Here is a 55,096-nt window from a genome sequence, read left to right on the forward strand (position 1 = left end):
CCGGCGAACTGCAGGGCAACAAGGAACTGGCCAGCGCCGCCTTCAACGCCCGCGTGATCCCCAGCGTGGCCTACACCGACCCGGAAGTGGCCTGGGTCGGCCTCACCGAGGACCAGGCCAAGGCGCAGGGCATCAAGGTCCGCAAGGGCCTGTTCCCCTGGAGCGCGTCCGGCCGCGCCATTGCCAACGGGCGCGACGAAGGCTTCACCAAGCTGCTGTTCGACGACGGCCCCGACGCGCACGGCCACGGCCGCATCCTGGGCGGCGGCATCGTCGGCACCCATGCGGGCGACATGATCGGCGAGATCGCCCTGGCCATCGAAATGGGCGCCGACGCGGTGGACATCGGCAAGACCATCCATCCGCACCCCACGCTGGGCGAAAGCATTGGCATGGCGGCGGAGGTGGCGCTTGGCAGCTGCACGGATGTGCCGCCGGCGAGAAGGTAGTTCGAGCGCCAGCCGCTGAGCGGCGGCAGGTTTCAGCGCCGGGAACCCGGCAGCGCGACCGGCGCCAGGGTGGTGCGCAGCCGGCTGGGTGCGTCGGGTTCGGCGGCGGTGTCCGCTTCGAGCGCGCGCTCCACGTTGCCGATGTGGTCGAGCATCAATTGGCGCGCCTTGTCCATATCGCCGGCTTCGAGCGCGGCGACGATGGCGCCATGCTCGGCGCACGACTGCCCGGCCTCGTGCTTCGACTGGTAGAGCGTGGCCGCCAGCGTGGTGCGCGCCGTGAGGTCGCGCAGCACGTCGACCAGCAGGCGGTGCCCCATCTGCGCGGCCAGGCAGACGTGAAAGTCGGCCAGCAGGAAGGCGCGCGTGGCGGCATCGGCGCCTTCGATGGCGCGCTGCTCGTCGGCAATGTGGTCGCGCAGCTTGCGGATCACCTTGGCCAGCGGCCGGCCCTCGCTGGCGGCCAGGATGCCGGCCTCGACGATGCGGCGCGCCGAGAAGGCATCGCGCGCTTCCTCGGCCGAAGGCTGGACCACGTACCAGCCGCGGCGCGACTGCACTTCGACGAAGCCGCGCGCCTGCAACTGCATGAGCGCCTCGCGCACCATGGTGCGGCTCACCGAGAAATTCTCGGCCAGGGCCTGCTCGCCGAGCCGCTCGCCCGGTTCGAGCTTCTGCGCGAGGCGCGTTCGCGGTCGATGTCGCCTTCCCACGCGGCGATGGCCACCGTGGCCACGCAGTTGTCGATCAGGTTGCCCAGCGCGCGCGATGCCCATGAACCAGTCCACCGACAGCACCAGGCCGATGGCCGGGATCGCCGGAATGGCATGCAGCGTGGCCGCCAGCACCACGATGGCCGAGCCCGGCACGCCGTGCGCGCCTTTGGAGGTGACCAGCGCGATCGCCAGGATGGTGAGCAGGTCCGCCATCGAGATGGGGGTGTTGGTGGCCTGCGCGATGAACACCGCGGCCAGCGTGATGTAGATCGAGAACGCGTCGAGGTTGAACGAGTAGCCCGTCGGAATCACCAGCCCCACCGTCGAATCGCAAATGCCCATGCGGCGCAGCTTGGCCATGATCTGCGGCAGCACGCTGTCCGACGATGTGGTGGCGAACACGGTGGCCAGCTCTTCGCGCAGGTAGCGCAGCAGCTTTCCGCGCATGCAGGCGACCGCATCGTGCCCCGCAGCGCAAGTACACTTGCGCCGAAGTCCATCTGCTACTGAATTGATAGCTGTAACCCTAGATAATGTCTGGGCTGCACCGCTTTTTTCCTTGAATTTCTGACCCACGCCTCGCGTGCCACGCCAATGCAAGCCTTGCTCAACGCCATCGCCCGGATGGACATCCCGACCGACGCCCGGCGCATCTTCCATGGCCGAGGCGGCCTGTTCCCAGGGTGCGAGCACTGGGCGCTGGACGTTTTTCCTCCGGTGTTCGTGCTGACCAGCTTCCAGCCGGCCGACGACGATGCGCTCGCGGCCGTCGGCGCGGCGCTGGCCGCGCGCTGGCAACAGCTCGCGCCGGGACAGCCGCTGAACTGGGTCTTCCAGTGCCGGCACGAGCGCCACCCCGACACCCGGCTGATCGCCGGCAGCGTGCCCGACCCGCATGTGGTGACCGAGCAGGGCGCGCGCTTTCGCATCCACGTGCTGAAGGGCCAGAACCACGGCCTGTTCCTCGACATGGCCCAGGGCCGGCGCTGGGTGCGCGAGCATGTGGCGGCCCGCAAGGCGCGGGAGCCGCGCGGCGCCAAGGTGCTCAACCTGTTCGCCTACACCTGCGCCTTCTCGGTGGTGGCGCTGCAGGCCGGCGCCCGGCAGGTGCTCAACATGGACATGAGCCAGGGCGCCATCACCATCGGCCAGCAGAACCACCGGCTCAACGGCCTTGCCGGCGGCGCCAGCTTTCTGGCCCACGACATCTTCAAGTCCTGGGGCAGGATCACCCGCGGCGGCCCGTACGATCTGGTGATCGCCGACCCGCCCAGCTACCAGAAGGGCAGCTTCGTCGCCACCAAGGACTACGCGCGGCTGATGCGCCGTCTGCCAGACCTGCTGGCACCCGGCGGGCATGCCCTGCTGTGCCTGAACGCGCCGGAACTGGGCCTGGATTTCCTGCAGGACCAGATGCGGGAGCTGGCGCCGGGGCTGTCGTTCGTGGAGCGTGTCGCCAATCCGGCGGCCTTCGCGGACGTGTCGGATGCGCGGGCGCTGAAGGTGCTGGTGTACCGGATGGCCGACGCCATCTGAGCGCTACCGCGCGCCCTGGTCGTCCCGGAGATCGCCGGGCAAGACCTGCATTCCGCCGCCCGCGCCGCCACCGCCCGTGGCGCCGCCTGCCCTGACGCCTGAGCCTTCAGTGCCCGTGGCTGGCCCGCTGCGCCTGTCCGTGGCGCCCCCGCCGCCGGCAGGCCGCAGCGGCCCCTGCCCGGGCACCAGCACGCTGGCCGGTAGCGGGGCCAGGTCCAGCGCGGCGCGAATGAACTGCCGCAGCGACACCACGAGTTCGGCGGTCTCGATGCTGCGGCCGGCGACCATGTCGCGCGCGATCTGCGCGGCGAGCTGCACCTGCTCCTCGGTGCCGAGCAGGATCACGTCCGAGAGCGCGGCCTCGACGGCATCGCGCGTGCGGCGCTGGCGCTCGCTGCTCGCAAGCGTGGCCGCGGAGGGCACGGACGCGGCGTCCGGCCGCGCCTCCAGGTCCGGGTTCGGCAGCTCGCGCCTGTGGGTCGGGCTTACCTGCAACCGCCCGGTGAAAGAGCCGCCCAGGGTCTTGTAGGCGCTGATCAGCGTCTTCAGCCGCTCGTTGATCTGGCGGTTCTCCCGCTCGCGGCGCCGCTGGATGGTCTGCATGAAAACCAGCCGCAGGCCCACCAAGAGCAGCGAAGCCAGCAGCACCCCCACCGCGGTCGTGAACAGGGCGTGCCAGGAGCTGAAGTCGAGCATGTTGCGCATGGAGGATCGAACGGCGGGGCCGCGCGGGAAAGTGCCGACGCCGCATGATAGGCCGGCGGCCGCCGGGGCCCCAGACGGTGGCGCACGACGGCTGTCCGACGAGCTTCTACGGAGACAGCATCCTTCAGATGTGCGCGAGGATGTTCACGAGCTTGCCGAAGGGATCGCGCACGTAGAAGCGGCGTACGCCCCAGGGTTCGTCCGCGGGTCCGTATTCGATGGCAAAGCCCGCAGCCCTCATGCGCTCGAGGGCTGCGTCGACGTCGTCCACCTCGATCGACAGGTCGGGCAACGGCGCGTCAGAGCCGCCTTCGGATGCGAAGCTCAACTGCACCGTCATTTGCGCTTGCGAGCCGTAGGTCTGGATCCATCCGTGGTCCATGAGCAGGTCGAGGCCGAGCACCTGCTGGTAGAAGGTGGCAGCGCGAGCGGGATCGGGTGTCGCGACGTTGGCGAGGATGCGTTGGACTTTCACGGCGACGGCTTTCGATGGCAAAGAGGCAGAAAGCAAAAACCCCGCAGATGCGGGGTCATGTTTAGCGTTTAGCGGCCGGTGCGGGGGTGTCAGTGCGGCTGCGGCACTCCTTCGGCATCCTGCAGGACCCGGCGAGCGCCGTCGAAGCGGCGCTTCCAGTAGGCGACGCCAATGTCTTCCACACGCACCTGGGCGCCAGGCTTGGGCGAGTGGATGAACTTGCCGTCGCCCACATAGATGCCGACATGGCTGAAGGCGCGGCGCATGGTGTTGAAGAACACCAGGTCGCCCGGCTGGAGGTCGGATTTGTCGATCTTCTCCGTGGCCGCGGCCTGTTCGTTGGCGCGGCGGGGCAGCAATTGCCCGACGGTTTGCTCGTAGATGGCGCGAACGAAGCCGCTGCAATCGAAGCCGGTTTCGGCACTGTCGCCACCGCGGCGGTAGGGAACGCCCAGGAAGCCCATGGCATGCACCACCAACTCGGAGGCTCGATCAGTGACCTGGTGCTGGACGGACTGCAGATGGGAGAGCAGGCCACGGTCATTGAGGAATTTGTCTAGCTCATCCCGGGGAGCAGAGCCCGCGGGACCAGCGTTCGCGGCGGTAACAAAAGCAAGCAGAAGAACGCAGAGCACTTTAGGCATGGAGGCGGAGACTACCGGGCGATTCGCCCTGCGTCAAGCGGGGTCACAGACCCAAGTCTTTGATTTTGCTGTGAAAGTCCAATTGGCCTGACTGGACCCTTACTGGCTCGACACCATGCCCATCTTTACTTTCGGTTTTTCATTGCGCCGCTCGGGGTTCGCTGCAGCGGTGTTGACGGTAGCTTTCCTGGGGATCCCATGGACCTGCGCGGCCCAGGCCGTGCGAGCGGTGACGGTCGCCGAGGGCCTCTCCTGGCCCTGGGCCGTGGCCTTTCTGCCCGATGGCAATTTCCTCGTGACGGAGCGGCCGGGGCGCCTGCGGGTGGTGAGTGCCGCGGGCGGGGTGGGGCCGCCGGTCGAAGGCGTGCCTTCCGTGGATGCGCGCGGGCAGGGTGGTCTGCTCGACGTGGCGCTCGACGGCGGCTTTGCCGCCAATCGAACGCTGTTCTTCTGTTTCTCAGAAGCCGGCCCGACAGGCAACCGCACGGCGTTGGCGCGGGCCCGGCTGTCTGCCGACGGGGCGCGGCTGGAGGGCGTGAAGGTGATCTTCCGGCAGCAGCCGCTGGTGGCGAGCCAGTTGCATTTCGGCTGCCGCATCGTCGAGGGCCGCGACGGCGCGCTGTGGCTGACGCTGGGCGAGCGCTACTCGCGCAAGGAGGACGCGCAGAAGCTCGACAACCACCTGGGCAAGGTGGTGCGCATCACCAAGGACGGCGCGGCGCCGGCCGACAACCCCTTCGTCGGCCGTGTCGGCGCGCTGCCGGAGATCTGGAGCTACGGCCACCGCAACATGCAGGGCGCCACCTTGGGGCCGGACGGGCGGCTCTGGACGCACGAGCACGGCCCGCAGGGCGGCGACGAGGTCAACCTGCCGCAGCCCGGGCGCAACTATGGCTGGCCGGTCATCACCTACGGCGAGAACTACGGTGGCGGCCCGATCGGCGAGGGCATCACCGCCCAGGCCGGCATGGAGCAGCCGCTGCACTACTGGGTGCCGTCGATCGCGCCCTCGGGCATGGCCTTTCTCACCAGCGACCGCTATGGGGCGGACTGGCGCGGCAATCTCTTCGTGGGCTCGCTCAAGTTCCGCTACCTCGACCGCATCGTGCTGGGTGAGGGCAAGGTGGTGTCCGAGCACAAGCTGCTGGAGGGCCTGGAGGAACGCATCCGTGACGTTCGGCAGGGGCCCGACGGCTGGCTCTACCTGCTCACCGACAGCCCGCGCGGCCGGCTGCTGCGGCTGGAGCGGTGATACGCCTTGCCACGGGTGCGGTGTAATCTCACCCTCCAACGAAAGACCTGAATCCCGATGCTGCTCGACGCCTCCGAATCCCAACTGGTACTGGTGGACTACCAGGAACGCCTGATGCCCGCCATCCACGATGCCGCCGCGGTGCTGGCGAATGCGCGCCGGCTGGCCGACGCGGCCCAGATGCTGGATGTGCCGCTCTGGGGAACCGAGCAGAACCCGTCGCGCCTGGGCCCCAACCCGGCCGAATGGCGCGGGCGCTGCCGGCGCATTCTGGCCAAGATGCATTTCAGCGCCTGCGAAGAAGGCCTGGGGGAGTGGCTGCGCCCGCCGGCCCGCGCGCAGCAGGGCGGCAATGCCCGCAGCCTGCCGCGCCACCTGCAAAAGCCCGCAGAACCGGCACCGGGCCGCAACGCCATCGTGCTGGCCGGCTGCGAGGCCCACGTCTGCCTGCTGCAGACCGCGCTCGACCTGCTGGAGGACGAGTTCGAGGTCTGGGTCGTGACCGACGCCTGCGGCTCGCGCACCGAGCGCAACCGGGACGCCGCCTTCGACCGCCTGGCCGGCGCCGGCGTTGAACTCATGACCACCGAGATGGTGCTGTTCGAATGGCTGCGCACCGCCGAGCACCCGGACTTCAAGGCGGTGCATGCCTTGATCAGATGAAGCCGCGCCGGAACCGGCCGCCTGGCGGGTGATTCCCCGGGAAACTCAGCCGGCACTGGCGCGCAGCGCGTTCCGATAGCGTCGGCTGCACGGGACGGTGCTGCCGTCGTGCATGTGCAGCCGGGCGTCGCCGCCGTCCAGCGGCTCGATTTCCTTGATGCATTCCAGGTTCACCGCGTGGCTGCGATGCACGCGCACGAAGCGGGTAGGGTCGAGCTGGGTCAGGAAGTCGGTCAGCGTGGCGCGCAGCAGATAGTCGTGGCCGTTGACGTGCAGCCCGACATAATTGCCCTCGGCCTGCAGCCAGTCGATGTCGGTAGCGGCGATGAGGAATTCGCGGCGCAGCTTGCGCACGAGGAAGCGCTCGGGGCGGGTGGCGGCCGGCGGCGGCAGCGTCTCCTTCCTCGAAGCGTCGCACACCGCCGTTTCCGCCAAAGCCGGAGCCGGTCCTGCCGCGCCCTCCTCGGGCGCGTCGAGCACCCGTGCCTCCCCCTGCAGCCGCAGCATGAACCGCCGGTAGACCCAGATTCCGAAGATCATCGAGACGTAGGAGCGCACGTCCTTCAGGTACTCATAGCCCCATTGGGCGACCCAGCCGCCGAAGTCGTAGTGCGCGCCGGCCATGGCGTAGGCCAGCGCGCGCAAACCGAACATCGCCGCCACATGGACCACGCTGAAAACCACGCTGGCCGCCACATGCCAGGCCAGCCAGCGCGCTACATGCTTGCGCGCCAGCGGCGCCAGCCATCGTTCGACGAGCACCAGCGCAGGCACGAGTAGCAGCAGCACCAGGTGGCTCGATATCTCCCAGGTGGCGATCTCCCAGAGGGCATGCGGCGCGGCGCGGTGGCTGGCGTCGATGAACCCGACCACCGTGCCGAACGCGGCCTGCAGCGTCATCAGCATGATCCAGAAGCCCGCCTCCACGTAGGAGCGGATAGGTTCGTAGCGTTCGTAGAGGTTCTTGCGCGTTGTTCCCATGGCTGGAATTCTCGCGACAACCGCCCAGGCGCTGGACCATTTCGTCCCGCCGGGCCGCCGCTCGTCACAAAGCGGGGGCGGATCGGCCCCCAGGCGGATCGCACATGATCCGCGCGCCCGAGCATCGTGGCTTCTCTGCTTCCGCGAGTCTGCCATGCGCACCGCCGCTGCCCCTGCCAGCCATCCCGTCCATCGCCGCCACGACATCGACGCCCTGCGTGCGCTGGCCTTCCTGCTCCTGATCCTCTACCACGTGGGCATGGTGTACGTGGCGGGCTGGCACTACCACCTGAAGAGCCCGCATGCGGCCCAATGGCTGCAGTGGCCGATGCAGATCGTCAACCTCTGGCGCATGGACCTGGTGTTCCTGATCTCGGGCGTTTCGCTCGGCTTCCTGAGCCGCGGCCAGGGCGCCTGGAGCCTGTTGCGCAACCGTAGCGTGCGGCTGCTGCTGCCGCTGGCGTTCGGCATGGCGGTGGTCGTGCCGTACCAGGCCTATGCGCAGGGCGTGGCCAACGGGCTTGTGGCGCCGGGCTTCGGCACCTTCCTGCTGCGCTATCTGTCCATGGCCGAACCGTGGCCGCGCAAGGCGTTCGACGGAGCCGGGTTCGGCATTACCTGGAACCATCTCTGGTACTTGCCCTACCTGTTTGCCTACACGGCGATGATCGCGCTGACGCTGCCGTTGTGGCGTTCGCGCGCCGGCCGGTGGCTACGCCAGCGCTTCAACGGGCTGCGGGGCTGGAAGCTGTTGCTGCTGCCCGTCCTGCCATTGCTCGCCTGGACGCTGCTGCTGGCCTCGCGTTTTCCGCCCACCCACAACCTGGTGCGCGACTACTACCTGCACGGGCTCTACTGCACGATGTTCCTCTACGGCTACTGGATGGGCGTGGATGCCGGGGTCTGGCAAGAACTGGAACGGCTGCGCCGGGTGTCGCTGGCGCTGGTGGCCGCGCTGATCGGCTCCTGTATCGCGCTGCGCTTCGGCGCCAAGGGCATGGTCTGCGGCCTGCTGGCAGACGCAATGCGCACGCTCTACATGTGGCTGGCAGTCGCGGCCATCCTGGGCCACGGCCATCGCCACCTGAACCGCCCGTGGCCATGGCTGCGCTGGGCCAACGAGTCGGTCTATCCTTGGTACGTGCTGCACCAGACGCTGATCATCTTCGGCGTGACGCTGCTTGCGCCGCTGGCACTGGGCCCGGTGCTGGAGCCCGCGCTGCTGGTGACACTGACGCTCCTCGGCTGCTGGGTGTTGAACGACGGATTGATCCGCCGCAGCAACTGGCTGCGCCCGCTGTTCGGCCTGAAACTGCGGCGCGGGGCGTCCGCAAAGCGTTCCGCATCCGTCGCCATGGCAGAGCCGGCGCACAGAAAAAATGAAGGACCGGACGCCCTCGTCAGCGCGGCGCAAGACCACTTCCCATAATGCGCCTGGAAATCCCACAGAAAGACTCCGGCCGGGCCGGAGCGCCCAGGAGACGACATGACCGATGACTACCGCCAGTTCCACCGCCGCTCGCTGGAACAGCGCGAGGCCTTCTGGGCCGAGCAGGCCCGCCTGATCGACTGGCAGACGCCGCCGGGCGAGATCTGCGACTACCGCAGCCCGCCCTTCGCGCGCTGGTTTGCCGGCGGCACCACCAGCCTGTGCCACAACGCGCTGGACCGCCACCTGCCGCAGCGGGCCGCGCAGCCCGCGCTGATCGCGGTATCGACCGAGACCGGCACCGAGAAAACCTACAGCTTCGCCGAACTGCACGCCGAGGTGCAGCGCATGGCCGCGGTGCTGCAGACGCTGGGCGTGCGGCAGGGCGACCGGGTGCTGGTCTACATGCCGATGATGGCCGAGGCGGTGTTCGCCATGCTGGCCTGCGCGCGCATAGGCGCGCTGCACTCGGTGGTGTTCGGCGGCTTCGCGGCGGGCTCGCTGGCCACCCGCATCGACGACGCCGAGCCCAGGGTCGTGGTCAGCGCCGACGCCGGCTCGCGCGGCGGCCGGGTGATCCCCTACAAGCCCCTGCTGGACGAGGCACTGCGCCTGGCGCGCCACCAGCCGGCGCACGTGCTGCTGGCCGACCGCGGGCTTGCGCCGATGGACATCGTGGCCGGCCGCGACCACCTCTGGCGCGACATGCGCGAACTGTTCTTCGACGCCCAGGTGCCCTGCGCCTGGGTCGATGCCACCCACCCGAGCTACACGCTCTACACCAGCGGCACCACCGGCAAACCCAAGGGGGTGCAGCGCGACACCGGCGGCTACGCGGTGGCGCTGGCCGCCAGCATGCGCCACATCTTCGGCGCGCAGCCGGGCCAGACCTTCTTCTGCACCAGCGACATCGGCTGGGTGGTGGGCCACAGCTACATCGTCTATGCGCCGCTGATCCACGGCATGGCCACCATCCTCTACGAAGGCCTGCCGATACGGCCGGACCCGGGCGCATGGTGGCGGCTGGTCGAGCAGTACCGGGTCACGCACATGTTCTCGGCGCCGACCGCCATCCGCGTGCTGCGCAAGCAGGACCCGGCCTGGCTGTCGCGCTACGACCTGTCCAGCCTGCAGGGCCTGTGGCTGGCCGGCGAGCCGCTGGACGAGCCCACCGCGCGCTGGGTGGCCGATGCGCTGAAGGTGCCCGTGGTCGACAACTACTGGCAGACCGAATCCGGCTGGCCGATCCTGACCATCGCCAATGGCGTGCAGAAGACCCCCTCGCGCCTGGGCAGCCCGGGCTTCGCCATGTATGGCTATGACGTCAAGCTGATCGACGAGAGCACCGGCGAGGAGCTGACCGGTGCGCAGCGAAAGGGCGTGCTGGCCATCGAAGGGCCGCTGCCGCCAGGCTGCATGCAGACCGTCTGGCGCGACGACGCGCGCTTCGTCAAGACCTACTGGCAGAGCCTGCCCGGCCCGCTGCGCTACAGCACCTTCGACTGGGGCGTGCGGGACGAGGACGGCTACTTCTACATCCTCGGCCGCACGGATGACGTGATCAACGTGGCCGGGCACCGGCTGGGCACGCGCGAGATCGAGGAGGCCGTCTCCGGCCACGCCGGCGTGGCCGAGGTGGCCGTGGTGGGCGTGGCCGATGCCGTGAAAGGCCAGGTGGCCGTGGCCATCGTCGTGCCGCGCGACGCCGCGGCGTGTACCGACGCCGCCACCGCGCAGCGGCTGGAAGCCGAGGTCATGGCCCGCGTCGATGCGCAACTGGGCGCGCTCGCCCGGCCCGCGCGCGTGGTCTTCGTCGGCCTGCTGCCCAAGACCCGCAGCGGCAAGCTGCTGCGCCGCGCCATCCAGGCCGTGTGCGAAGGCCGCGACACCGGCGACCTGACTACGCTGGAGGACCCGGCGGCGCTGCAGCAGGTGCGCGACGCGGTCGCCGCGCGGGTGCAGGGCTGAAGGCGAGGGGGCTCCGGTACCATCCAGGGCTCAACCACGGAGCCGCCGCGCATGATCACCTGCCACCTTCGCTACGTCCTCGATCCGGCCAGGATCAAGGAGTTCGAGCACTACGGCCGGCTCTGGATCCCGCTCGTGAGGAAGTTCGGCGGCATCCACCACGGCTACCTGCTGCCCTCGGAAGGCGCGAGCAACATCGCGCTGGCCTCCTTCTCCTTCCCGTCGCTCGCGGCCTATGAGGAGTACCGGACCAGATCCTTCGACGATCCCGAATGCCAGGCGGCGTTCCGGTATGCGCAGGAGACGCGCTGCTTCCTCAGCTACGAGCGCACGTTCTTCCGGCCGGTGTTCGAGTAGGGGCGCGCCGTGGGCCTGCGCCACCACTTCGCCGAAACCACCGGCCCCCAGCGCCTGGCCTACGCCGCCCTGGCCGGCGTATTGGTGGCCCTGGTGCCGCTGCCCCTGAAGCCGGCCGCGCACAGCCTGCTGGCCTGGGTCTGCGCCGGCGTGGTGGACCTGGTGCTGGCCTGGCAACTTGCCAGCAGCTTTGACGTGGAGCGCATCCGCGCACGCGCCACCGCGCAGGACCAGTCGGCGGTGGTGCTGTTCCTGGCGATGGTGGTGGCGCTGTGCGCGAGCGTGGCGGCCATCAGCTCGCTGCTGCTGCAAAGCCACGGCCTGCCGCCGCAGCAGCGCTCGGCCCATCTGCTGCTGGCGCTGCTCGCGCTGGTAGTGTCGTGGTTCTGGATCCACGTGCTGTTCGCGTTCCGCTATGCCCACCTCTACTACCAGCACGAAGCGCGCGCGGGGGAGGATGCCAGCGAGGCGGACAAGACCGAAATGGCCGGCCTGGATTTCCCCGGCGCGCAGGACCCGGACTATTTCGACTTTCTCTACTACTCGGTGGTCATCGGCATGACCTCGCAGGTGTCCGACGTGCAGATCACCTCGCGCGCGATGCGCAGGCTCAGCACCACGCACGGCCTGCTGTCCTTCGCGTTCAACATGGTGCTGCTGGCGCTGGGCGTGAACATCGCGGCGTCCTCGTTCCAGTAGGCGTCTGGTCGGGCGCTTGTCCTACATGGGGGGCGCATCCGGGTTCCTGAAGCCCGCGTAAAGCCACGTGAAGATGCGTTGCTGTCCGTGCCCATTCGATGCACGGGCTCCTCGCGCCTTTACGTGGCATCTCCGCCGGAGTTGCCGCGGCCCCCACTGCCATATACCAAGGAGCACCCCATGATCCAGGAGCCCACCATCACCGCCGTTCTGCAGCGCCGCGCCGACCGGCTCAGCGAGCGCCGCCAGTTCTTCCGAAAGACCGGCGGTTTCGCTGCCGGCATGGCCGGCGGGGCGATCTTGACGGCCTGCGGAGGAGGCTCGGGCAACGCCATCGGGCAGAGCGCGCCGACGGACGTCGAGATCCTGAACTTCGCGCTGAACCTGGAGTACCTGGAGGCCCAGTTCTACCAGTACGCAGTGTCGGGCACCGGCCTGCCAGCGGCCCAGCTCACGGGCACCGGCACCCAGGGCGGCGTGATTCCCGGCCATGCGGTCAGCTTCAAGGACCCGGTGGTATCGGCCTATGCCAACGAGATCGCCAAGGACGAGGCCGACCACGTGCGCTTCCTGCGCTCGGCGCTGGGCAGCTCTGCCGTGGCACAGCCGGCGATCGACGTCGGCTACCAGGACCCCAACGGCGCCTTCTCCACCGCCGCGCGCGCAGCGGGGCTGATCGGCCCGGGCCAGATCTTCGACCCGTATGCGAGCGACGAGAACTTCCTGCTCGGCGCCTTCATCTTCGAGGACGTGGGCGTCACCGCCTACAAGGGCGCCTCGCCGCTGATCCAGAACAAGACCTACCTCGAGGCGGCCGCCGGCATCCTGGCCGCCGAGGCCTACCATGCAGGGCTGGTGCGCACGGTGCTGTACGCGAAGGGGCTCAATACGCCGGCCCTGCGCACCTCGGCCGATGCGATTTCCGCGGCGCGCGACAGGCTGGACAACTCCGGCAGCGACGACCAGGGCATCTCCGGCACCAGCACCACGGCCAACATCGTGCCGCTGGACGCCAACGGCATCGCCTACAGCCGCACGCCGGGCGATGTGCTCAACATCGTCTACCTGAATCCGGGCGCGGTGAGCAGGGGCGGCTTCTTCCCTTCAGGGCTGAACGGCAACCTGGTGCTCAGCAGCGCCTACGTCTAAGGCAACGCTGAATAAGTCCGCGTGGTGGCGCGCGCCCTGGTGTGGGATGGGATGCAAGGCGCAAACCGCAGCCATAGCCGCAGCTATGGCGAGGATTTGCAACGCCGCAGACCGCCCACAGCAGGGATGCGCGACACGCGAGGGACTTGTTCAGCGTTGCCCTAACGCCGCAGCCGCACCAGTCCGGTGGACAGCAGGGTGCCGGCCATGATGACCGCGCCGCTGCCAAGCATCCAGGCCGTGACTGGCTCGCCGAGCAGCGCCGCGCCGTAGCCGAGCGCGAAGACCGGCGCCAGGAAGGTCACGGCCAGCGCGCGGCTCGGGCCGGCGCGTTCGATCAGGCGGAAGTACAGCAGGTACGCCAGCGCCGTGCACAGCACCGCAATCGCCAGCACCGCGGCCCAGGCGCGCGGGCCGGGCATGCGCGCGGGCCAGCACCAGATGGCCGGCACGGCAAGGCCGAGCGCCGCGCCGATCTGGCTGCCGGTGGCGGTCACCACCGGCGGTATGCCGGCCAGGTGCCGCTTGGCGAAGCTCGCGGCCAGGCCGTAGCAGCACGAGGCGCCCAGGCAGGCCAGCACCGCCCACAGGCCGCTGCTGCCGGTGTGCAGGCTGGTGCTGCCGCTGGCCAGCAGCACCACGCCGGCAAAGCCGGTGGCCAGCCCGCACCAGCGCAGCCAGCCGAGCCGGTCGCCCAGCCAGGCCCAGGCCACCACCGCACCGAACAGCGGCACCGTGGCGTTCAGGATCGAGGCCAGGCCGGTGGTGATCGACAGCACCGCGTAAGAGAACAACGCGAACGGGATGGCCGAGTTGATCAATCCTGCCGCCAGCAACACCCGCCAGTGCCGCCGCAGCATCCCGCCCATGCCGCGCGCGAGCAGCAGCGGCAGCAGCACCAGCGCGGCCACCGACACGCGCAGGCCGGCGGTGGTGACCGGCCCGAACTCGGCCGCGCCCCAGCGCATGAACAGGAAGGAGCTGCCCCAGATCGCCGCGAGCAGCAGGAAGTCGAGCAGCCAGGGCTGCGGTTGGACTTTGGTGGCGATGGCGCTGGTGGCGCTGCTCATGCGATGGCCCGCGCGGCCTGCGCGCCCTCCAGCGCCAGCAGCGCCGCCTTGCGCTCCAGCCCGCCGGCATAGCCGGTCAGCCCGCCGCCGCTGCCCAGGACGCGGTGGCACGGCACGATGATGGACACCGGGTTGCGCCCCACCGCCGCGCCCACGGCCCGCACCGCCGCCGGCCGGCCGATGCGCTCGGCCAGGGCGCCATAGCTGCTGGTGCGGCCATGCGGCACGGCCCGCAGCGCCTGCCAGACCGCGTGCTGGAAGGGAGTGGCGCGCGGCAGCTCCAGCGGCACGGTGAAGTGATCGCGCCGGCCGGCGAAATACTCGGCCAGTTGCTGTTCGGCGGCGTCCAGCACCGGATGGGCGCAGGGGTGCTCCGCCAGCGGCGGCGGGCCGTCCAGCAGGGCCGCCGGCCAGTGGCGCTGGTGCTCGAACCAGAACCCGGCCAGGCCGCGCGGCGTGGCGGCCAGGCGGGCGGCGCCGAGCGGGCTGCTCCAGCGGCGTTGAACGGTGTCAGGAGCGTAGTGCATGATTTTCCGAGTATTTTAGGGGTTTTGCCCAGGATTCACCTGGGCTTTTAGCTATTGTTTATGTAGCATTCCGAGGGGCCGGCGGCGCGTGCCAGGCCCGCAGCACCGCATAGCTGCGCCAGGGCCGCCAGGCCTGGGAGGCGGCCTGCGCGGCGCGCGCCGGGTGCGGCAGGCCGCGCACGCCCAGGGCCTGCTGCAGCGCCACGTCGCCGGCCGGGAAGGCGTCGGGCCAGCGCAGCGCGCGCATGGCGATGTACTGCGCGGTCCAGTCGCCGATGCCGGGCAGAGTGAGTAGCCGCGCGACGGCCGGCGCGGGCGGGCTGCCGGGCTCCAGCGCCAGATGGCCTTCGGCCACGGCGCGCGCCAGCGCCACGATCGCCACCTGGCGCTGGCGCACGATGCCGAGCGCGCCCAGCGCGTCGCCCTCGGCCGTGGCCAGCACCTCGGGCGTGGGAAACAGACGGTCGATGCCCTCGAAGGGCGTCGCCACGGGCGTGCCGAAACGCCGCACCAGCCGCGAGCCCAGCGTGCGCGCCGCGGCCACCGTGATCTGCTGGCCCAGCACGGCGCGCACCGCCAGTTCGAAGCCGCTGGCGCCGCCCGGCACGCGCCAGCCCTCCATGCCCGGGAAGTGCGGCTGCAGCACGGCATCGATGGCGGCCGGGTCGGCGTCCAGGTCGAACCAGGCGCGCACCTGGCGGATCAGCGCCGGCAGGGCAGGGCAGAGGGTGTCGGACACGCGCAGCACCGCATGGCAGCGCTCGGGGTCGAAGTGCAGTTGCAGCCAGCCGGCGCTGCCGCCCACGGCCAGCGCGCGCACGAAGCGCGGGCCCGCGCCGTCCGCCGCACCCTGCACCGCCTCGACGCCGGCCAGCGCGCGGCGGCGCAGGAATTCCAGCGTGCCCTCGACCGCGTAGGGCGGCCGGTAGGCCAGCCGCACCACGGCCCCGCCCGTCCCGCCGCCCGTGGCGCCGGCGCGCCGCAGCGCCGCCGGGCTCAGGCCGTAGCGCGAGCCGAAGGCGGCCTGCAGCCGGCGCAGGCTGCCGAAGCCGCTGGCCTCGGCCACGCCGGCCACCGGCAGCGCGGTGTCGGTCAGCAGTTGCTTGGCGGCGAGCAGCCGGCGCGTCTGCAGGTACTGCAGCGGCGACACGCCGAACTGAGCCTCGAACACCCGGCGCAGGTGCCGGTCGCTGATGCCCAGGCGCGCCGCCAGCCGGGCCACCGGCGTGCCTTGCGCCGCGCCGTCGGCGCGCCAGCAGGCCGGGTCGTCGAGCCGGCGCGCGGCCTCCTGCGCCAGGATGGCGGCCGCGTCCTGGGTCGACCAGGCGACGTCGGCCGGGGCCAGCTCCGGGCGGCAGCGCAGGCAGGGGCGAAAGCCCGCCTGCTCGGCCTGCGCCGCATGCAGGAAGAAGCGGCAGTTGGCGCGCAGCGGCGTGCGCACCCGGCACACCGGCCGGCAGTAGATGCCGGTGGAGGTCACGGCGGTGAAGAAGCGGCCGTCGAAGCGCGCGTCCCGCGCCAGCAGCGCGCGGTAGCAGGCGTCGGCATCGGGCGGTGGGGCAGCGGGGCGCATGGACGCATGATAGGCACGGCCGGGGTCCGGCAGGCGACGTTTCCGGACCCATGCCCGGCGCGCCCTGCGTCGCCCACGGCACGGCCGCCGAAACTGCGCTGCCTACAATGCCCGCAGTTCCGCCCCATTCACGCCCTTGCCTCACGGAAACGCTCCATGCCCTTCGCCCCGTCCATCTTCAAGGCCTATGACATCCGCGGCATCGTGCCGGCCACCCTCGACCAAGCCGTGGCCCGCGCCCTGGGCCGGGCCTTCGGCGCGGCCGCGCTGGCGCTGGGCGAGCGCGCCGTCGCCGTGGGCCGGGACGGCCGGCTGAGCGGCCCGGCGCTGAGCCAGGCGCTGATCGAAGGCCTGGTGGCCGCGGGCGTCGAGGTGATCGACGTCGGCGCGGTCACCACGCCCATGCTGTACTTCGCGGCCAGCACGCTGTGCCACAGCGGCATCCAGGTCACCGGCAGCCACAACCCGAAGGACTACAACGGCTTCAAGATGGTGCTGGCCGGCAAGGCCATCTACGGCGAAGAAATCCAGGGCCTGCGCCGCACCATGGACGCCGGCAGCGCGCCCGCGCGGCCCGGCGGCAGCGTGCGCCAGGTGGACGTGTTCGACGCCTACCTCCGGCGCATCGCCGGCGACATCCAGCTGGGCCGCCCGGTCAAGGTGGTGGTGGATTCGGGCAACGGCATTGCCGGCGCCTCCGCACCTGCGGTGTTCCGCGCCATCGGCTGCGAGGTGATCGAGCTGCACAGCGAGGTCGACGGCCACTTCCCCAACCACCACCCCGACCCGAGCAAGCCCGAGAACCTGAAGGACGTGATCGCCGCGCTGCAGTCCACCGACGCCGAGCTGGGCCTGGCCTTCGACGGCGACGGCGACCGGCTGGGCATCGTCACCAAGGACGGGCAGAACATCTTCCCCGACCGCCAGATGATGCTGTTCGCGCAGGACGTGCTCGGCCGCGTGCCGGGCGGCGAGATCATCTTCGACGTCAAGTGCACCCAGCGCCTGGCGCCCGCCATCGAGGCGGCCGGCGGCAAGGCCACCATGTTCAAGACCGGCCATTCGCTGATCAAGGCCAAGATGCGCGAGACCGGCTCGCCGCTGGGCGGCGAGATGAGCGGCCACATCTTCTTCAAGGAGCGCTGGTACGGCTTCGACGACGGCACCTACGCCGGCTGCCGCCTGCTGGAAATCCTGAGCCAGCATCCCAACGCCAGCGCCGTGCTCAACGCGCTGCCCACCAGCTTCTCCACGCCCGAACTCAACGTGAGCTGCGCCGAGGGCGAGCCGCACCTGCTGGTGCAGAAGCTGATCGAGACGGCCAAATTCGACGCGCCGGCCAAGGTATCGACCATCGACGGCGTGCGCGTGGACTGGCCGGACGGCTTCGGCCTGATCCGCGCCTCCAACACCACGCCGGTGCTGGTGCTGCGCTTCGAGGGCCACACGCAGGAGTCCCTGCACCGCATCGAAGCCGCCATGCTGGCCCTGCTCAAGAGCGTGAAGCCCGACGCGCAGGTGGGTGCCGCGGCGCACTGAACGCGCCGCCCGCTGCCGCGATGCGCCTGACCGGCCCGCTGGCCCGCGCCGCCTATTCGGCCGGGATGTGGCTCGCCCAGCCGCTGCTGCGCCGCAAGCTGCGCCGGCGCGCCGCCGCCGAACCCGGCTACGGCGAGGCGGTAGAAGAGCGCTTCGGGCACTACGACGCCGCCTTGCGCGGCTGGGCGGCGGCCGGGCCGGGCCCCATCATCTGGGTGCATGCCGTCTCGCTCGGCGAGACGCGCGCGGCGGCGGTGCTCGTCGCCGCACTGCGCGAGCGCCTGCCCGGCCTGCGCCTGCTGCTGACCCACGGCACCGCCACCGGTCGCGCCGAGGGCCTGCGCCTGCTGCAGCCGGGCGACCGGCAGGTCTGGCAGCCCTGGGACACGCCGGCCGCGGTGCGGCGCTTTCTGCGCACCTTCCGGCCCGCGCTGGGCCTGCTGATGGAAACCGAGGTCTGGCCCAACCTGGTGGCCGGCTGCCGTGCCCAGGGCGTGCCGCTGGCGCTGGCCAATGCCCGCCTCAATGCGCGCTCGCTGCGCCGGGCCGAGCGGCTGGCCGTGCTGTCCCGCGCGGCCTATGGCGGGCTGGCCGCCGTCTGGGCGCAGCATGCCGACGACGCCGAACGCCTGCGCGCGCTCGGCGCGCCGGTGCAGGGCGTGTTCGGCAACCTCAAGTTCGACGCCCGGCCCGACGCCGCCCAATGGGCGCGCGGCCGGCAACTGCGCGCGCAGGACGGCCGGCCGGTGCTGCTGCTGGCCAGCGCCCGCGAGGGCGAAGAGGCGCTGTGGCTGGAAGCGGTGCGGGTTTTTGAAGAAAAAGTGGCTGCAGCCCAGGTAGTACCTGGGCTATCAGCTATCAATAACATAGCGCAGTGGCTGCTGGTGCCGCGCCACCCGCAGCGCTTCGACGCGGTCGAGCGCCTGCTGCGGGAGCACGGCATCGCCGTCTCGCGCCGCAGCGCTTGGCAGGACGGCGTGCCGCCGCCGTCCGGCGCCGTCTGGCTGGGCGACTCGCTGGGCGAGATGGCCGCCTACTACGGCATGGCCGACGTGGCGCTGCTCGGCGGCAGCTTCGCGCCGCTGGGCGGCCAGAACCTGATCGAGGCGGCGGCCTGCGGCTGCCCGGTGGTGATGGGGCCGTCCACCTTCAACTTCGCGGACGCCGCCACCCAGGCCGAAGCCGCGGGCGCGGCCGTGCGGGTGGCGGACATGGCAGAGGCGGTGCTGCAGGCCACGCGACTGGCGCAGGACCCCGCACGCCGCCAGGCCGCCGCAGAAGCCGCCACCGCCTTCGCCGCCGCTCACCGCGGCGCAGCGGCGCGCACGGCGGAAGCGGCGCTGGCGCTGCTGGGCGGCCCGCAGCGCGTCGAATGAAAGTTGGCAAGTCTTAGGGCGACGCTGAACAAGTCCCCGCGCTGGCGCGCGCCCTGGTGTGGGATGGGATGCAAGGCGCAAACCGCAGCCATGGCCGCCGCCATGGCGAGGATTTGCAACGCCGCAGACCGCCCACGGCAGGGATGCGCGACACGCGAGGGGCTTGTTCAGCGTTGCCTTAGAGCCGCGCCAGCCGCTCCAGCGCGGCGTGCAGCGTCTCGTCCTTCTTGGCGAAGCAGAAACGCACCACGCGCTGGTCGGTGCCGTCGCCGTAGAAGGCCGACAGCGGGATCGCGGCCACGCCGTGGGTGCGCGTGAGCCATTGGCAGAAGTCGGCTTCTGAAAGATCGCTCACGGCGGTGATGTCCACGCACTGGAAGTAGCTGCCCTCGCTGGGCAGCAGCCGCAGGCGCGTGGCGGCCAGGCCCGCGCGGAACAGGTCGCGCTTGGCGCGGTAGAAGGCCGGCAGTTCCCGGTAGGGCGACGGGTCTTGCAGGTACTCGGCCAGGCCCACCTGCATCGGCGTGTTGACGGTGAACACGTTGAACTGGTGGACCTTGCGGAACTCCTCCATCAGGCGCGCCGGCGCCGCCACGGTGCCGACCTTCCAGCCCGTGACGTGGAAGGTCTTGCCAAAGCTCGACACCACGAAGGCCCGCGCCGCCAGGCCGGGGAAGCGCGCGGCGCTGTGGTGCTCGCCCTCGAACACCATGTGCTCGTAGACCTCGTCGCTGATCAGCAGCACGTCGGTCGGGGCCAGCAGCGCCTGCAGTTGCAGCATTTCGTCCCGCGTCCAGACGGTGGCGCTGGGGTTGTGCGGGGTGTTGGCGATCAGGGCGCGCGTGCGCGGCGTGGTGGCCGCGGCGATCCGGGCGAAGTCCGGGCGGAAGCTGCCGGGCGTGAGCGGCACGCGCACCACGGTGCCGCCGGCCAGCTCGACGTTGGGCACGTAGCTGTCGTAGCAGGGTTCGAGCACGATCACCTCGTCGCCCGGCCGCACCACCGCCAGGATGGCGGTGAGGATGGCCTGGGTGGCGCCGGCGGTGACGGTGATTTCGGTGGCCGCGCTGTAGCGGTGGCCGTGCAGCGCCTCGATCTTGGCCGACACCGCCTCGCGCAGCGCCGGCACCCCGGCCATCGGCGGGTACTGGTTGGCGCCGGCGCGCATGGCGTCCGCCACCGCCTGCACCAGGCGCGGGTCGCAGTCGAAGTCGGGGAAGCCCTGGCCCAGGTTGACCGCGCCGGTCTCGGCCGCCAGGGCCGACATCACGGAGAAGATGGTCGTGCCCACGCCGGGCAGCTTGGTGGCGAGGTGCGGGGTCGCGGCCGCATTGGAGGCCGGAGCGGAGGGCAGGGCGGACATCGTGTCGGGCGTCAGAGGTCGTAGTCGTCGAAGCGGCCGGCCAGGGCCTTGAGGATCAGCTCCCGGCTCAGGCGGTCGCTCAGCAGCGTGGCGAAGTCGTAGACGAAGTTGCGCAGGTAGGCGCTGCGCTTGAAGGCCACGCGCGCCACGTTCTGGCCGAACAGGTGGCCCAGCGGGCGCACCGCCAGGTCGGCGTTGGAGTCGTCGCGCACCGCCATTTCGGCCACGATGCCCACGCCCAGACCCAGGCGGACGTAGGTCTTGATGACGTCCGAGTCGATCGCCTCCAGCGCGATGCGCGGCGAGAGCTTGCGCGCGGCAAAGGCCTGGTCGATGCGGGTGCGCCCGGTGAAGGACGGGTGGTAGGTGATGATCGGCTCGCGCGCGAGGTCTTCCAGGCTCAGGCGCTCGACCTGGGCCAGCGGGTGATCGGCGGGCAGCACCAGCACATGCTGCCATTCGTAGCAGGGCAGGGTGACCAGGTCGGCGTAGTCGGCCAGCGATTCGGTGGCGATGCCGATCTCGGCCACCTCGTCCAGCACCATGCGCGCCACCTGGTCGGGCGCACCCTGGTGCAGGCTGACGTTGACCTTGGGATAGGCCTCGCGCAGCTTGGCCACCGGCACCGGCAGCACGTAACGCGCCTGGGTGTGGGTGGTGGCGATGGACAGCGTGCCGCTGTCCTGCGCGCTGAACTGCTCGCCGATGCGGCGCAGGTTGTTGACCTCGCGCATGATCAGCTCGATGCTCTTGAGCACGTGCTGGCCGGGCTCGGTGATGCGTTTCAGGCGCTTGCCGTGGCGCGCGAAGATCTCCACGCCCAACTCTTCCTCCAGCTCGATGATGGCCTTGGAGACGCCGGGCTGCGAGGTGTGGAGTGCCTTGGCCGCCTCGGTGAGGTTCAGGTTGCGGCGCGCCGCCTCCTGGACGAAGCGGAACTGGTGCAGGTTCATGCTGGATGGCGGCTGAAGATTCGCGTCATTATGCTGTCCGCAATCCGATGCGACGCGATGGGTGGGCCGGAGGTCGAGGTCAAAGCTCGGCCGAACCGGGGAATGCCGGTGCATGCAGGCGCGCGTACAGCCCGTTCTGCTGCAGCAGCGCGTGGTGAGTTCCCTGCTCGACGATGCGCCCATGCTGCATGACGACCACGCGGTCCGCATGCTCGATGGTCGACAGGCGGTGGGCGATGATCAGCGTGGTGCGGCCCTGCATGAGGCGCTTGAGCGCATCCTGCACCAGCCGCTCCGATTCGGTGTCGAGTGCGGAGGTGGCCTCGTCCAGGATCAGGAGCGGCGCATCCTTGTACAGGGCGCGAGCGATCGCCAGGCGCTGCCTCTGCCCGCCCGAGAGCTGCGCCGCGTTGTGGCCGACCGGGGTGTCCATGCCCTGCGGCATGGCCGCCACGTGCTCGGCGAGATTGGCGGCTTCCAGGCAATGCTGGAGGCGCGTCCGGTCGATGGCCTGTCCCATGGCGACGTTGGCGGCCACCGTGTCGTTGAACATGACCACATCCTGGCTCACCATCGCGAACTGCGAGCGCAGGCAGGGCAGGTCCCAGGCCGCGACATCCCGGCCCTCCAGCAGCACCTGGCCCGACGTGGGCAGCACGAAGCGCGGCAGCAGGTTGGCCAGCGTGGTCTTGCCCGACCCGGACGGGCCGACGAAGGCCACGACCTCGCCGGGAGCGATGCGCAGGCTCAGCCTGTCCAGGGCAGGGGCGCCGTCGTCCCGGTAGCGCACGGTCACGTCGTTGAACTCGATGGCGCCGCGGGCGGACGCGGGCGGACGCCACTGGCCGCCGGTCTCGGTCCGCACCTGCTCGATCAGCATGAGGCCGCGCTCCAGCGCGGCCACGCCGCGCGTGATCGGCGCGGCCACATCCGCCAGGCGCCGTATCGGGGCGATCAGCATCAGCATGGCGGTGATGAAGGCCACGAAGTCGCCGACGCTCACGCCCTGGGCCGCCGTGCCGGAGCGGCCCTGCCAGAGCGCGGTGACGATGACGGCCGACAGCGCCGCAGCCGCCAGCAACTGCGTCAGCGGCGTCATGGCCGCCGATGCGATGGTCGACTTGATCGCCAGCCCCCGCAGCCGCCCGCTGAGCTTGGCGAACCGCGCGGCCTGGGCAGCCTGCGCGCCGTGCAGCCGCACCATGCGGTGCGCCAGTACGTTCTCTTCGACCACATAGGCCAGATCATCCGTCGCCTCCTGGCTGCTCTTGGTGACGCGGTAGAGGCGGCGCGACAGGGTCTTCATGATCCAGGCCACGCCCGGGATCAGCACGCCCACGATCAGCGTCAACTGCCAGTTGAGGTAGAGCAGGTACAGCAGCAGCGCGATCAGCGTGAAGCCGTCGCGCGACAGGCCCAGCAGGGCCTGCACCAGCAGGGTGGCGCCGGTCTGCACTTCATAGACGACGGTGTTGGACAGGGTGCTCGCGGACTGGCGGCTGAACAAGCCCATCTCCGCGGAAAGCAGGTGCCTGAACATGGCCTGGCGCATGCTCAGCATGCCTTCGTTGGCGATGCGCGCCAGCGCATACTGGGACACGAACTGGGCCACGCCCCGGATCGCGAAGAGGCCGACGATGCCGGCAGGCACCATCCACAACTGCAGGCTGCCGGCGACGAAACCGCGGTCGAGCAGCGGCTTCATGAACGCCGGGATGAGCGGCTCGGTCACCGCCGCCACGATGGTGGCCAGCACCGCCAGGGTCCACGCAGCGCGCTGGCCTCCGAAGTAGACGGACAGCCGGCGCAGGCGCTGGGCCAGGGAGTGGGGCACGGCGGCCGTGTCGGCGCGGGCATCGGGGGATTGCATGAGTCGCGGATTCTACGTTTGCAAAAGTGCTACACCTTTTGTGACAGTCCCCCCTTGCCAGTGTGTAACATCAGAACTTCAGAAGTGTGGGATGCTCCAATCGGGCCCATCATCTGACACGTCTCTGCTGCCAATGAATTACCAACGCACCGCTTCTACGCCTGTCCAAGATTCTTTTTCCTTCAGGCGCCGGGGGGTTGTAGCGTCCCTGCTGAGTGCATCGGCCCTGCCGGCCATCGCGCAGTTCCGCATCGACATCGTGGGCGTCGGCCTCACCCAGTTTCCCATCGCGATCGCTCCGTTCAGAGGAGAAGGCCAGTCGCCGCAGAAGATCTCGGCCATCGTGCAGGCGGACCTGGAGCGCAGCGGGCGCTTCCGCAGCGTGGATGCGAGCACCGAGTCCCTGGACGAGACCTCGCGCCCGGACGTCGGCGTGTGGCGCCAGAAGGGCGCGGACTCGCTCGCCAGCGGCAGCGTCACGCGTCTGGCCGACGGTCGCTATGACGTGCGTTTTCGCCTGTGGGACGTCGTCAAGGGGCAGGACCTCGGAGGACAGAGCTTCGTCGTGCCCCAGGGCGACCTGCGCCTGGCAGCGCATCGCGCGGCCGACTTCATCTACGAAAAGCTCGCCGGCGAGAAGGGCGTGTTCTCGACCCGCATCGCCTACGTGACCAAGGCCGGCCCGCGCTATACCCTCTGGGTGGCCGATGCGGACGGCGAGAACGCGCAACCGGCGCTGGCCAGTCCGGAGCCGATCATCTCGCCGGCCTGGTCGCCGTCCGGGGGGCAACTGGCCTACGTGTCCTTCGAATCGCGCAAGCCGGTGGTGTACGTGCACGATGTCGCCTCGGGCAGGCGCCGGCTCATCGCCAACTTCCGCGGCTCCAACAGCGCCCCGGCCTGGGCTCCGGATGGCAATTCCCTGGCCGTCACACTCAGCCGCGACGGCGGCTCGCAGCTCTACACCATCAGTGCCGAAGGCGGCGAGCCGCGACGGCTCATGCAGAGCAGCGGCATCGATACCGAGCCGGTGTTCTCCGCAGACGGCCGCAGCATCTACTTCGTGAGCGACCGCGGCGGGGCGCCGCAGATCTACCGCATGGCGGTCTCCGGCGGCAATCCCGAGCGCGTGACCTTCAACGGCAGCTACAACATCTCCCCGGCGCTGAGCGCCGACGGGCGCTACCTGGCCTACGTGTCCCGCATCGGCGGTGCCTTCAAGCTGCAGGTGATGGAGCTGGCCAGCGGAGCGGTCAACTCGATCACCGACACCTCCGCCGACGAAAGCCCGAGCTTTGCCCCGAACGGCCGACTGATCCTGTACGCCACGGTGCAGCAGGGCCGCGAGGCCCTCATGACGACCACGCTCGACGGCAAGATCAAGGCGCGTCTTTCCGGGCAGGGCGGAGACATCAGGGAACCGGACTGGGGTCCGTTCCAGAAGCAGCCCTGACACCTTTCCCGGCAGATTCAATCCAAGCATTCCTATCGGAGGTTTTCCATCATGTTCAAGCAGCTCACTCTTGCCCTGGCCATCACGGCGCTTCTCGCCGGTTGCAGTTCTCCGGTCAAACTCGACGAGGCGCCGGTCGAAGACCGCAGCGCGGGCGCCATTGGCACCGGCCCGGGGGGGGCGGGCTCGAATCCGACCAACCAGGGCGGGGTCGCCAAGGTGGATCTGGACGCGGCCTCGGCAAACGCATCGGGCCCGGTGGGCGTGGCGCGCATCATCTATTTCGACTACGACAGCTACATCGTCAAGCCGGAGTTCCAGTCGCTGATCGAAGCCCACTCGCGCTTCCTGCGGGCCAATCCCGCCCGCAAGGTGGTCATCGAGGGCCACACGGATGCACGCGGCGGCAGCGAGTACAACCTGGCGCTGGGCCAGAAGCGCGCCGAAGCCGTGCGCCGCGCCTTCGCTCTGCTGGGCGTGGGCGACAGCCAGGTCGAGGCCGTGAGCTTCGGCAAGGAGAAGCCCGCCGTTCCGGGCAACACCGAAGACGCCTACGCGCAGAACCGCCGCGCTGAAATCTCCTACCGCCAATGACCTCGCGCAACGCGAAGACCTGCCGCCCGCTGGCGGCTGCGGTGTTCGCCGCCTGCGTCCTCATGGGCGCGGGCGGCGCGCATGCGGGTCTCTTCGATGACGACGAGGCCCGTCGCGCCATTCTCGAGATCCGCCAGCGCATCGACGCCAACAAGGCCCAGACCGACAAGCTGAGCCAGGATCTGCAACGCGCCAACAGCGAGAACGCGCAACTGCGCAGCAGCCTGCTCACGCTCCAGGGCCAGATCGAAACCCTGCGCGCCGACCAGGCCACGATGCGCGGGCAGAACGAGCAATTGGCACGCGATGTGGCGGACCTGCAGCGGGGCCAGAAGGACATTGCCAAGGGCGTGGACGAGCGCTTGCGTCAGTTCGAGCCGGCCAAGGTCACGGTCGATGGCATGGAGTTCACCGCAAGCCCCTCGGAGCAGCGTGACTTCGATGCCGCGCTGGCCACCTTCCGCAAGGGCAACTTCACAGAGGCCCAGACCGGCTTCTCCGAGTTCATGAAGCGCTATCCCCAGAGCGGCTACACGCCTTCAGCGCTTTTCTGGCTGGGCAATGCCCAGTATGCCAACCGCAACTACCGCGACGCCATTACCAACTTCCGCAGCCTGCTGAGCCAGGCGCCGAACCATGCGCGCGCGCCGGAGGCGGCATTGTCGATTGCCAACTGCCAGACCGAGCTGAAGGACGCGAAGGCGGCGCGCAAGACGCTGGAAGACCTGCTCAAGGCCTATCCGCAGTCCGAAGCCGCATCGGCCGCGAAAGAGCGTCTTGCCCGACTGCGCTGATCCTCGGCCCGTGGCCCCGTGACCCGCCTTGGCATGGTGCCGGACGAGGCCGATCTGGCGCGCCGGTTCAGCGGTCTCGAGCGCCTCTATGGCCTGTCCGGCGCGGCTCGAGTGCGCGCGGCGCGCGTGGCCGTCGTCGGCATCGGCGGCGTCGGGTCCTGGGCGGCGGAGGCGCTTGCGCGCAGCGGCGTCGGGGGGCTGGTGCTGATCGATCTCGACCACATCGCCGAGTCCAACGTCAACCGCCAGGTGCACGCGCTGACCCCGACACTCGGCCAGGCAAAGGTGCAGGCGATGCGGGATCGCATTCGTCTGATCCACCCCGGCTGCCAGGTCGATACGGTGGAAGAGTTCGTCGAGCCGGAAGGCTGGCCCGCCATCCTGCCGGCTCCGGTGGATGCCGTGATCGACGCCTGCGATCAGGTCAAGGCCAAAACCGCCATGGCCCAGTGGGCACGCTCGGTGAAGCCGCGGCCGAACTTCGTCAGCGTGGGAGCCGCGGGCGGCAAGCGCTGGGCGCACAAAGTGGATCTGGACGATCTTGCGCGTACCACGCACGACCCCCTGCTGGCGCAGGTGCGCTACCGGCTTCGCAAGCAGCATGCGGCGCCGCGCGAGGGCAAGTCCATGGGCGTGGCCTGTGTCTTCAGCCGGGAAGCGGTCGCCCCGCCGGATGCGTCATGCGCCATGGAGGGCGACGGCTCCCTCAACTGCCACGGCTACGGATCCGTGGTCAGCGTCACCGCCACGTTCGGCTTCGCGGCGGCCGGATGGGTGCTGGAGCGGATCGCGAGCGGCCAGGCCCAGTCAGAATCGGCCGCAAGTCACGCTATAATCGCGGGCTTTGCTGCTGGCTCTGGCCGGTAGCGTGGGACGTTAGCTCAGTTGGTAGAGCAGCGGACTTTTAATCCGTTGGTCACAAGTTCGAATCTTGTACGTCCTACCAAGAACATGAAATGAATCAAGCACTTGCTGCGGTCGCGCGGTAGGTGCTTTTTTCTTGCGCTCCGGTGGGCCTTGGCAGCGTGGCCCCTGCCTGGTCCTGGCCCGCCGTGACCCCGCCTTCTGGACGCGCGCGCTCGGGGCCGCGTCCTACGCCGGGCCCTGGGCGTGCGGCCTTAGCTTGGCCAAAGAGGGCCTTGCCGTCGCTTCGCGTGCAACTTGGCGCGGCGGCATGTCCCCTCCAAGGAGCCACCATGAGTACCGCCAGCGACATCAAGAAAATGACCGACGTCCTGCATCTGCCCGATGCACTGGATGCCTTGTCGAACTCCGACCGCGACCGCGAGGCCGCCGCGGCCCGCCAGCACCCGACGCCCGAGGACGAGCCGGACGATGAATCGGCTGAGGGCCAGGACGCGGTCCCGGATTCGACCAAGCCTGCCCGCCCCTGAGAAGGCGTGCACGCCGATGCGGGCGCGTAGACGGCGCGCCTACCCCAAGGCCTCGAGGTCTGCCGTTAGTTGCAGCCAGCGCTCTTCCAGCGCCTCGGTCTCGGTGCCGATCTGCTTGAGCCGCTTGCCGGCGTCGGCGAGTTCTGCCGGCGCGGTGGCGGTCTGCAGGCGGTGTTCGAGGATGGCCTTTTCCTGCTGCAGCGCGGCCAGGCGCTGGTCGATCTGCCCGAGTTCGCGCTTGAGCGGCCGCGCCGTGTCGGCAAGCTGCTGGCGCGCCTGGGCGTCCTGCTTGCGCTGGTCGCGGCCGCCGGCCGGTTTGTCGGCGGTGGAGGAGGGCGCGGCCGCGGCGGGCCCGGGGGCCGCGACGCGCCGTTCGGCTACCGCTGGCGCGGGCGTGGCGGCGGCGCGTTCGGCCACCTTGGCGGCTTCGCGCAGGCGCTTGGCCTCGTCCAGCAGGTAGCGCTGGTAGTCGTCCAGGTCGCCGTCGAACGGGCCGACCTCGCCGCGGCCGACCAGCCAGAATTCGTCGCAGACCGAGCGCAGCAGCGCGCGGTCGTGGCTGACCAGCATCAGCGTGCCTTCGAACTCGTTGAGCGCCACGGCCAGCGCCTCGCGCGTGGCCAGGTCCAGGTGGTTGGTGGGCTCGTCCAGCAGCAGGAGGTTGGGGCGCTGCCAGACCATCATGGCCAGCACCAGCCGTGCCTTCTCGCCGCCGCTCATGGTGCCCACCGGCTGCTTGACCATGTCGCCGCTGAAGTTGAAGCTGCCCAGGTAGCTGCGCAGGTCTTGCTCCCGGCTGGGCTGCTTGGCGTCGGCGCCCATCTCGCGGGCGAGGCGGACCATGTGCTCCAGCGGCGTGTCCTGCGGGCGCAGCACATCCAGTTCCTGCTGGGCGAAGTAGCCGATGCGCAGGCCCTTGCCTTCGATGATGCTGCCGGCTAGCGGCGCCATGTCGTGCGCCACGGTCTTGACGAAGGTGGACTTGCCCTGGCCGTTGGCGCCCAGGATGCCGATGCGCTGGCCGGCCAGCACCGACTTGCTGACGCCCTGCAGGATGACCTTGGGCGGCGCGCCTTCTTCCTCGGCCGCGTAGCCGAAGGAGGCGTCGGTGATCGACATCATCGGGTTCGGAATGTGGCCCGGCTCCTTGAATTCGAAGGTGAACTCGGCCTCGGCCAGCAGCGGCGCGACCTTCTCCATGCGCTCCAGCGCCTTGACCCGGCTCTGCGCCTGCTTGGCCTTGCTGGCCTTGGCCTTGAAGCGGTCGATGAACTTCTGCAGATGCGCGATCTTCTCCTGCTGCTTGGAGAACGCGGCCTGCTGCTGCTCCATCTGCAGCGCGCGCATTTCCTCGAACTTGCTGTAGTTGCCGCCGTAGCGGGTGAGCTTGGCGTTCTCGATGTGCAGCGTGACGTCGGTGATGGCGTCCAGGAACTCGCGGTCGTGGCTGATCACGATCAGGGTGCCGGCGTACTTCTTGAGCCAGGCTTCGAGCCAGACCAGTGCGTCCAGGTCCAGGTGGTTGGTCGGCTCGTCGAGCAGCATCAGGTCCGACGGGCACATCAGCGCGCGCGCCAGTTGCAGGCGCATGCGCCAGCCGCCGGAAAAGCTGTCGACCGGGTTGTCCAGCTCGCTGCTCTTGAAGCCCAGGCCCAGGATCAGCGCCTGCGCGCGCGGCACGGCGTCATGGTCGCCGGCGTCGGCCAGGTCGGTATAGGCGTGGGCGATCGCCATGCCGTCGTCGGCCGCCTCGGCCGCGGCCAGTTGCGCGCGCAGCTCGGCCAGGCGGGTGTCGCCGGCCAGCACGAAGTCGGTGGCCGACTCCGACGTTTCCGGCATCTCCTGCGCGACCTGGGCCATGCGCCATTGCGCGGGTATGTGGAAGTCGCCGCCGTCCTCGTGCAGCGAGCCGTTGAGCAGCGCGAACAGGGTGGACTTGCCGGCGCCGTTGCGCCCGACCAGGCCGACCTTCTCGCCGGGGTTGAGGGTGACGCTGGCGCCATCGAGCAGCACTTTGGCGCTGCGGCGCAGGACGACGTTCTTGAGGGTGATCATGGCGTGCAAGGAACTGAGGCTGCGGGCGCCTGGCGCAGGCAGCGGAATGGGACAGGGCGCCAGCGGGCAAGAGCCCGCCGGCGCATCGAGCGGAAGATGCGCGGTGTGCGCTACACCGGGGGGCGATCCCGGGCCAGGGCCTGCGTGAGCGTCGCACGCTCCACCAGCAGCACCTGGTCTTCGCCCGCGCTGGTGTCGAGCCAGAACACCGGCAGCGCGGGGAAGGCGGCCTCGAAGTTCGCACGCTCGTTGCCGATCTCCAGCACCAGCACCGCGTCTTCGCTCATGCAGGGCGGGGCGTCGCGCAGCAACTGGCGGATGAAGTCCATGCCGTCCGCACCGCCGGCCAGGGCCATTGCGGGCTCGGCGCGGTACTCGGCCGGCAGCGTGGCCATGCTCTGCGCGTTGACGTAGGGCGGGTTGCACAGGATCAGGTCGTAGGGCCCGCGCACGGCGCACAGGCCGTCGGAGGCGAGCAGCGTGATGCGCTCCTGCAGCCCGTGCCGGGCGACGTTGATGCGGGCGACCTCCAGGGCGTCTGGCGAGAGATCGGCGGCGTCCACGCGCACGTCGGGGTAGGCGAGGGCGGCGAGCACCGCCAGGCTGCCGTTGCCGGTGCACAGGTCCAGCACGCGCCGTGTGTGATCGCCCAGCCAGGCGTCGATGCCGCCTTCGGCCAGCAGTTCGGCGATGAAGCTGCGCGGGACGATGGCGCGCTCGTCCACGTAGAAGGGCACGCCCTGCAGCCAGGCTTCCCGGGTGAGGTAGGCCGCGGGCTTGCGGGTGGCGATGCGTGCTTCAAAAAGTGTAGCTACAAGCCCAGAATCTGCCTGGGCTACAGGCTTGTTTGACACTGAATCCAGGTCGTCCAGCGGCAGGCCCAGACGCCACAGCACCAGCCAGGCGGCTTCGTCGAAGGCGTTGGTGGTGCCGTGGCCATAGGCGACGCCCGCGGCCTCGAGTTGGCGCGCGCCGGCTTCGATCAGTTCCAGGACGGTCATGCGGCTGCGCGCGCCAGGTTTTCCAGCGTGCGCCGGTAGATGTTCTTCAGCGGCTCGATGTCCTGCAGCCGCAGGTGCTCGTCGATCTTGTGGATCATGGCGTTGGGCGGCCCGCACTCGACCACCTGCGCGCCCAGCGGGGCGATGAAGCGGCCGTCGCTGGTGCCGCCGGTGGTGGAAAGCTCGGTATCCAGGCCGGTCTCGTCCTTGATCGCGGCGCTGACGGCTTGCAGCAGCGTGCCCGGCGGCGTGAGGAAGGGCAGGCCGCCGACGGTCCAGCGCAACTCGTAGTCCAGGCCGTGCCGGTCGAGCACCGCCTGCACCCGCTGCTGCAGGCCCTCGGCGGTGGACTCGGTGGAGAAGCGGAAGTTGAAGTCGACCACCACCGTGCCCGGAATCACGTTGCTCGCGCCCGTGCCGCCGTGGATGTTGCTGACCTGCCAAGTGGTGGGCGGGAAGAAGGCATTGCCCGCGTCCCACTGCGTGGCGGCCAGTTCGGCCAGCGCCGGCAGGGCCTCGTGGATCGGGTTGCGGGCCAGTTGCGGGTAGGCGATGTGGCCCTGTATGCCCTTGACCGTGAGCTTGCCGCTCATGGTGCCGCGGCGGCCGTTCTTGACCATGTCGCCGGTGCGCTCGATCGAGGTCGGCTCGCCCACGATGCACCAGTCGATGCGCTCGCCGCGCGCCTGCAACTGGCGGCAGACGGCCACGGTGCCGTCGACGGCCGGGCCTTCCTCGTCGCTGGTGAGCAGCAGGCCGAGCGTGAGCGGCGTGTCGGGCGAGGCGGCCAGGTATTCCTCCAGCGCGACGACGAAGGCGGCGATGGAGGTCTTCATGTCGGCCGCGCCGCGTCCGAACAGCTTGCCGTCGCGGTGCGTGGGCACGAAGGGCGGGCTGCTCCATTGCTCCAGCGGGCCGGTGGGCACCACGTCGGTGTGGCCGGCAAAGACCAGCGTTGCTACTTTATTGATAGCATAAAGCCCATATTTTTCCTGGGCTACAGGCCTTTTTGCCCATAAATTGTGGACGCGCAAGCCCTCCGGCCCGCTGTCCATGCGCTCGCAGACGAAGCCCAGGGGTTCGAGCCGCCGCGCGAGGATCTCCAGGCACTGGGCGTCGTCGGGCGTGACGGACGGGCGGGAGATCAGCTCCTCGGCAAGGTGCAGGGTACGGGACATCGGAAAGTGAAAAATGAAAAAGGTCAGTGCCGGACGTCGAGCACGATGTCGGTGAAGGACGGCCCGTCGTCCTGCAGCGGCGATGGGTCGCCGGCCCTGGCGGCGGCCGCCTTGGAGGCCATGGCGAAGTCGTTCTGCAGCCGCCACATCAGGTTGGTGGGCGAATCGGCGTGGGCGATGCCTTCCTTGCGGTCGACGATGCCCCCGGTGATCAGGCGGGCGATGTCCTGCTCGAAGGTCTGCGAGCCTTCGGCCATGGACTTCTCCATGGCCTCCTGCACGCCGGAGAAATTGCCCTTCTCGATCATGTCGGCCACCAGCTTGGTGTTGAGCATGATCTCCACCGCCGGCACGCGGCCGCCCTGGACGGTGCGCAGCAGGCGCTGCGACACGACCGCCTTGAGCGCCGAGCACAGGTCGCCCAGCAGCGTCGGGCGCACCTCGACCGGGTAGAAGCTCAGCACCCGGTTCATCGCCTGGTAACTGTTGTTGGCGTGCATTGTGGCCAGGCACAACTGGCCCGACTGGGCATAGGCGATGGCTGCGGACATGGTCTCGCGGTCGCGGATCTCGCCGATCAGGATCACGTCGGGCGCCTGGCGCAGCGCGTTCTTCAGCGCCACCTGCAGCGATTGCGTGTCGACGCCGATCTCGCGCTGGTTGACGATGGCCTTCTTGTTGCGGAACAGGAATTCGATCGGGTCCTCGATGGTCAGGATGTGGCCCGAGGCGGCCTCGTTGCGGCTGTCGATCATCGAGGCCAGCGTGGTGCTCTTGCCCGAGCCGGTGGCGCCCACCATCAGCACCAGGCCGCGCTTCTCCATGACCAGATCGCGCAGCAGCGGCGGCAGATTCAGCGCCTCGAGCCGCGGAATCTCGCTGTGGATGTGGCGCACCACCACCGCGAACGAGCCACGCTGGCGCATGGCGCTGACGCGAAAGCGCCCCACGTCCTTCATGGCGAAGCCGGCATTCAGCTCGCCGTTCTCCTGCAGCTCCTCCATGTGCTTGGGCGGCATCACCTCGGCCAGCAGCGTCCGCGGCGCGTCGTAGGGCAGCACCTGGGCGCTGACCGGCACGCACTCGCCGCTGATGCGCAGCGTGGCCGGCGCGTTGGCCGACAGGTACAGGTCCGACGCATGCCGCTCGGCCATCAGCCGCAGAAGACGTTCCATCGTGCCCATGCGCGATTCCTTGGAGGGTGGTGGAGAGGGCCGGGGCGCTGCTGGACTATCAGTCCCGGAGCAGATCGTTCAGGCTGGTGCTGGAGCGGGTTTTTGCATCCACCGTCTTGACGATGATGGCCGCATACGTGCTGTAGGCCGTGCCGTCGGCCGTCTTCTTGGGCATGTTGCCGCTGATCACCACACTGCCGGAGGGCACGCGGCCGTAGAGCATCTCGCCGGTTTCGCGGTTGAAGATCGGGGTGCTCTTGCCGATGTACACGCCCATGCCGAGCACCGAGTTCTCTTCGACGATCACGCCTTCGACCACCTCCGAGCGCGCGCCGATGAAGCAGTTGTCCTCGATGATGGTCGGGTTGGCCTGCAGCGGCTCGAGCACGCCGCCCAGGCCCACGCCGCCGGAGAGGTGCACGTTCTTGCCCACCTGCGCGCAGGAGCCCACGGTGGCCCAGGTGTCGACCATGGTGCCCTCATCGACGTAGGCGCCGATGTTGACGAAGGACGGCATCAGGATCGCGCCCTTGGCGACGAAGCTGCCGCGGCGCGCCACGGCCGGCGGCACCACGCGCACGCCGGTGGCGGCAATGTCGGCCTCGCTCATGCCCTGGTACTTGGTCGGCACCTTGTCGAAGAAATTCAGGTCGCCCGAGCGCATCAGCACGTTGTCCTTCAGGCGGAAGGACAGCAGCACCGCCTTCTTGATCCACTGGTGCACGGTCCACTGGCCGACGCCTTCGCGCGTGGCCACGCGCAGCCTGCCGGCGTCGAGTTCGGCGAGCACGTGCTCGACCGCATCGGCCACCTCCTTGGGCGCGGCGGCGGGCGAGAGGCTGGCGCGGTTGTCCCACGCGTTGTCGATCAGGGTCTGGAGTTGCTGCGTCATTGGATTAGAGCTTCTGAGGGGACTGGACAAACTGGACGATGCGGCGCGCGGCTTCGGCGCACTCGGCGGTTTCCGCGACGAGGGCCATGCGCACGCGCCCGGCGCCCGGGTTGGCGCCGCCGGCCTCGCGCGCGAGGTAGCTGCCGGGCAGAACCGTCACATTGTATTGAGCCAGCAGCGCACGCGCGAAGGCGGCATCGTCGCCGCCGAACGCGGGCGGGATGCCGGCCCACAGGTAGAAGCCGGCGTCGGGCAGGGCCACGTCCAGCGCCTGAGCGAGGATCGGCGTGACCTCGGCGAACTTGGCGCGGTACTGGGCGCGGTTGGCCGCCACATGCGCCTCGTCGCCCCAGGCGGCGATGCTGGCGGCCTGCACCACCGGGCTCATGGCGCTGCCGTGGTAGGTGCGGTAGAGCAGGAAGGCTTTCATCAGCGCCGCATCGCCGGCCACGAAGCCGCTGCGCAGGCCGGGCACGTTGCTGCGCTTGGACAGGCTGGTGAAGGCGACCAGGTTGCGGAAGTCGCCGCGGCCCAGCCGCGCCGCGGCCTCCAGGCCGCCCAGCGGCGCTTCGTCGCGGAAGTAGATCTCGCTGTAGCACTCGTCCGAGGCGATGACGAAGCCGTGGCGCTCGCTCAGCGCGAACAGCTTCCGCCACTCGTCCAGCGGCATCACCGCGCCGGTCGGATTGCCGGGCGAACAGACGAACAGCAACTGCGTGCGGGCCCAGACATCGTCCGGCACCGCGTCCCAGTCCACCGCGAAGTTGCGCGCCGGATCGCTTGGCGCATAGAAGGGCGTGGCACCGGCGAGCAGGGCCGCGCCCTCGTAGATCTGGTAGAACGGATTGGGGCAGACCACCACCGGGTCGGGCCGCGTGGCATCGACCACGGTCTGGGTGAAGGCGAACAGCGCTTCGCGCGAGCCGTTGACCGGCAGCACCTGCGTGGCCGGGTCCAGCGCCAGCGCGTAGCGCCTGTGCAGCCAGCCGGTGAAGGCCTGGCGCAGCGCCAGGTCGCCGGCCGTGGGCGGGTAGCCCGCCAGCCCGCCTTCGGTGCGCAAGGCCGCATCGGCCAGGGCCTGCTGGATGAAGGGCGGCGTCGGGTGCTTGGGCTCGCCGATGCCGAGGCTGATCGGCCGCAGGCCGGGCGCGGGCGCGACGCCCGCGAAGAGTTGCCGCAGCCGCTCGAAAGGGTAGGGCTGCAGGCGGGAGAGCAGGGGGTTCATGGGCGGGGATTATCCCTTGGCGCCTTGGGGCGGCGCTGAACAAGTCCCCGCGAAGCGCGGCATGCGATGGGCTCGTTCGGCGTGGGCTTAGATGGTCTCGCTGTCGAGATGCACCGCGCGGCCGATCAGCATTGCCCCGGGCGCGGACAACTGCTTGCGTGGAAAGCGCAGCGGGTTGTCGGCCACCAGCCACCAGGCGCCGCGATCGCGCACCAGCCGGCGCACCAGGCAGGCACCTTCGTAGTTGACGGCGAACACCTTCCCGTCCATGGGCTCGGTCTGGCGGGTGTCCACCGTCACCACGTCGGCTTCGTGCAGCGAAGGCCGCATGCTGTCGTCGTTCACCCTGAGTGCCAGCAGGCGGGCGCTCAGGTAGCCACGCCGGCGCAGCCAGGCCTGGGTGAACAGCGCCTGGGGGGTGTCGGCGCCGTCGGCCGCGCCGTCCGTGTGGCGCGTGGCCTGGCCGCTCTTGCCGGCGTGCAACGACAACGCCGCGATGGGCACCGCCACGATGCCGTCCTCGTCTTCGGGCCCCGGGTCGGGCGCCGCGGGCCTGGACGCATAGCCGGCTGCCGCCGGGTACTGGGCGAACCAGCCGCCCATGCCCCGCAAAGCCTCGATGGCGCGCACCGTCTTGTCCGACACCGCCCGCGTGCCCGACAGCATCTGCCGCATGAAGGCCCCATCGCGGTAGCCAAGCAGGCGCCCGAACGCCGTGACGTTGCCCTGCGTGACTTGTGCAACCGCGAGCTCCAGCCGTTGGCGCCGATAAAGCTGTAACGCCGTTTCATCCATGCTGCGACAGTAGCACGCGCTACAGTTGCAAAAGCTACGCATCAAAATTACAATCAGTAGCTATTGCTACCAAAAATGCAACATGGATCTGAACGAATACCTCCAGCTGGAAGGCGCGCCGAGCGTCTGCGAGTTGCGCCGGCGCATGGCCCTGTACGGCTCGCCGGTCAAGAGTGACGCGCAGATACGCCAGTGGCAGCATCGCTACGCGCGGCGCGTCCCATCGCCGGTCAACTGCGTGGCCATCGAGTACGCCACGGGAGGGCGCGTCACCCGCAAGGACCTGCGCCCGCACGACTGGGCCTGCATCTGGCCCGAACTGGCCTGCCAGCCCACTCCTCTGCCGCCCGCGACCCTGCATCCCGCCGACACCGAATGACCCATCCTCCCCACCGTCGCCTCCGCCCCCTCGCCCCAGCACTTCCCCAACGCCCGCAAGTCCTTTCCCGCAAATTTCCGGCGGCCTGCCAGGCCTTGTGGGGCCGCCATGCTTGATGGCATCTACCACTTCTGGTTCTACTTCCCCGTGGTCATGGTCCTGCTGCAGTTCGCGGGCGGGCTGCTGGCGCGCCTGAGCACGCGGGCGGGCGACCCGGTGCGCGACTACGGCTACCAGCCCATGGTCAGCGTGCTGCTGCCCGTTTACAACGAAGGCGAGCACGTTCTGGCCACCATCGGCAGCATCCTGGCCTGCGACTGGCCGGCCGCGCGGCTGGAGATCGTGGCGGTGGACGACTGCAGCGCCGACGATTCCTGGCACTGGCTCCAGGTGGCCGCCACGCGTTGGCCGCAGCAGGTGCGCATCCAGCGCAACGCCGTCAACAGCGGCAAGCACGTGTCGCTTTCGCGCGCTCTGGGCCGCTCGCGCGGCGAGGTGCTGATCTGCATCGACAGCGACTGCATCTTCGACCGCCAGGTGGTGCGCGAACTGGTGGCCTGCTTTGCCGACCCGCAGGTGGGCGCGGTGGGCGGCAACATCGGCATCCGCAACGTCAACGACAACGTGCTCACGATCGGCCAGACCATGGTCTATTACATGAGCTTCCAGTTCGGCAAGATGCTGCAGAACCTCTCGGGCCATGTGTTCTGCATCAGCGGTTGCCTGTTTGCGGTGCGGCGTCCGCTGTTCGAGCAGGTCGAGGCCGAGGTCAAGGGTCGCAACTGGTTCGGCCTGGGCGTGCGCGATGGCGAAGACCGCTACATGACCCACGCGATCATGATGCGCGGCTGGAAGACCATCGTGAACCCGCGCGCCACCTGCTGGACCGCCGCCCCGACGCAGCTCGCGCAGTTCTTCTCGCAGCAGGTGCGCTGGCGCCGCTCGGGCCTGCGCGACCTGTTCTGGACCTGGCGGCGCATGCCCGAGCACCTGCGCCTGATCGGCATGCTGCCGCTCATGGCCGCGCTGGTGCCCGAGACGTTCACGGCGGTCTGGTCGTTCCTGCTGATCGCCTCGGTGCTGTCGGCCGGCATCGCCCAGGCTGCATCGACGCTGATCGCGGCCATCCTGACCTTCGCCGGGGTGTTCGTCGCAGCGGCGCTGCTCTACAACATCACCTGCCACCGGCTCGCCCCGGGCTCCACGCGCATCCGCACGCCGGTGCTGGCGGCCGTTGCCGGTGCCTGGTTCTTCGTCGACGCGCTGCTGATCACCCTGGTGGCCCTGTTCACCTTCGACGTCGGCACCTGGGGCACGCGCGAAAAGCCAGGCGCCCGGCCCGCCCCCGCCACACCGCCCAAGACCCCGGAGCAGCAGGCATGACCCGCATGCAGAAGATCATCGTCACGGCCTACCGCTACCTCGCCATCGGGGTGCTGGGCGCCGTGCTGTCCACCGCCCTGGCCTACGCGGCGGTGACGCTGTTCTACATTGCCAACGAGAGCTGGGCCGCGCCGGTCGTCATCTCTCGCACCAACGAGAACATCCTGCGCCTCAGCGCCGAAGTGTTCCGCACCCGGCAGGCGGCCGACGGGCTCGACAGCGCATGGCAGGCGCTGGCGCGCGAATCCGAGACGCTGCGCGAGCAGGCGCGCGTGCTGGAGCGGCTGGTGGCCAGCGGCGACAGCGCCGTCGCGCAGCAAAGGCGTGCCGACCTGAAGCTGTCGCACCAGGTCGAGCTGCTGGGCGGCGCCAAGCGGGTGGACATCGCCAGGACGCGCAGGGTACTGGCGGAGATCGCCACGCTGGAGGACGGCATCGAGCGCGACCTCCAGGCCGGCCTCATGACGCGCGACGACGCGGTGCGCGCGCGCGCCACGCTCAACGGCTACAAGACCTCGGCCACCGACTCGGCCGCCACCGGCGTGGCGCTGGAGCGCCAGTTGTCCGAGCTGCGCCGCTCGGCCACCACGCTGGCCGGCGGCCCGGCGCAACTGCCGCAGGCGCTGGAGGTGCTGGGCCGCACCGCCGGCTACCGCATGCAGCTCGAGAACCTGCGCCTGAAGCTGCAGCAGAACACGCAGGAGGCCGACAACAAGCGGCGCGAGGCGGCGCAGCTGCGGCAGATCATCGCCACGCTGAGCGACAGCCCCTACTTCCGCGTGACGCAGTCCGACACTCCGCTGTCCTTTGCCTTCGTGCCCTACGACAACGAGGCCGTCGCGCGGCCGGGCCAGCCGGTCTTCGACTGTGTGCTGCACGTGATCGTGTGCCGCCGCGTCGGCAGCGTCACGCGCGTGCACCGCGACGAGGAGCGCGCGCAGCACCCGCTGTTCAAGCTCGAGACGCGCGGGTTCCTGGTCGAGCTCGATCTCACCGAGTCCCAGGCCGCCAAGTCTCGCGTGCTGTTCATTGGCCGCGCCCCGTTGTGGCTCTGAGGGTTGCCATGCGTTCATCCATTCTTCTGTGCAGCCTGGCCTTGCTGCCCCTGGCCGCCTCCGCCGACGAGGCCGACAGCTACTGCGCGCTGGCCGCAGCGCAGGGGCGCGTGCAGTCCGCCACCCTGTCGGCCCCCGAGGCTTTCGCCAGCGTGGGCGACCCCGCCAGCGAGCGGCGCAACGTCGTGCTGGGCGTGCGCAAGAGCTTCGCGCGCGAGCGCCAGGGCCGGCTGGCGACCGAACTGGCCGAGGCCCAGTGCGCGGCCTATCGCTCGCAGCAGCGCCTGGGCCTGCGGCTGGCCAGCATCGAACTGGTCACCGAGCAGCGTGGCCTCATGGCGCTGGCTGCGGCCCTGCAAGCTGCGCTGGCCGCCGCCGAATCGAACCTGCGCCAGGAGCGCCAGTCGCTCGCGCGCCGCCAGGCCACTTTGCTCGATGTGCAAAGCGCCTTCGACGCACGCGACCGGCTGCAGGAAAAGCGGGCCCGCGCCGAGCAGCGCCTGAGCTACCTGGCCGCGCATGCCCCGGTCGAAGAGGCCGCGCTGCTGCCCGACGCCGAGCGCGCCATCGCCGACCAGGCCCGGGTGACCGAGCTCGGCGCGCTGCTGCAGGCCGAAGGCGGCTGGGATGTGAGCGTGGCGCTGGGCATGCGGCGCGGGCTCTCCGACGGCGCGCAGTCGGCCTTCGCCAGCGTGGCGCTGTCGCGCAGCTTCGGCGCCGGCGCATCGCGCCGCGCGGCCGAGGACACCGGCGCGCTGGCGGCACGCTGGCTCTCCGAGCAGCAGGAAGGCCCGCTGCAGAAGCTCCAGCGCAGCCGCGATGCGGTGGCCGGCGCGTACGCCGCCGGGCGCATGGTGCAGACCGGGCTGCAGCAGCGCCGCGCCGCGCTGCGCGAAACGCTCGCCAGCGTGGAGGGCAGCGACACTGCCGCCGCCGCGCGCCTGGCGCGCAAACTGCGCATCGACATCCTCGCCACCGACGCCGAACTGGCCGACGCTGCCGCGCGCCAGGGCTACCTGCAATCGTGGCTGGCGCTGAACGGGGGCGAGCAGCCATGAGCGCCGCGCGGACGCCGGAAGATACCCCCGTAAACTGCATCCTCGTCGTCGGCCTGGGCTACGTCGGCGCGCCGCTTGCGGTCGCGTTGTCGGCGCATTTCAGGGTCATCGGCTACGACGTGGATGCGCAGCGCGTGGCCCAGTTGCAGGCCGGCCACGACCGTACCCACGAGATCGACCCGCAGGCCCTGGCCGGCTGCAGCGCGCAATGGACCACCCTGCCCGAGAGCATCGGCCAGGCCGACGTGGTCATCGTCACCGTGCCCACGCCCATCGACGAATTCCGCGTGCCCGACCTGGGTGCCGTGCGGCGGGCCACGCAGACCATCGGGCGCTGGATGCGCAAGGGCGCCACGGTGGTATACGAAAGCACGGTCTACCCGGGCGTGACCGAGGACATCTGCGCGCCGATGCTGGCGCGCAGCTCGGGGCTGACCTACCCGGGCGACTTCCACGTCGGCTACTCGCCCGAGCGCATCAACCCCGGCGACCGGGTGCATACGCTCACCAGCACCACCAAGATCGTGGCCGGCGACACGCCCCGGGTGCGCGACGCGCTGGCCGCCCTCTACGGCTGCATCACCCAGGTCTACCCGGCGCAGAGCATCCGCGTGGCCGAAGCCGCCAAGGTGCTGGAGAACACGCAGCGCGACGTCAACATCGCGCTGATGAACGAACTCAGCCAGATCTTCAGCCGCGTGGGGCTCGACACCACCGACGTGATCGACGCCGCGCGCAGCAAGTGGAACTTCATGGACTTCCGCCCCGGCCTGGTGGGCGGGCACTGCATCTCGGTCGATCCGTACTACCTGAGCCACAAGGCGGCGTCGCATGGCATCGTGGCCGACGTCATCCTGTCGGCGCGGCAGATCAACGAAAGCATGCCCGCCTTCGTCGCCGAGCAGTTGCTGCACCGCATGGTGCAACACCAACTGCTGCACCACGACACCGTGGTCACCATCATGGGCGTCACCTTCAAGGAGGACGTGTGCGACGTGCGCAACTCGGGCGTGGTGGACATCTATCGGCGGCTCAGCGCGCTGGGCATCGAGGTGCAACTGATCGACCCGCTGGCCGACGCCGACGCGCTGCTGCGCAAGGAGGGCCTACGCATCACCGAGCCATCCCAGGCCCGACCGGCCGACGCCATCGTGCTGGCCGTGCCGCATGCGCCGTTCCGCCTGCAAGGCTGGCAACTGGTGCGGCGGCTGGCGCGTGCCGGCCAGCCGGTGGTGGTGGCCGACGTGAAGGCCATGCTGCCGCGCGATGAGCGGCCGGCGCACGTCAGCCATTGGCGGCCCTGACGTGGCGCGGCGCGCCGGGTAGGGCTGAATCCCGAGGAATGCCCTTGCCGCAGTTAGGGCAACGCTGAACAAGTCCCTCGCGCGTCGCGCATCCCTGCCGTGGGCGGTCTGCGGCGTTGCAAATCCTCGCCATGGCGGCGGCCATGGCTGCGGTTTGCGCCTTGCATCCCATCCCACGCCAGGGCGCGCGCCAGCGCGGGGACTTGTTCAGCGTCGCCTTAGGGTCAGTGCTATCAGGATTGAAGCGAGGAGGGCGCGGGTGGTTTGGCGACAAAACCCCGTTCAACGTCGCCGCGGAAGCCGACCGCCGCATAGAGCCGGTGCGCCTCCTCGCGCTGGGCGCCGGACAGCAGCAGCACCTTGCAGCAGCCGTCCGTCCAGGCCAGCTCCAGCGCATGGGCCAGCACCTGTCGCGCGAGCCCCCGGCGGCGGCAGTCAGCGGCGGTGATCACGTGCTCGATGACGCCGATGCGGGCACCGCCGCTGCCCAGGTTGGCCACGGTGGCGAGCATGCAGGTGGCGCCGATCCGGCCGTCGTCCACCTCGGCGACGACGAGGCGCGAATGCCGGTCCTGGGCCACCTCCTGCCACAGCGCGCGGGCCCGCTCGGGCGCGAGCGGCGGGTCGTGGGGCCGCAGCTCGCGGTAGAGGGCCAGCACGCCGTCCAGGTCGGACGCGCTGGCGCAGCGCACGAGCGGAGTCGGGGCCATGGGCGGTTCAGGCTTTCTGTACCAGCCGGATCACGCTGGAGAAATCCAGCGCGCCATGTCCGGCCAGGCTGTGTGCCGCATACAGGCTGCGCGCCAGTCCGCCGAGCGGCGTGGCGGCGCGCACGGCGGTGGCGTTTTCCTGCGCCAGGCCCAGGTCCTTGAGCATCAGGTCGGTGCCAAAGCCGCCGGCGTAGCCCTTGGAGGCGGGGGCGTTCTCCATCACGCCGGGCAGCGGGTTGTATTTTTCCAGCGCCCAGTTGCCGCCGGAACTGCGCCGCATGATCTCGGACAGCACCTTCGGGTCCAGCCCGTTGGCCACGCCCAGGGCGATCGCCTCGCTGGTGCCGATCATCAGGATGCCCAGCAGCATGTTGTTGCAGATCTTGGCGGTCTGGCCGGCGCCGGCGTCGCCGGCGTGGAAGATGTTGGCGCCCATCTTCTCCAGCAGCGGGCGGGCGCGCTCCAGCGCCTGCGCGCTGCCGCCGACCATGAAGGTCAGCGTGCCGGCGATGGCGCCGCCGGTGCCGCCGGAGACCGGCGCGTCCAGACAGTCCAGGCCGCGCGCGGCGGCGGCTTCGGCCAGCTTGCGCGCGGTGGCAGCCGAGATGGTGCTGCAGTCGATCACCAGCGCGCCGGCCGGCAGTTGCGCCAGCAGGCCCTGCCCGCCCAGGTACAGGGCTTCGACGTGCTGGCTCGCGGGCAGCATGCTGATGACGACTTCGGCCTTCTGCACGGCCTCTGCCGCCGATGCCGCGATGCCCACGCCGTCGGCGCGCAATCTGTCGCAGGCGGCGGCCGACAGGTCGAAGGCCTGCACGGCGTGGCCGGCCTTGTGCAGATTCAGGGCCATGGGGCCGCCCATGTTGCCCAGGCCCAGGAATGCGATGCGCATGGTGTTCGTCTCCGGTTCTATATAAAAAATACGGTTGCAGCCACGGTGATGTCTTGGCTTGTAGCTATGAAAATAATAGCAATCAGCGGATGTCGTCGTGCGCGCCAGCCTCCAGCATGCGGCGCGCCACGATCACCCGCATGATCTCGTTCGTGCCTTCGAGGATCTGGTGCACCCGCGTGTCGCGCACCAGCCGCTCCAGCGGGTATTCGCGGATGTAGCCGTAGCCGCCGTGGATCTGCAGCGCCTCGTTGCAGACGGCAAAGCCGGCATCGGTGGCGAAGCGCTTGGCCATGGCGCAGTAGGTGCTGGCGTCGGGGTGGCCGGCGTCTAGCTTGCTGGCGGCCAGGCGCACCATCTGGCGCGCGGCGACCAGCTCGGTCGCCATGTCGGCCAGCTTGAACTGCAGCGCCTGGAATTGCGCCAGCGGCCTGCCGAACTGCTGGCGCTCGTGCAGGTGCCGCTGCGCCGCCGCCAGCGCGCCCTGCGCCGCGCCGACCGAGCAGGTGGCGATGTTGATGCGCCCGCCGTCCAGGCCCTTCATGGCGATCTTGAAGCCCTCGCCCTCGGCGCCCAGCAGGCTGGCTGCCGGCACGCGCACGCGGTCGAAGCTGATGGTGCGGGTGGGCTGGCTGTTCCAGCCCATCTTGGCTTCCTTCTTGCCGTACTGGATGCCGGGCGCGTCGGCCGGCACCGCAAAGGCCGAGATGCCCTTGGCGCCCGGGCCGCCGGTGCGCGCCATCAGCACCAGCACATCGGTGCTGCCCGCGCCGGAGATGAAGGCCTTGCTGCCGCTGATGAGGTAGTCGCCGCCATCGCGCTCGGCGCGGGTGCGCAGCGAGGCGGCGTCGGAGCCGGCGCCGGGCTCGGTCAGGCAGTAGGAGGCCAGCTTGGCGCCGCTGGTCAGTGCCGTGCCCCATTCGGCACGCACGGCATCGCTGCCCCAGGTGCCGAGCATCCAGGTCGCCATGTTGTGGATGGTGATGAAGGCGGTGGTGGACGGGTCGACCGCCGCCATTTCCTCGAACACCAGCGCGGCGTCGAGCCGGGGCAGGGCCAGGCCGTCGATGGTGGCCGGCGCGTAGAGGCCGCAGAAGCCCAGCTCGCCGGCCAGCGCGATGGCCTCGCGCGGAAAGATGCCTTCGGCATCCCAGCGCGCGGCGTGCGGCGCCAGTTCGGCCTGGGCGAAATCGCGCGCCGTCTGGGCGAACGCACGCTGCTCCTCGGTGAGCTCGAAGTTCATGGCGTCTCTCCGCGCGCCCAGCGCTCGAGCTCCGCGCTGCGCGCCTTGGTGGCCTTTTCCAGGCAGGCGTGGAAGAACAGCGGCCAGGCCGAGCCGCCTTCGCTGCTGCGGACCTCGGTCTTGCAGCGCGCATCCCGGCTCTTGAGCCAGCCGCGCTGCTGCTGGCGCAGGGCGGTGCGCCTGCCGGTCGGCAAGCCGTCCATCACCTCGGCGTAGCGGATGTTGAGCCCGATGTCGGCGGCCTGGAAGTCGCGCACGGCGCAGGCGTTGAGCTGCTGCTGGTTGCCGTCGGGCTTGCAGTCGGCGCCGGCCTGCGCCGGGGCCGGCACGGGCGCCAGCGCCAGCAGTGCCGGCAGCGCCAGCAGGACGGTGGCGGGCGCCCTCACCGCAGACTGATGGTGGTGTTGACGCCGTGCGAGACGGTCTCGTCGTCGAACCAGCGCGCCGTCACGGTCTTGGTCTGGGTGTAGAACAGCACGACCTGCTTGCCGTAGGGCCCCAGGTCGCCGAGCTTGGAAGCGCGCGAGCCGGTGAAGGAGAACATCGGCACCGGCACCGGGATCGGCACGTTGATGCCGATCTGGCCCACGTCGATGTCTTCCTGGAAGCGCCGCGCCGCAGCGCCGCTCTGCGTGAAGATGGCCGTGCCGTTGCCGTTCGGGTTGGCGTTGATCAGGGCGATGGCCTCGTCGATGTGCGCCGCCGCGGCCAGGCACAGCACCGGGCCGAAGATCTCCTGCTCGTAGATCGCCATGCCCGGCTTCACGCCCGAGAAGATCGTCGGGCCGACGAAGTTGCCTTGCTCGTAGCCAGGCACCTGCGGCTGGCGGCCGTCGAGTTCCAGCGTGGCGCCGTCGGCCACGCCGCGCTCGATCAGGCCGGTGACGCGCTCGTAGGCGGCGCAGGACACCAGCGGGCCCACGTCCACGCCCTTTTCGTGGCCGGCGCCGACCTTGAGCGTGCGCGCCTTGGCGACCAGATCGGGCACCCACTGCTGCGCCTCGCCCACCAGCACCGCCACCGACAGCGCCATGCAGCGCTGGCCCGCGGCGCCGAAGGCCGCCCCGGCCAGGGCGTTGAGAGTCTGCTCCTTGTTGGCGTCGGGCATGACGATGGCGTGGTTCTTCGCCCCCATCATGCATTGCGCGCGCTTGCCGGCGGCGGTGGCGCGGTTGTACACGTGGGTGCCGACCCGGGTCGAGCCGACGAAGCTCACCGCCTTGATGTCCGGGTGGTCGCACAGGGCGTTGACCGCCGCCTCGCCGCCGTGCACCACGTTGAGCACACCGGGCGGAATGCCGGCCTGCAGCGCCAGCTCGCACAGGCGCATGGTCACCATCGGGTCCTGCTCGGAAGGCTTGAGCACGAAGGTGTTGCCGCAGGCGATGGCCATGGGGAACATCCACAGCGGGATCATGGCCGGGAAGTTGAAGGGCGTGATGCCCGCGCACACGCCCAGCGGCTGCAGCAGGGTATAGGTGTCGACGCCGCCGGCCACGTTGTTGGCAAGCTCGCCCAACTGCAGGTTGCCGATGCCGGCGGCGTGCTCCACCACCTCCAGGCCGCGGAACACGTCACCCTCGGCGTCGGCCAGGGTCTTGCCCTGCTCGGCGGTGAGCAGCGCCGCCAGCTCCTGCATGTTCTCGCGGATCAATTGCTGGTACTTGAGGAAGATGCGCGCACGGGCGCCGATGGCGGTCTTGCGCCAGGTCTTGAAGGCCTCCTGGGCGGCGGCGACGGCGGCATCGATCTCCGCCGGCGTGGCGAAGGGCACGCGCGCCAGCACTTCCTGCGTGGCCGGGTTGACCACGTTGCGCCACTCGGTGGTGCTGGATTCGACGAACCTGCCGCCGATCAGCAGCTTGACGGTGGGCGCGAGGACTTCGGGGGTGCGGGCGTTCATGGGGCATGTCTCCGTTGTGGAAGGCCGATGCTAGCTGTGCAGTTTTGTGATGACAATAGACAAATACGCAGCAAGCATTTGCAAATATGCAAAGGATGGCCGATGGACTGGAACAACCTTCGCTTCTTCCTGGAACTGGCGCGCGCCGGCACGCTGGTGGGCGCGGCGCGCCGGCTGGCGGTGGACCACACCACGGTGGCGCGCAGGGTGCAGGCGCTGGAACAGGAACTGGGCGCCGCGCTGTTCGTGCGCGAGGCCGCCGGCCACCGCGTGACCGATGCCGGGCGGCACCTGCTGCCGCAGGTAGAGGCGATGGAGGCGGCCTTCCTGGCGGTGGAGAGCGCCGCGCCCGCGCCGCGCGAGGGGCTGTCGGGCCTGGTGCGCATCGGCACCACCGAGGGCTTTGGCACGGTGGTGCTGGCGCCGCAACTGGCGCTGTTCGCGCAGCGCCATCCCTCCCTGCTGATCGACCTGCTGGCGCTGCCGCGGCTGGTGCACCTGTCGCGGCGCGAGGCCGACATCGTGATCTCGCTCGAGCGCCCGGCGCGCGGCCCGGTGGTGGTCGCCAAGCTCACCGACTACGCACTGCAACTGTATGCGGCCGAGCGCTACCTGGAGGCGCATCCGCCCATCGCCACGCGCGAGGACCTGCGCGGCCACAGCTTCATCAGCTACGTGGACGACCTGCTGTTCAGCAAGGAGCTGCAGTACCTGGGCGAGTTGCACCGGCCGACCCGCTTCGCGCTGCGCAGCACCAGCGTGGTGGCGCAGTGCCAGGCGGCAGCGGCCGGCGCCGGGCTGGCGGTGCTGCCGGCCTTCCTGGCCGAGCGCGAGCCCGCGCTGCGGCGCGTGCTGCCGGGCGATGCGCGCTTCATCCGCAGCTTCTGGATCTCCATGCCCGAGGAAACCAAGCACCTGGCGCGCATGCAGGCGGTCTGGGATTTCCTGCGCGAAACGGCGCAGGCGCAGCAGCGCGTGCTGCTGCCCGAAGGCGGTGGTGAAGCGCCGCGGCGCGGTGGCCGGCAGGCGCGCCCGTAGGCGCTGACTGGCACGCGGCTTGCTTCATTGCATGAGCTGCCAAGGGCGAAAATGCCGACAATGTGGACGCCCCCACCCGGAGACAAACCCGCCATGTCCTCTACGCTCCAGACCCACCAGCTCGTGCGCCGCTCCATGGCGCTGGTACTCGCCGGCGGCCGCGGTTCGCGGCTCAAGCAACTGACGGACAAGCGCGCCAAGCCGGCGGTGTACTTCGGCGGCAAGTTCCGCATCATCGATTTCGCCTTGTCCAACTGCCTCAATTCGGGCATACGGCGCATGGCGGTGCTCACGCAGTACAAGTCGCACTCGCTGCTGCGCCATCTGCAGCGCGGCTGGAGCTTCCTGCGCCCGGAGCTCAACGAGATGGTGGATCTGCTGCCCGCGCAGCAGCGCATCGACGAGGAGCACTGGTACCGCGGCACGGCCGACGCGATCTACCAGAACCTGGACATCCTGCGCTCCAAGCGGCCCGAGTACGTGCTGGTGCTGGCCGGCGACCACGTCTACAAGCAGGACTACTCGCTGCTGATCAAGGACCACGTCGAGGGCGGCCTGGGCTGCACGGTGGCCTGCATCGAGGTGCCGCGCAGCGAGGCCACCGCCTTCGGCGTCATGGCGGTGGACGAGAGCCGCCGCATCCAGGACTTCGTCGAGAAGCCGGTGGACCCGCCGGCCATGCCCGGCAAACCCGAGGTGGCGCTGGCGAGCATGGGCATCTACGTCTTCAATGCCGAATACCTCTACCGCCTGCTGGAGCAGGACGTGGCCAACCCCGACAGCAGCCACGACTTCGGCCGCGACGTGATTCCGCTGGCGGTGGCGCAAGGCCAGGCGCTGGCGCATCCGTTCGGCATGTCCTGCGTGCCGCAGGTGGAGGGCGTGGCGCCTTACTGGCGCGACGTCGGCACCATCGATGCGTTCTGGGCCGCCAACCTGGACCTGGCCAGCATCACGCCCGAACTCGACATCTACGACACCGACTGGCCGATCTGGACCTACCAGTTGCAGATGCCGCCGGCCAAGTTCGTCCCCGACCGCGACGGCCAGCACGGCATGACGACCAACACCATCCTGGCCGGCGGCTGCATCGTGTCGGGCTCCAGGGTCACCAATTCCGTGCTGTTCTCCAAAGTCCGGGTGCATTCGTACTGCAGCATCGACCAGGCCGTGATCCTGCCGGAGGTGAGCATCGAGCGCGGCTGCCGGCTGCAGCGGGTGGTGGTGGACCGGCACTGCGTGCTGCCCGAAGGCCTGGTGGTCGGAGAGGACCCGGCCCAGGACGCCGCCCGCTTCGAGCGCACCGCCGGGGGCGTGGTGCTGATCACGCCGCCCATGCTGGAGCGGCTGAAGGCGGGCTGACGGGCTGAGCACGGGCGGGGAGGGCGTCCGCGCGGCTGCCGCGGCGGTTTTCCGCGCGTGGCAGGCATAGTTGATGCATTCTTGCACCATCCCCGCTTTGCGAGCCGCCATGCAGTTCACCACCATTCCCCCGTCGCCAGGCTTCGAGTACGACCACCCGGACCGCAGCGTTGCCGCCTTCAAGCGGGCGCTGGCCAACAAGCTGATCTACGCCGCCGGCAGGGACCCGGTCTCGGCGCGGCCGGAAGACTGGCTGCACGCGGCCCAGTTGGTGGTGCGCGACCAGTTGGTGGAACGCTGGATGGCCACCACGCGCGCCCAGTACGAGCAGGACGTCAAGCGCGTTTACTACCTGTCGATGGAGTTCCTCATCGGCCGCACTTTCACCAATGCGTTGCTGGCCCTGGAAGTGCAGGACACCATGCGCATCGCGCTGGCCGACTTCGGCGTGAGCCTGGAGGACATCGCCAACCTGGAGCCTGACGCCGCGCTGGGCAACGGCGGCCTGGGCCGGCTGGCGGCCTGCTTCCTGGACTCCATGGCCACGCTGGGCGTGCCGGGCTTTGGCTACGGCATACGCTACGAGTACGGCATGTTCCGCCAGACCGTGGTCAATGGCGAGCAGGTGGAGGTGCCGGACTACTGGCTCACGCACGGCTACCCCTGGGAATTTCCCCGGCACGAGGTCACCTACCGGGTGCGCTTCGGCGGCCGGGTGGAAGCCCGCCGCGAATACGGGGCTGCGCGCTGGGTCGATACCCACGACGTGCTGGCCATGGCCTACGACAGCATCGTGCCCGGCTATGGCACGCAGGCCACCAACACGCTGCGCCTGTGGTCGGCCAGGGCGACCGAGGAGATCGACCTGTCGGCCTTCAACCGCGGCAGCTACATGGCCGCGGTGGAGCGCAAGAACCACTCGGAAAACGTCTCCCGCGTGCTGTACCCGGACGACTCGACCGAGCCGGGCCGCGAACTGCGCCTGCACCAGGAGTATTTCTTCTGCAGCGCCAGCGTGCAGGACATGCTGCACCGCTACCTGCGCACGCACGACAGCTTCGATCTGCTGGCCGAGCGGATCAGCATCCACCTCAACGACACGCACCCGGTGCTGGCGGTACCCGAGCTGCTGCGCCTGCTGGTGGACGAGCATGGCCTGGACTGGGACACTGCCTGGGGCCACGCGCAGCGCATCTTCAGCTATACCAACCACACGCTGATGCACGAGGCGCTGGAGACCTGGCCGGTCGAGATGCTGGGCCGGGTGCTGCCGCGGCACCTGCAGATCATCTTCGACATCAACGCCCGCTTCCTGGCCGACCTGGCGCAGGCCACGGGCCACGACGTGGGCCTGATGCGCCGCATGTCGCTGATCGACGAGTCCGACGGACGCCGCGTGCGCATGGCCTACCTGGCGGTGCTGGTGAGCCATTCGGTCAACGGCGTGTCGGCGCTGCACTCGGACCTGATGACGCAGTCGATCTTCGCCGACTTTGCCCGGCTCTACCCCGGGCGCTTCAACAACAAGACCAACGGCGTGACGCCGCGCCGCTGGCTGGCCCAGGCCAACCCGCCGCTGGCGGCGCTGCTGGACCAGCGCATCGGACGTGGCTGGCGGCGCGACCTGTCGCAGTTGGAAGCGCTGCGGCACATGGCCGCGCAGCCGGTTTTCGTCCAGGCGTTTCGCCGCGCCAAGCATCGCAACAAGGCACGGCTGGCGCAGTGGGTGCAGGCGCATCTGGGCATTGCGCTGGACACGGCGGCCCTGTTCGACGTGCAGGTCAAGCGCATCCACGAGTACAAGCGCCAACTGCTCAACCTGCTGCACGTGGTGGCGCGCTACCAGCGCATCCTGGCCGACCCCGACGGCCGCCACGTGCCGCGGGTGGTGGTGTTCGCCGGCAAGGCGGCTTCGGCCTATGCCATGGCCAAGCTCATCATCCGGCTGATCCACGACGTGGCGGCCGTGGTCAATGCCGATGCCCGCGTGGGCGACCGGCTCAAGGTGGTGTTCATCCCCAACTACAGCGTGAGCCTGGCCGAGACCATCATCCCCGCGGCCGACCTGTCCGAGCAGATATCCACCGCCGGCACCGAGGCCTCGGGCACCGGCAACATGAAGCTCGCGCTGTCGGGCGCGCTCACCATCGGTACGCTGGACGGCGCCAACGTCGAGATTCGGGAGAACGTCGGCGCGGACAACATCTTCATCTTCGGCAACACCGCGGCCGAGGTCGAGAACATCCGCGCCAGCGGCTACCAGCCGCGCCTGCTGTACCAGGCCAATCCCGTGCTCCAGCAGGTGCTGGACGCCATCCGCGACGGCGCATTCTCCCCCGGGGAGCCGGCGCGCTACCAGCAGATCTTCGACACCCTGGTGGACTGGGGCGACAAATACCTGCTGCTGGCGGACTTCGCGAGCTACCTGCAGGCGCAGGAGCGGGTGGACGCGCTCTACCGCGACCCGGACGCCTGGACGCGGAAAGCGATCCTCAACGTGGCGGGGATGGGGCCGTTCTCCTCGGACCGCACCATCGCGCAGTATGCGGACGAGATCTGGCACAGCAAGCCGGTACTGCTGCCGCGCATTTGACGGTCGCCGGGCCTGCGCGCGTCTGGCTTATGCTCGCCGATAACCTGGGCTTCCTGTAGTCCAGGCTTTTTGGGGAGCGAGGAGCCCCGGGCCTGCGCCTGGGGTTCAGTGATGTTCATGACCGAGAAGTTGATATACGCGACTGCACACTACGCAGCGCTGGCCGTGTTCCTGCTCTGCTGCTGGGGCATGGGGCGCTGGATCATGGGGCGGCAGGCGGACGCGCGGATCCAGGATTTCTGGCTGGGCCACGCCCTGTGCGCAACGTTCGGCACCGGGGTCTTCATCTGCGCGCTGCAGTTGCTCGCGGTCGCCGGTCTGCTGCTGCCGCCGTTCATCCTTGCGCTGACGGCGCTGGGGTTGCTGCTGGCCTTGCTGCAACTGCGGCACCGGCCCTGGCGCAGTGCCGGACGGCTGCACTGGACCTTCTGGCTGATCCTCGCCATTGCCGCGTGCACCGTGCTGTTCCCGCTGCGCCCGCCCCTGACCTGGGACGAACTGGCCTACCACCTTCCGCACGCCAGGCAATGGGCGCTGAGCGGGCGGCTGCAGGTCAATGAATGGCTGCGCTACCCCTGGTTCCCTTTCAACTACAACCTGCTGTACGCGGGCGCGCTGGCCGTCTACGACGACGTCTTCGCCCACATGCTGCATGCCTACGCGGGCTGGTTGACGGCCTTGCTGGTCTACCGCTTCGGGCTGCATATGGCCAACCGGGCCACGGCGTTCCTGGCGTGTGCCCTGTGGCTGGTGCTGGCGCGCCCCGAGTTCGCGAATGCCTACATCGACATGGGCGTCGCGCTGTTCGTCTTTGCTGCCTTCATCTGCCTGCAACTGTGGCTGGAGGACCGTCGTTCGCGCGCCTGTATGCTGCTGGGCGCCTTCCTGCTGGGCGTGGCGATCGGCAGCAAGTACCAGGGGCTGCTGTTCCTGCCGCTGTTCGCGGCCGCCGTGGTCTGGAAGGATCGCCGGCCGTCTTCCTGGCTCCTGTGCGCGGCGGCTGTGGCGTTGCCCTGCATCTACTGGTACGGGCGCAATTTCGTCATGACGGGTGACCCGGTGGCGCCGCTCGGCGGCAGGATCTTCGGCTTCACGGACTGGAACATGGGCGACTATGCCCATCAGTTCGAGGACATACGCCTGAACTACGGCTGGCCGCATCCGGCCCTGTGGCCCGCGCTGCTGACCCCGCTGCTGATTCCCCGCGCGCGGCATCGCATGGCCTATGCCTGCGCCGTGGTGTTCGGGGGCTATTCCGTCGCCGTGTGGATGGCGACCTCGCACTATCCGCGCTATCTGCTGGCGGCCTATCCGGTGCTGTGCATCCTGTCGGTTTCGGTGTGCTGCTCCATTGCGCAATGGCTGCTGGAGCCGCTGGCGCGGCATGCGGCCCTGGTGTGGGCCGATGTAAGGGCGCGGGCCGTGCTGAAAACCGGCAGCTATGCGATCGCGCTGTCGCTGCTCGTGCATTTCGCTCAGCCGGGCATTGCGCGCGAATGGTCCCTGGTGGCCGTGACACCCGAAGCTCGGGCCGAGGTAGTGAAGGTCGCGCTTCCCGAATACGCAGGAACTCTCGACTACCTGCAGAAGCATCGCGGCCTGCGGGTCTACCAGAGCGGGATGGAGGGCGCGCTCTACTATGCGCCGCCGCCCATATGGGGCGACCATTTCGGCCCCTGGCGCTACCGCGACTTCGTCACGCTCCCGCCGCGCGAACTGGCGCAGCGCCTGAGGCAGCAGAAGTTCGACACGCTGGTCCTGAGCGTTGCCGGCCGCGAGCGGCTTCTTGACGATCCCGACATGGCGCGGTATTTCACCGAAGTCCGCTCCGACCCGTTCTTCCGCATCTTCCGGGTCAAACCTTCTCCTGATTCAGAATGACGCCCCTCATGTCGACCCTCCCGCAACCCGCGAGCACCATGCAGTCCTCAGAGCCCACCATCGCCGTCGTGCTGCCTTGCTACAACGAAGCCGCCTGCATCGGCCAGGTCATCCGGGAATTCAAGGCGGTATTGCCCGAGGCCGTGGTGCACGTCTTCGACAACGCGTCCACCGACGGCACGGCCGCGGTCGCCAAGGCACATGGCGCGCAAGTGCACCACGTGGCCCTGCGCGGCAAGGGCAACGTCATACGCCGCATGTTCGCCGACGTGGAGGCCGACATCTACGTCATGACCGATGGCGACGCCACCTACGACGCATCCAACATCCGCGAGATGATCGAGGGCGTGCACGTGCACGGCTGCGACATGGTGGTGGGCGTGCGCGTGGACGACGGCTCCGAGGCCAACTACCGGGCAGGCCACCGCCTGGGCAACCGGCTGCTGACAGGGGCCGCCGCGCTGATCTTCGGCGGCGGCTTCACCGACATGCTCTCGGGGCACCGGGTGTTTTCCCGGCGCTATGCCAAGTCCTTCCCCGCCATGTCGCATGGCTTCGAGACCGAGACCGAGCTCACCGTGCACGCCCTGGGCCTGCGCATGCCTTACATGGAACTGCCGGTCGCCTACCGTTCCCGGCCCGAAGGCTCGGTGAGCAAGCTCTCGACCTACCGGGACGGCTGGCGTATCCTGCGCACCATCCTCGGGCTTTTCACGAGCGAGCGGCCGCTGGTGTTCTATTCGCTGCTGGCGGCGGTGCTGGCGCTGACCTCCGTGGCGCTGGCCCAGCCGCTGGTCGCCACCTACCTGCAGACCGGCCAGGTACCCCGCTTTCCCACCGCCATCCTGTCCACTGGCATGATGATCAGTGCCTTCCTGTCGCTGGTCTGCGGCGTGCTGCTGCGCAACGTCACGCTGGCCCGGCAGGAAGCCAAGCGACTCGTATATCTGGCCATTCCGTCGGCACGCAGGGGGTAGCCCCCGTCCGTCCCCTGGCGGTCCGCTGAATCCAGATGCAGGGATCGCGCGTAACCAGCAAAGTACCGGGAGATGCGCATGGGGACAGTGGCAGATTGGGGAATCCGTTGGGTGGAGCAGGGCCGGCTCCCCGACGCCGTGGTGCGGGCCGGCATCCGGCAACTGCTGCGCGAGCGGCTGCAGGAGATCGCGGCCGACGACCCGGCCCGCTCGGCCGAGCTGACGGCCGCCTTCGTCGAACAGATGCGCAGAGCGCCGGTGGCGCTGGTGCCGGAAAAGGCCAATGAGCAGCACTACGAACTGCCACCCGCCTTCTTCCATGCCGTGCTGGGGCCGCACCGCAAGTACAGCGGCTGCTGGTGGCCGCAAGGGGTGCAGACCCTGGAGGAGGCCGAGCGCGAGGCCCTGGCGGCGACCTGCGAGCGGGCCGGCCTGCAGGACGGCCAGGACGTGCTGGAGCTGGGCTGTGGCTGGGGATCGCTCACGCTCTGGATGGCCGGGCACTACCCGGCAAGCCGCATCACCGCGGTATCCAATTCGGCGCCGCAGCGGGCCTTCATCGAGGCCGAGGCACAGCGGCGCGGGCTGGCCAATGTGACGGTCCTGACCCGCGACATGAACAGCTTCGACGCCGGGCAGCCGTTCGACCGGGTGGTGTCGGTCGAGATGTTCGAGCACATGCGCAACTGGCCGCTGCTGTTCTCGCGCGTGGCCGGCTGGCTGCGGCCCGGGGGGCGCTTCTTCATGCACGTGTTCGTGCACCGCAGCGTGCCCTACGCCTTCGAGGAGCGGGACGCCAGCGACTGGATGAGCCGCTTCTTCTTCTCGGGCGGGATGATGCCGAGCGACGACCTGGCGGCGCTGTTCCAGGACGAGCTGCGCCTGCTGCGGCGCTGGCGCTGGGACGGTCGCCACTATGAGCGCACCGCCAATGCCTGGCTGTCCAACATGGACCGCGAGCACCATGTGGTGCTGCCGATCCTGGAGCAGACCTACGGCCGGGCCGACGCCGAACTGTGGCGGCAGCGCTGGCGCATCTTCTTTCTCTCCGTGGCCGAGCTGTTCGGCTACGAGCAGGGGCGCGAATGGTGGGTCGGCCACTACCTGTTCGAGAGGCGCACGCCATGAGCCGCGCGCGCTGGCTGGTGACCAACGTCGTCCTGTCGCAGGTGGGCTGGTTCGCAGCCGTGCTCGGCGCGGCGCACGGCTGGCCGGCCACCGGGGCGTGGCTGGCGCTGGCCCTGATCGGCGTCCACCTGGCACTGGCGCCCGACACCCGCGGTGAACTGCGGCTGGTTGCGCTCGCCATGGCCGTTGGCGCGATGTGGGACAGCGCGCTCGCGGCTGCGGGGCTGATCCACTACACCGCAGGCCAGTGGGCGGCCTGGATGGCGCCGTACTGGATCATCGTGCTCTGGGGCCTGTTCGCCACCACGCTCAACGTCTCGCTGCGCTGGCTGCAGGGGCG

General features: G+C 69.6%; 50 protein-coding genes, 1 tRNA gene and 2 pseudogenes (1 of these 53 cut by a window edge). 29 read left to right on the forward strand and 24 right to left on the reverse strand.

The annotated features are described in order from the left end of the window. A pseudogene (locus tag JHD63_RS02030) lies at positions 1-449 on the forward strand (dihydrolipoyl dehydrogenase); the annotation flags it as partial. Between the two features lie 32 nt (positions 450-481). On the opposite strand, the gene JHD63_RS02035 reads toward JHD63_RS02030, so the two are convergent. Together JHD63_RS02035 and JHD63_RS02040 are read right to left on the reverse strand one after the other, a co-directional pair. Further along, positions 482-1,162, reverse strand: a complete 681-nt coding sequence (locus JHD63_RS02035; protein WP_198968995.1) for a GntR family transcriptional regulator — start codon at positions 1,160-1,162, stop codon at positions 482-484. Next, a pseudogene (locus JHD63_RS02040) lies at positions 1,066-1,603 on the reverse strand (cation:dicarboxylate symporter family transporter); the annotation flags it as partial. The pseudogene JHD63_RS02040 and the gene JHD63_RS02035, both read right to left, overlap by 97 nt. Before the next feature lie 156 nt (positions 1,604-1,759). Between JHD63_RS02040 and JHD63_RS02045 the strand changes: the two are divergent. After that, entirely contained in the window at positions 1,760-2,701 is a 942-nt protein-coding gene (locus JHD63_RS02045; protein ID WP_198968996.1) for a class I SAM-dependent methyltransferase, read from the forward strand. Positions 2,702-2,704: 3 nt separating this feature from the next. Here the strand turns inward: JHD63_RS02045 and JHD63_RS02050 are convergent, their stop codons facing one another. From JHD63_RS02050 to JHD63_RS02060, 3 genes are all read right to left on the reverse strand, one after another. After that, positions 2,705-3,406 carry a hypothetical protein gene (locus tag JHD63_RS02050; protein ID WP_198968997.1) on the reverse strand — a complete coding sequence of 234 codons (702 nt, stop codon included), beginning with the start codon at positions 3,404-3,406 and terminating at the stop codon, positions 2,705-2,707. 124 nt (positions 3,407-3,530) lie between these two features. Beyond that, the gene (locus JHD63_RS02055) at positions 3,531-3,881 is read right to left on the reverse strand and encodes a VOC family protein (protein ID WP_198968998.1); all 351 of its coding nucleotides are present in this window, start codon (positions 3,879-3,881) and stop codon (positions 3,531-3,533) included. Positions 3,882-3,970: 89 nt separating this feature from the next. Further along, the gene (locus tag JHD63_RS02060; protein ID WP_198968999.1) at positions 3,971-4,525 is read right to left on the reverse strand and encodes a C40 family peptidase; all 555 of its coding nucleotides are present in this window, start codon (positions 4,523-4,525) and stop codon (positions 3,971-3,973) included. Between the two features lie 115 nt (positions 4,526-4,640). Between JHD63_RS02060 and JHD63_RS02065 the strand changes: the two genes are divergently transcribed. Further along, on the forward strand, positions 4,641-5,777 hold the full coding sequence (locus JHD63_RS02065; RefSeq protein WP_198969000.1) for a PQQ-dependent sugar dehydrogenase: 1,137 nt from the start codon (positions 4,641-4,643) through the stop codon (positions 5,775-5,777). 57 nt (positions 5,778-5,834) lie between these two features. Beyond that, the gene (locus tag JHD63_RS02070) at positions 5,835-6,440 is read left to right on the forward strand and encodes an isochorismatase family protein (RefSeq protein WP_198969001.1); all 606 of its coding nucleotides are present in this window, start codon (positions 5,835-5,837) and stop codon (positions 6,438-6,440) included. 45 nt (positions 6,441-6,485) lie between these two features. On the opposite strand, the gene JHD63_RS02075 is transcribed toward JHD63_RS02070, so the two are convergent. Then, a complete protein-coding gene (locus JHD63_RS02075; RefSeq protein WP_198969002.1) occupies positions 6,486-7,421 on the reverse strand; it encodes a LytTR family DNA-binding domain-containing protein in 936 nt (311 codons plus the stop codon). Positions 7,422-7,575: 154 nt separating this feature from the next. On the opposite strand from JHD63_RS02075, the gene JHD63_RS02080 reads away from it, so the two are divergent. The 5 genes from JHD63_RS02080 (at position 7,576) to JHD63_RS02100 (ending at position 13,023) form a co-directional block, all read left to right on the forward strand. Next, a complete protein-coding gene (locus JHD63_RS02080; RefSeq protein WP_198969003.1) occupies positions 7,576-8,850 on the forward strand; it encodes an acyltransferase family protein in 1,275 nt (424 codons plus the stop codon). A 57-nt stretch (positions 8,851-8,907) separates the two neighbouring features. After that, positions 8,908-10,818 carry a propionate--CoA ligase gene (locus tag JHD63_RS02085; RefSeq protein ID WP_198969004.1) on the forward strand — a complete coding sequence of 637 codons (1,911 nt, stop codon included), beginning with the start codon at positions 8,908-8,910 and terminating at the stop codon, positions 10,816-10,818. A 51-nt stretch (positions 10,819-10,869) separates the two neighbouring features. After that, entirely contained in the window at positions 10,870-11,175 is a 306-nt protein-coding gene (locus JHD63_RS02090; protein WP_198969005.1) for an NIPSNAP family protein, read from the forward strand. A gap of 9 nt (positions 11,176-11,184) precedes the next feature. After that, the gene (locus JHD63_RS02095; protein ID WP_370590375.1) at positions 11,185-11,874 is read left to right on the forward strand and encodes a DUF1345 domain-containing protein; all 690 of its coding nucleotides are present in this window, start codon (positions 11,185-11,187) and stop codon (positions 11,872-11,874) included. 180 nt (positions 11,875-12,054) lie between these two features. Next, entirely contained in the window at positions 12,055-13,023 is a 969-nt protein-coding gene (locus JHD63_RS02100; protein ID WP_198969006.1) for a ferritin-like domain-containing protein, read from the forward strand. Positions 13,024-13,184: 161 nt separating this feature from the next. Here JHD63_RS02100 and JHD63_RS02105 read toward each other — a convergent pair whose 3' ends face one another. The 3 genes from JHD63_RS02105 to JHD63_RS02115 are packed head-to-tail and all read right to left on the reverse strand — an operon-like array spanning position 13,185 to position 16,193. Further along, positions 13,185-14,093, reverse strand: coding sequence for a DMT family transporter (locus JHD63_RS02105; protein ID WP_198969007.1), 909 nt, complete (start codon positions 14,091-14,093; stop codon positions 13,185-13,187). After that, on the reverse strand, positions 14,090-14,620 hold the full coding sequence (locus tag JHD63_RS02110; protein WP_198969008.1) for a methylated-DNA--[protein]-cysteine S-methyltransferase: 531 nt from the start codon (positions 14,618-14,620) through the stop codon (positions 14,090-14,092). The genes JHD63_RS02105 and JHD63_RS02110 overlap by 4 nt, the downstream gene beginning before the upstream one ends. Positions 14,621-14,678: 58 nt before the next feature. Beyond that, positions 14,679-16,193 (reverse strand): DNA-3-methyladenine glycosylase 2 family protein, encoded by a 1,515-nt coding sequence (locus JHD63_RS02115; RefSeq protein WP_198969009.1) that lies wholly within the window; start codon positions 16,191-16,193, stop codon positions 14,679-14,681. Between the two features lie 156 nt (positions 16,194-16,349). On the opposite strand from JHD63_RS02115, the gene JHD63_RS02120 reads away from it, so the two are divergent. After that, entirely contained in the window at positions 16,350-17,732 is a 1,383-nt protein-coding gene (locus JHD63_RS02120) for a phosphomannomutase/phosphoglucomutase (RefSeq protein ID WP_198969010.1), read from the forward strand. A 20-nt stretch (positions 17,733-17,752) separates the two neighbouring features. Further along, positions 17,753-19,108, forward strand: a complete 1,356-nt coding sequence (locus JHD63_RS02125) for a 3-deoxy-D-manno-octulosonic acid transferase (protein WP_198969011.1) — start codon at positions 17,753-17,755, stop codon at positions 19,106-19,108. Positions 19,109-19,286: 178 nt separating this feature from the next. On the opposite strand, the gene JHD63_RS02130 is transcribed toward JHD63_RS02125, so the two are convergent. The 3 genes from JHD63_RS02130 to msbA all read right to left on the reverse strand — a co-directional run bounded on the left by JHD63_RS02130 (position 19,287) and on the right by msbA (position 23,294). Continuing rightward, positions 19,287-20,471, reverse strand: coding sequence for a pyridoxal phosphate-dependent aminotransferase (locus tag JHD63_RS02130; protein WP_198969012.1), 1,185 nt, complete (start codon positions 20,469-20,471; stop codon positions 19,287-19,289). An 11-nt stretch (positions 20,472-20,482) separates the two neighbouring features. Beyond that, positions 20,483-21,424, reverse strand: a complete 942-nt coding sequence (locus JHD63_RS02135; protein ID WP_198969013.1) for a CysB family HTH-type transcriptional regulator — start codon at positions 21,422-21,424, stop codon at positions 20,483-20,485. A gap of 79 nt (positions 21,425-21,503) precedes the next feature. Continuing rightward, entirely contained in the window at positions 21,504-23,294 is a 1,791-nt protein-coding gene (gene msbA / locus JHD63_RS02140; protein ID WP_198969014.1) for a lipid A export permease/ATP-binding protein MsbA, read from the reverse strand. A gap of 133 nt (positions 23,295-23,427) precedes the next feature. Here msbA and tolB point away from each other — a divergent pair, with 133 nt between their 5' ends. The 6 genes from tolB to JHD63_RS02170 all read left to right on the forward strand — a co-directional run bounded on the left by tolB (position 23,428) and on the right by JHD63_RS02170 (position 27,529). Continuing rightward, a complete protein-coding gene (tolB, locus tag JHD63_RS02145; protein WP_198969015.1) occupies positions 23,428-24,747 on the forward strand; it encodes a Tol-Pal system beta propeller repeat protein TolB in 1,320 nt (439 codons plus the stop codon). A 51-nt stretch (positions 24,748-24,798) separates the two neighbouring features. Then, positions 24,799-25,341 carry a peptidoglycan-associated lipoprotein Pal gene (gene pal / locus JHD63_RS02150; RefSeq protein ID WP_198969016.1) on the forward strand — a complete coding sequence of 181 codons (543 nt, stop codon included), beginning with the start codon at positions 24,799-24,801 and terminating at the stop codon, positions 25,339-25,341. After that, entirely contained in the window at positions 25,338-26,135 is a 798-nt protein-coding gene (gene ybgF, locus JHD63_RS02155; RefSeq protein ID WP_198969017.1) for a tol-pal system protein YbgF, read from the forward strand. Before pal ends, ybgF begins: the two co-directional genes overlap by 4 nt. A 33-nt stretch (positions 26,136-26,168) precedes the next feature. Continuing rightward, a complete protein-coding gene (locus tag JHD63_RS02160) occupies positions 26,169-27,002 on the forward strand; it encodes a tRNA threonylcarbamoyladenosine dehydratase (RefSeq protein WP_198969063.1) in 834 nt (277 codons plus the stop codon). A 3-nt stretch (positions 27,003-27,005) separates the two neighbouring features. After that, positions 27,006-27,081 (forward strand) — tRNA-Lys (locus tag JHD63_RS02165). Positions 27,082-27,331: 250 nt separating this feature from the next. Continuing rightward, entirely contained in the window at positions 27,332-27,529 is a 198-nt protein-coding gene (locus JHD63_RS02170; protein WP_198969018.1) for a hypothetical protein, read from the forward strand. A 39-nt stretch (positions 27,530-27,568) separates the two neighbouring features. On the opposite strand, the gene JHD63_RS02175 is transcribed toward JHD63_RS02170, so the two are convergent. From JHD63_RS02175 to JHD63_RS02205, 7 genes are all read right to left on the reverse strand, one after another. Further along, complete coding sequence (locus tag JHD63_RS02175) at positions 27,569-29,584, reverse strand: ABC-F family ATP-binding cassette domain-containing protein (protein WP_198969019.1); 2,016 nt, start codon at positions 29,582-29,584, stop codon at positions 27,569-27,571. A gap of 110 nt (positions 29,585-29,694) precedes the next feature. After that, complete coding sequence (prmB, locus tag JHD63_RS02180) at positions 29,695-30,585, reverse strand: 50S ribosomal protein L3 N(5)-glutamine methyltransferase (protein WP_198969020.1); 891 nt, start codon at positions 30,583-30,585, stop codon at positions 29,695-29,697. Beyond that, positions 30,582-31,763, reverse strand: coding sequence for a succinyl-diaminopimelate desuccinylase (gene dapE / locus JHD63_RS02185; protein WP_198969021.1), 1,182 nt, complete (start codon positions 31,761-31,763; stop codon positions 30,582-30,584). The genes prmB and dapE overlap by 4 nt, the downstream gene beginning before the upstream one ends. Before the next feature lie 23 nt (positions 31,764-31,786). After that, on the reverse strand, positions 31,787-32,947 hold the full coding sequence (locus JHD63_RS02190; protein WP_198969022.1) for a PilT/PilU family type 4a pilus ATPase: 1,161 nt from the start codon (positions 32,945-32,947) through the stop codon (positions 31,787-31,789). 49 nt (positions 32,948-32,996) lie between these two features. Next, positions 32,997-33,830, reverse strand: coding sequence for a 2,3,4,5-tetrahydropyridine-2,6-dicarboxylate N-succinyltransferase (gene dapD, locus JHD63_RS02195; RefSeq protein WP_198969023.1), 834 nt, complete (start codon positions 33,828-33,830; stop codon positions 32,997-32,999). Positions 33,831-33,834: 4 nt separating this feature from the next. Continuing rightward, positions 33,835-35,055 (reverse strand): succinyldiaminopimelate transaminase, encoded by a 1,221-nt coding sequence (gene dapC / locus JHD63_RS02200; RefSeq protein ID WP_198969024.1) that lies wholly within the window; start codon positions 35,053-35,055, stop codon positions 33,835-33,837. Between the two features lie 87 nt (positions 35,056-35,142). After that, entirely contained in the window at positions 35,143-35,850 is a 708-nt protein-coding gene (locus JHD63_RS02205; RefSeq protein ID WP_198969025.1) for a S24 family peptidase, read from the reverse strand. An 82-nt stretch (positions 35,851-35,932) separates the two neighbouring features. On the opposite strand from JHD63_RS02205, the gene JHD63_RS02210 reads away from it, so the two are divergent. The 5 genes from JHD63_RS02210 (at position 35,933) to JHD63_RS02230 (ending at position 41,029) form a co-directional block, all read left to right on the forward strand. After that, positions 35,933-36,229 carry a transcriptional regulator gene (locus JHD63_RS02210; protein WP_198969026.1) on the forward strand — a complete coding sequence of 99 codons (297 nt, stop codon included), beginning with the start codon at positions 35,933-35,935 and terminating at the stop codon, positions 36,227-36,229. Positions 36,230-36,337: 108 nt separating this feature from the next. Further along, entirely contained in the window at positions 36,338-37,612 is a 1,275-nt protein-coding gene (locus JHD63_RS02215) for a glycosyltransferase (RefSeq protein ID WP_198969027.1), read from the forward strand. Beyond that, positions 37,609-38,667 carry a hypothetical protein gene (locus JHD63_RS02220; protein WP_198969028.1) on the forward strand — a complete coding sequence of 353 codons (1,059 nt, stop codon included), beginning with the start codon at positions 37,609-37,611 and terminating at the stop codon, positions 38,665-38,667. Before JHD63_RS02215 ends, JHD63_RS02220 begins: the two co-directional genes overlap by 4 nt. A gap of 8 nt (positions 38,668-38,675) precedes the next feature. After that, positions 38,676-39,725, forward strand: coding sequence for a hypothetical protein (locus JHD63_RS02225; protein WP_198969029.1), 1,050 nt, complete (start codon positions 38,676-38,678; stop codon positions 39,723-39,725). Beyond that, positions 39,722-41,029, forward strand: a complete 1,308-nt coding sequence (locus JHD63_RS02230; RefSeq protein ID WP_198969030.1) for a nucleotide sugar dehydrogenase — start codon at positions 39,722-39,724, stop codon at positions 41,027-41,029. Before JHD63_RS02225 ends, JHD63_RS02230 begins: the two co-directional genes overlap by 4 nt. Positions 41,030-41,262: 233 nt before the next feature. On the opposite strand, the gene JHD63_RS02235 is transcribed toward JHD63_RS02230, so the two are convergent. From JHD63_RS02235 to JHD63_RS02255, 5 genes are all read right to left on the reverse strand, one after another. After that, positions 41,263-41,739, reverse strand: a complete 477-nt coding sequence (locus JHD63_RS02235; RefSeq protein WP_198969031.1) for a GNAT family N-acetyltransferase — start codon at positions 41,737-41,739, stop codon at positions 41,263-41,265. A gap of 7 nt (positions 41,740-41,746) precedes the next feature. After that, entirely contained in the window at positions 41,747-42,652 is a 906-nt protein-coding gene (mmsB, locus tag JHD63_RS02240) for a 3-hydroxyisobutyrate dehydrogenase (RefSeq protein WP_370590377.1), read from the reverse strand. A gap of 61 nt (positions 42,653-42,713) precedes the next feature. Beyond that, positions 42,714-43,874 (reverse strand): acyl-CoA dehydrogenase family protein, encoded by a 1,161-nt coding sequence (locus tag JHD63_RS02245; protein ID WP_198969033.1) that lies wholly within the window; start codon positions 43,872-43,874, stop codon positions 42,714-42,716. Further along, positions 43,871-44,260, reverse strand: a complete 390-nt coding sequence (locus JHD63_RS02250; RefSeq protein ID WP_198969034.1) for a lysozyme inhibitor LprI family protein — start codon at positions 44,258-44,260, stop codon at positions 43,871-43,873. The genes JHD63_RS02245 and JHD63_RS02250 overlap by 4 nt, the downstream gene beginning before the upstream one ends. After that, the gene (locus tag JHD63_RS02255) at positions 44,257-45,777 is read right to left on the reverse strand and encodes a CoA-acylating methylmalonate-semialdehyde dehydrogenase (RefSeq protein WP_198969035.1); all 1,521 of its coding nucleotides are present in this window, start codon (positions 45,775-45,777) and stop codon (positions 44,257-44,259) included. The genes JHD63_RS02250 and JHD63_RS02255 overlap by 4 nt, the downstream gene beginning before the upstream one ends. 102 nt (positions 45,778-45,879) lie before the next feature. Here JHD63_RS02255 and JHD63_RS02260 point away from each other — a divergent pair, with 102 nt between their 5' ends. The 7 genes from JHD63_RS02260 to JHD63_RS02290 all read left to right on the forward strand — a co-directional run. Next, the gene (locus JHD63_RS02260) at positions 45,880-46,815 is read left to right on the forward strand and encodes a LysR family transcriptional regulator (protein ID WP_198969036.1); all 936 of its coding nucleotides are present in this window, start codon (positions 45,880-45,882) and stop codon (positions 46,813-46,815) included. Positions 46,816-46,908: 93 nt separating this feature from the next. After that, positions 46,909-48,177, forward strand: a complete 1,269-nt coding sequence (gene glgC / locus JHD63_RS02265; RefSeq protein ID WP_198969037.1) for a glucose-1-phosphate adenylyltransferase — start codon at positions 46,909-46,911, stop codon at positions 48,175-48,177. Positions 48,178-48,286: 109 nt separating this feature from the next. Then, positions 48,287-50,770 carry a glycogen/starch/alpha-glucan phosphorylase gene (locus JHD63_RS02270; protein ID WP_198969038.1) on the forward strand — a complete coding sequence of 828 codons (2,484 nt, stop codon included), beginning with the start codon at positions 48,287-48,289 and terminating at the stop codon, positions 50,768-50,770. Positions 50,771-50,887: 117 nt separating this feature from the next. Further along, the gene (locus JHD63_RS02275; RefSeq protein WP_198969039.1) at positions 50,888-52,651 is read left to right on the forward strand and encodes an ArnT family glycosyltransferase; all 1,764 of its coding nucleotides are present in this window, start codon (positions 50,888-50,890) and stop codon (positions 52,649-52,651) included. A gap of 38 nt (positions 52,652-52,689) precedes the next feature. Beyond that, a complete protein-coding gene (locus JHD63_RS02280) occupies positions 52,690-53,628 on the forward strand; it encodes a glycosyltransferase family 2 protein (RefSeq protein ID WP_198969040.1) in 939 nt (312 codons plus the stop codon). Positions 53,629-53,706: 78 nt separating this feature from the next. After that, positions 53,707-54,756, forward strand: coding sequence for an SAM-dependent methyltransferase (locus JHD63_RS02285; protein ID WP_198969041.1), 1,050 nt, complete (start codon positions 53,707-53,709; stop codon positions 54,754-54,756). Continuing rightward, positions 54,753-55,096: the 5' portion of a DUF2878 domain-containing protein gene (locus JHD63_RS02290; RefSeq protein ID WP_198969042.1), read on the forward strand. 235 nt of this gene lie beyond the right edge of the window; 344 of the gene's 579 nt are visible here — the first part of the coding sequence; it begins with the start codon at positions 54,753-54,755; the stop codon falls past the right edge of the window. Before JHD63_RS02285 ends, JHD63_RS02290 begins: the two co-directional genes overlap by 4 nt.

Origin of the sequence: Xylophilus sp. ASV27, from assembly GCF_016428875.1 — a bacterium.
GTDB lineage: Bacteria > Pseudomonadota > Gammaproteobacteria > Burkholderiales > Burkholderiaceae_C > Xylophilus.

Bases quoted from the DNA above. Each gene is read 5' to 3' on its own strand.
- JHD63_RS02190 (WP_198969022.1), bottom strand. From the start codon at position 32,947: ATGGGCACGATGGAACGTCTTCTGCGGCTGATGGCCGAGCGGCATGCG.
- JHD63_RS02260 (WP_198969036.1), top strand. From the start codon at position 45,880: ATGGACTGGAACAACCTTCGCTTCTTCCTGGAACTGGCGCGCGCCGGC.
- JHD63_RS02170 (WP_198969018.1), top strand. From the start codon at position 27,332: ATGAGTACCGCCAGCGACATCAAGAAAATGACCGACGTCCTGCATCTG.
- JHD63_RS02275 (WP_198969039.1), top strand. From the start codon at position 50,888: ATGACCGAGAAGTTGATATACGCGACTGCACACTACGCAGCGCTGGCC.
- JHD63_RS02125 (WP_198969011.1), top strand. From the start codon at position 17,753: ATGCGCCTGACCGGCCCGCTGGCCCGCGCCGCCTATTCGGCCGGGATG.
- JHD63_RS02045 (WP_198968996.1), top strand. From the start codon at position 1,760: ATGCAAGCCTTGCTCAACGCCATCGCCCGGATGGACATCCCGACCGAC.
- dapC (WP_198969024.1), bottom strand. From the start codon at position 35,055: ATGAACCCCCTGCTCTCCCGCCTGCAGCCCTACCCTTTCGAGCGGCTG.
- JHD63_RS02105 (WP_198969007.1), bottom strand. From the start codon at position 14,093: ATGAGCAGCGCCACCAGCGCCATCGCCACCAAAGTCCAACCGCAGCCC.
- JHD63_RS02050 (WP_198968997.1), bottom strand. From the start codon at position 3,406: ATGCGCAACATGCTCGACTTCAGCTCCTGGCACGCCCTGTTCACGACC.
- JHD63_RS02245 (WP_198969033.1), bottom strand. From the start codon at position 43,874: ATGAACTTCGAGCTCACCGAGGAGCAGCGTGCGTTCGCCCAGACGGCG.
- pal (WP_198969016.1), top strand. From the start codon at position 24,799: ATGTTCAAGCAGCTCACTCTTGCCCTGGCCATCACGGCGCTTCTCGCC.
- JHD63_RS02210 (WP_198969026.1), top strand. From the start codon at position 35,933: ATGGATCTGAACGAATACCTCCAGCTGGAAGGCGCGCCGAGCGTCTGC.
- JHD63_RS02085 (WP_198969004.1), top strand. From the start codon at position 8,908: ATGACCGATGACTACCGCCAGTTCCACCGCCGCTCGCTGGAACAGCGC.
- dapE (WP_198969021.1), bottom strand. From the start codon at position 31,763: ATGTCCCGTACCCTGCACCTTGCCGAGGAGCTGATCTCCCGCCCGTCC.
- JHD63_RS02160 (WP_198969063.1), top strand. From the start codon at position 26,169: ATGGTGCCGGACGAGGCCGATCTGGCGCGCCGGTTCAGCGGTCTCGAG.
- ybgF (WP_198969017.1), top strand. From the start codon at position 25,338: ATGACCTCGCGCAACGCGAAGACCTGCCGCCCGCTGGCGGCTGCGGTG.
- dapD (WP_198969023.1), bottom strand. From the start codon at position 33,830: ATGACGCAGCAACTCCAGACCCTGATCGACAACGCGTGGGACAACCGC.
- JHD63_RS02225 (WP_198969029.1), top strand. From the start codon at position 38,676: ATGCGTTCATCCATTCTTCTGTGCAGCCTGGCCTTGCTGCCCCTGGCC.
- JHD63_RS02255 (WP_198969035.1), bottom strand. From the start codon at position 45,777: ATGAACGCCCGCACCCCCGAAGTCCTCGCGCCCACCGTCAAGCTGCTG.
- JHD63_RS02230 (WP_198969030.1), top strand. From the start codon at position 39,722: ATGAGCGCCGCGCGGACGCCGGAAGATACCCCCGTAAACTGCATCCTC.
- JHD63_RS02110 (WP_198969008.1), bottom strand. From the start codon at position 14,620: ATGCACTACGCTCCTGACACCGTTCAACGCCGCTGGAGCAGCCCGCTC.
- JHD63_RS02285 (WP_198969041.1), top strand. From the start codon at position 53,707: ATGGGGACAGTGGCAGATTGGGGAATCCGTTGGGTGGAGCAGGGCCGG.
- JHD63_RS02070 (WP_198969001.1), top strand. From the start codon at position 5,835: ATGCTGCTCGACGCCTCCGAATCCCAACTGGTACTGGTGGACTACCAG.
- glgC (WP_198969037.1), top strand. From the start codon at position 46,909: ATGTCCTCTACGCTCCAGACCCACCAGCTCGTGCGCCGCTCCATGGCG.
- JHD63_RS02175 (WP_198969019.1), bottom strand. From the start codon at position 29,584: ATGATCACCCTCAAGAACGTCGTCCTGCGCCGCAGCGCCAAAGTGCTG.
- prmB (WP_198969020.1), bottom strand. From the start codon at position 30,585: ATGACCGTCCTGGAACTGATCGAAGCCGGCGCGCGCCAACTCGAGGCC.
- JHD63_RS02220 (WP_198969028.1), top strand. From the start codon at position 37,609: ATGACCCGCATGCAGAAGATCATCGTCACGGCCTACCGCTACCTCGCC.
- JHD63_RS02075 (WP_198969002.1), bottom strand. From the start codon at position 7,421: ATGGGAACAACGCGCAAGAACCTCTACGAACGCTACGAACCTATCCGC.
- JHD63_RS02270 (WP_198969038.1), top strand. From the start codon at position 48,287: ATGCAGTTCACCACCATTCCCCCGTCGCCAGGCTTCGAGTACGACCAC.
- JHD63_RS02100 (WP_198969006.1), top strand. From the start codon at position 12,055: ATGATCCAGGAGCCCACCATCACCGCCGTTCTGCAGCGCCGCGCCGAC.
- JHD63_RS02215 (WP_198969027.1), top strand. From the start codon at position 36,338: ATGCTTGATGGCATCTACCACTTCTGGTTCTACTTCCCCGTGGTCATG.
- JHD63_RS02205 (WP_198969025.1), bottom strand. From the start codon at position 35,850: ATGGATGAAACGGCGTTACAGCTTTATCGGCGCCAACGGCTGGAGCTC.
- tolB (WP_198969015.1), top strand. From the start codon at position 23,428: ATGAATTACCAACGCACCGCTTCTACGCCTGTCCAAGATTCTTTTTCC.
- JHD63_RS02130 (WP_198969012.1), bottom strand. From the start codon at position 20,471: ATGTCCGCCCTGCCCTCCGCTCCGGCCTCCAATGCGGCCGCGACCCCG.
- JHD63_RS02235 (WP_198969031.1), bottom strand. From the start codon at position 41,739: ATGGCCCCGACTCCGCTCGTGCGCTGCGCCAGCGCGTCCGACCTGGAC.
- JHD63_RS02280 (WP_198969040.1), top strand. From the start codon at position 52,690: ATGCAGTCCTCAGAGCCCACCATCGCCGTCGTGCTGCCTTGCTACAAC.
- JHD63_RS02120 (WP_198969010.1), top strand. From the start codon at position 16,350: ATGCCCTTCGCCCCGTCCATCTTCAAGGCCTATGACATCCGCGGCATC.
- msbA (WP_198969014.1), bottom strand. From the start codon at position 23,294: ATGCAATCCCCCGATGCCCGCGCCGACACGGCCGCCGTGCCCCACTCC.
- JHD63_RS02065 (WP_198969000.1), top strand. From the start codon at position 4,641: ATGCCCATCTTTACTTTCGGTTTTTCATTGCGCCGCTCGGGGTTCGCT.
- JHD63_RS02135 (WP_198969013.1), bottom strand. From the start codon at position 21,424: ATGAACCTGCACCAGTTCCGCTTCGTCCAGGAGGCGGCGCGCCGCAAC.
- JHD63_RS02080 (WP_198969003.1), top strand. From the start codon at position 7,576: ATGCGCACCGCCGCTGCCCCTGCCAGCCATCCCGTCCATCGCCGCCAC.
- JHD63_RS02115 (WP_198969009.1), bottom strand. From the start codon at position 16,193: ATGCGCCCCGCTGCCCCACCGCCCGATGCCGACGCCTGCTACCGCGCG.
- JHD63_RS02060 (WP_198968999.1), bottom strand. From the start codon at position 4,525: ATGCCTAAAGTGCTCTGCGTTCTTCTGCTTGCTTTTGTTACCGCCGCG.
- JHD63_RS02090 (WP_198969005.1), top strand. From the start codon at position 10,870: ATGATCACCTGCCACCTTCGCTACGTCCTCGATCCGGCCAGGATCAAG.